A 54,958-nucleotide genomic window follows, 5' to 3' on the forward strand; every position below is an offset into this window, starting at 1 on the left:
CGTGACACGGGGCGGCCGCGAGGACTGGTCCGGCGGGCCGTGGACGCTGGGGCAGGGGTATGGCGAGAGCACCGGTGAAGGCAGGCCTCATGTGGTCGCCATCGATTACGGCGCCAAGAACAACATTCTGCGGAACCTCACGGCGGCGGGCGCTAGCGTCACGGTCGTTCCCGCGAGCGCGACCTTCGAAGAGGTTATGGCGCTGCGCCCAGACGGGGTTTTCCTCTCGAACGGCCCGGGCGACCCTGCCGCAACCGGCGAATATGCCGTGCCGGTCATCAAGAAGCTGCTGAGCGCCGACATTCCGATTTTCGGCATCTGCCTCGGCCACCAGCTGCTCGGCCTAGCCGTCGGTGCGAAAACCGCGAAGATGCATCAGGGCCACCGCGGCGCGAACCACCCGGTGAAGCGGCTTTCCGACGGGCTGGTCGAGATCACCAGCATGAACCACGGCTTCGCGGTGGACGCCGACACGCTCCCCGCGAACGCGCGCGCGACGCACGTTTCGCTGTTCGACGGTTCCAACTGCGGTCTGGAACTGACGGACAAGAAAGCCTTTTCTGTCCAGTATCACCCCGAGGCGAGCCCCGGCCCGCAGGACAGTTTTTATCTGTTTGAGACGTTCGTCGATCAGCTTCGGGCAGCGCCATGAGCGCAGCGGGCCTTAAAAGTCTTGTAGCGGTGGGATTAGCCCTCGGTGCGTGCGGTAATTCGGATCGGAACCTTGGCCCTGACGAAAAGCTTGCGCTGACGGTCGAGCGTATTCATGCGAGTGACGGTGCGATGCTTTTTGTTGAAGGCGATCCCCAGACGCTTGAGAAAGTTGAACGTCATGCGGTTAAGCACGGCTGGAAGTTTGAACGCCAAGATGGACAGGCTTCGATCAGCTTTGGCTCCGACAGAACGAATCCAGAGATATCAGTGTTTTTGAAACAGCTTTTTCAGAACGAGTTTGGCCCTGTGCAACGATCGTCAGTTGCTGTCCTGGAATTGCCCATGAATAGCGCCTTGCAGAAGAACAAATAAGACCATGCCCAAACGCACGGACATTTCCTCCATCCTCATCATCGGCGCGGGCCCCATCGTCATCGGGCAGGCGTGCGAGTTTGATTATTCGGGCACGCAGGCGTGCAAGGCGCTGCGCGAGGAGGGTTACCGGATCATTCTGGTGAACTCCAACCCCGCGACGATCATGACCGACCCGGACATGGCGGACGCGACCTATGTGGAGCCGATCACGCCCGAGATCGTCGCCAAGATCATCGAGAAAGAGCGCCCCGACGCAGTGCTGCCGACAATGGGCGGGCAGACGGCGCTGAACACGGCGCTGGCGCTCGCGAACGACGGGACGCTTGAGAAGTACGGCGTCGAGCTGATCGGCGCCGATGCCGAGGCGATCGACAAGGCCGAGGACCGGCTGAAATTCCGTCAGGCGATGGACAAGATCGGGCTGGAAAGCGCGCGGTCGGGCATCGCCCATTCGCTCGAAGAGGCGTTCGAGGTGCTGGAGCGCACGGGGCTTCCCTCGATCATCCGCCCCAGCTTCACCATGGGCGGCACGGGCGGCGGCGTGGCGTACAACCGGCAGGAATTCGAGGAAATCGTGCGCGGCGGGCTCGACGCCAGCCCAACCACCGAGGTGCTGATCGAAGAATCGCTGCTCGGCTGGAAAGAATATGAGATGGAAGTCGTCCGCGACCGGAACGACAACGCCATCATCATCTGCTCGATCGAGAACATCGACCCGATGGGCGTCCACACCGGCGACAGCATCACGGTCGCACCGGCGCTGACGCTGACCGACAAGGAATACCAGATCATGCGGAACGCGAGCATCGCGGTTCTGCGTGAAATCGGCGTGGAAACAGGTGGTTCGAACGTCCAGTTCGCGGTCAATCCGAAGGACGGCCGCCTCGTCGTTATCGAGATGAACCCGCGCGTGTCGCGCTCCTCCGCGCTCGCCTCCAAGGCGACCGGCTTCCCGATCGCCAAGGTCGCGGCGAAGCTCGCCGTGGGGTACACGCTCGACGAGATCGAAAACGACATCACCGGCGCGACGCCCGCGAGCTTCGAGCCGACGATCGATTACGTCGTCACCAAGATCCCGCGCTTCGCGTTCGAGAAGTTCAAGGGGGCTTCGAACGCGCTCACGACCGCGATGAAGTCGGTGGGCGAGGTGATGGCGATCGGCCGCTCGATCCACGAGAGCATGCAGAAGGCGCTGCGCGGCCTTGAAACCGGGCTGACCGGCTTCGACGAGGTCGAGGCGCTGATGGGCGCGGGCAATGACGAGGTGGAAGCCGCGCTCGCGCTGGCGACACCCGACCGGCTGCTCGTCGTCGCCGACGCGATCCGGCGCGGCATTTCGGACGCGGATATCCACCGGCTGTCGGCCTACGACCCGTGGTTCATCGCGCGCATCCGCGAGATCGTGGAGGCCGAGGAAAAGGTTCGCGAGAACGGCCTGCCCAGGGACGCCGAGGGCTTCCGCAACCTGAAGGCGATGGGCTTTTCGGATGCGCGGCTCGCAACGCTCGTCGGCTGGCACGAGGCGGCGGTTTCCGAGCAGCGCCGCGGGCTGGGCGTTCGCCCGGTGTTCAAGCGCATCGACACCTGCGCGGCCGAGTTCGAAGCCAAGACGCCCTACATGTATTCGACCTACGAGGCGCCGAGCTTCGGCGTGCCGGAGGACGAGAGCCAGCCCACGGACGCGAAAAAGGTCGTGATCCTCGGCGGCGGGCCGAACCGGATCGGGCAGGGCATCGAGTTCGATTATTGCTGCTGCCACGCCTGCTTCGCGCTCGATGAGGCGGGCTACGAGACCATCATGGTCAACTGCAACCCGGAAACGGTTTCCACCGACTACGATACGTCGGACCGGCTGTATTTCGAACCGCTGACCATCGAGGACGTGCTGGAAATCCTGCATGTCGAAATGTCGAAGGGCACGCTTGTCGGCGTGATCGTGCAGTTCGGCGGGCAAACGCCGCTGAAGCTGGCGCAGGGGCTGGAGGATGTGGGCATCCCGATCCTGGGCACGTCGCCCGATGCCATCGATCTTGCGGAAGACCGCGAGCGCTTTGCCAAGCTCGTCGGTGATCTCGGCCTCAAGCAGCCTTCGAACGGCCTGGCGCGCAGCCTTGAAGAGGCGATCCGCGAGGCCGACCGCATCGGCTACCCCGTGCTGCTGCGCCCTTCATACGTGCTCGGCGGCCGCGCGATGGAGGTGGTGGAGAACCAGACGCAGCTTGAAACCTACATCGCGACGGCGGTGAAGGTTTCGGGTTCATCGCCCGTGCTCGTCGACCAGTATCTTCGCGATGCTGTCGAGGTCGATGTCGATGCGTTGTCGGACGGCAAGGATGTCGTTGTCGCGGGCGTGCTCCAGCATATCGAGGAAGCCGGCGTCCATTCCGGCGACAGCGCCTGCTCGCTGCCGCCCTACAGCCTTGCCGAAGAGGTTGTGGAAGAGATCGAGCGGCAGACCGTGGCGCTGGCGATGGCGCTGAAGGTCAAGGGCCTGATGAACGTCCAATATGCCGTGAAGGACGGCGAGGTGTACCTTATCGAGGTGAACCCACGCGCCAGCCGCACGGTGCCCTTCGTCGCCAAGGCGATCGGGCGGCCGATCGCGAAGATCGCGGCGCGGGTGATGGCCGGCGAGGCGCTCGCATCGTTCGGGCCGATCAACCGCAACATTCCCTACATCGCCGTGAAAGAGGCGGTGTTTCCGTTCGCGCGCTTCCCCGGCGTCGATCCGGTGCTCGGGCCGGAGATGAAGTCCACCGGCGAGGTGATGGGGATCGATGTCGATTTCGCCACGGCATTCGCCAAGAGCCAGCTCGGCGCGGGAACGACGCTTCCCGACAGCGGCACGGTGTTCGTGTCGGTGAAGGACACCGACAAGCCGGTGATCCTTCCCGCCGCCAGGGATTTGATCGACCTGGGCTTTCGTATCGTCGCCACATCGGGGACGGCGAGCTACCTTGCGGAGCAGGGTATCGCGGTCGAGCAGGTCAACAAGGTGCTCGAAGGCAGGCCGCATATCGTCGACCGCATCAAGGACGGCGACATCGATCTTATCTTCAACACCACCGAAGGGGCGCAGAGCCTGAAGGATTCGCAATCGATCCGCGCTTCAGCGCTTTACGGCAAGGTTCCGTATTATACGACAGCGGCGGAATCGCTGGCGACGGTGCAGGCGATCGGCGCGATGCGACAACAACCCCTTGCAGTCCGGTCGTTGCAATCTTATTATTCTGATCTCGATACCTGATCCCCGACAGTTCTGGCGATGAGACGGCGGATTTTCCGACGGTGGGCCGGTTTGCGGGGACATGGGCTGAGGAGTGGGTTACGAACATGGCGACGCTTGAAAAGCTTCCGATCCTTCCGTCCGGTCATGCCAGGATGCAGGTCGAACTGCAGAAGCTGAAATCGGTGGACCGCCCCGAGGTGGTGCAGGCCATCGAGGAGGCGCGTGCGCACGGCGATCTTTCGGAGAACGCCGAATACCACGCTGCGAAGGAACGGCAGGGCCAGATCGAGGCGCAGATCATCGAACTGGAAGACCAGCTCGCGCGCGCGCAGGTGATCGACCCCACGATGCTTTCGGGCGACAAGGTGGTTTTCGGCGCGACCGTCGAGCTCATCGACGAGGACGACAGGAATGTCGTCTACCAGATCGTCGGACCCTACGAAGCCGACGCCAAGCAGGGCCGCATCTCGTACACATCGCCGCTCGGCCGTGCGCTCATCGGACGCCGTGTGGGCGAAGAGGTGGAAGTCTCGACGCCTTCGGGCGACAAGTACTACGAAATCGCCAAACTCAGCTTCATCTGAAAAGGCTGATCGCGGTGGAAGCTGATCGCGTGGATTTCGCGACCCGCTCCATCATCATCGCCTGCGTGCTGATTCACCTTGCCGTGACGCTGGGCGGTCCTGCGTTCGAGATGGCGATCACGCTGGGCGGCGGCCTGATTCCGGCCCGGATCAGCGGCACGCTGGTTTATGACCACGCGATTCTTTATGACCACGCGATTCCGGCACCCGCGACGCTCGTATCCTCGATCTTCCTCCACGGAAGCTGGGCTCACCTCGGCTTCAACATGCTGTTTCTTGCGTGGATCGGCCGGTTCGTGGAGGCGGTGCTCGGCCGGTGGCGTTATCTGCTGCTGTTTTTCGTATCCGGCATCGCGGGCGGGCTCGCGCAAGTTGCGCTTGATCCGGCATCGCCGGTTCCCGTGGTGGGCGCGAGCGGCGCGATCTCCGGGGTCTTTGCCGCGCATGCCATGATCTTCGGCCGGTCGGGCGGGAAGGGCGAATTCGTGCGCGCACTCCAGCTTGCGGCGCTCTGGATCGGTCTCCAGATCGCCACGGGGTTCGTCTTCAACATGGACGGCGGTGGCATCGCTGTCGGCGCGCATGTCGGCGGCTTCGTGGCCGGCCTTCTCACGGCGTTGCCGCTGGCCCGCGCCGCGATCGAAAAGCGGTTCCGTTAGGAGGTATGCGGCTCTGCCTCGGGCTCCAGCAGCCGGTGAAGGTGGACGACGACGTATTTCATCGCCGCATCATCGACCGTGCGCTGCGCATTGGCGCGCCAGGCGTTTTCCGCGCTTTTGAAATCCGGGAAGATGCCGACGAGGTCGAGGGCGGAGAGGTCTTCGAACTCGAGCCCGCGCGGGTCCGTAACCCGTCCGCCGAATACGAGGTGGAGTTTCTGTTTCTCGATCTGGTCCATGAGAGTGCGCTATAGCGCCTCGAACTGACGCTGCAAGTCTTCCAGCGTCGCACCCAGCCATCTCTCGAAATCAGGGCCGTCCCAGGCCCGGTGATCGCCCTTCGCATACGCGAGGGCATTGCGATGATAGACGAGCGCATTCACGCGGTTCGCGATCCAGCTATTCTGCGTGCGGATCACCTTTGCGGGCGAACCGACGACGATGCTGTTGGGCGGCACATCGGTTCCGTCGCGCACGAACGCATGCTGCCCGACGATGCTGTTGTCCCCGATCACCGCGCCGTTGAAGATCGTGGCGTTGACGCCGACGAGGACGTTGTTGCCGAGCTTGCAGCCGTGGATCGTCGCATGATGTGTGATCGAGCAATAGTCGCCGATCTCGACCTCGCAGTTCGGCTCAGCATGGATCATCACGAAATCCTGAATGTTCGTGAAGCGCCCGATGCGGATGTGCGCCGCTTCCGACCGCATCACCGCGTTGCACCAGATCGAGGAGCCTTCCTCTAGCCGGATGCGGCCGTAAAGCTGCGCGGACGGGTGAATGTACGCGGCAGCTTCACAGTCGAGCGTGGAGGTCATGCCGCTTTTTTGTCCGTCATGAACTTGATCAGCCCATCGAAGCCGTTGCGCTGGATGTAGGCGGTGAAGTCGGCTTCCTGGGTGAGCGACAGATTGACGCCCGCGACGGTGAGGTTGTCGACGACATATTTGCCGCTCGCGTTCTTCTTCACGGTCCAGATCGAATCGATCGGCTGAGCCCCGTTGCTGCGGGTGACGCGCGCGTAGACATCGATCGTCCCCCGCGTGCCCCGCGGCACGGTCCGCACGACCTTCATCTCGCTGTCGGCGAACTCGAAGAGGTTGTCGGTATAGGTATCGACGACATAGTTCGGGAATGCGGCCTGATAGGCCTGATACTGCTGCTTGGTGATCGTCCGCACATGGCGGCGGATCAGGCGGTTGCCGATGTCGTTGACCGCGAAGTTTTCCTTGAGAAGCGTGCGAAACTTGGCGCGGACTTCGTTCTTGTCGTTCGACTTGTCGCGAAGCACGCCGTAGGCGCGCTGCGCGAGATCGGAAATGAAGGCACCGGCGGCCTTGCCGTTGTCCGCAGGGGCCGTTGTCTGGGCCGCAGCGCTGGTGACAGGAACCGCGACGGTCGCCGAAGCGAGAAGAAGCGCGATGGCGCGAATGAACATGATAAAACTCCGTATGCTCGGCAGTCGCTCAGCGCGCCGCCTTCAAAAGATAATTGACGACCGCTTTGCGTTCATCAGGCTTCTTCAACCCGACAAAGGCCATCGAAGTTCCCGGAACAAGTTTGCGAGGGGTATCGAGATAGGCGTCGAGCTTGTCTGCGGTCCACACGAAACCGGCCTTTTTCATGGCCGGCGAAAAGCGTGTGAAGCTCTTTTCCGTACCCGCGGTGCGGCCGATGAGCTTCTTGAGGGACGGCCCCTGGCGCGGCTTTTCGCCCGCCTGCGCCGGATCCCAGTGGCAGATGCCGCAGCGGCTTTTGAAAAGCTGCGCGCCGTCTGCTGCAACGGCCGGGCCGGAGCCCAGAACAGCAAATGCAGCAACGACAACAACCAGCGCGCGGGTCTTCATGTGTGTGACTTTCTTGTCCATGCGGTTGGAATGCGCGATCCCCCGTGAATCGGCGATTAATCGGTAATGTTTTTCACGCTATTGTAAAGATATGGACCCGCTTCTGCCTTCCCTTGCCGATGTCGAGCGGCTGCAGGAGAATCCGGATACGGATGCCCGGCGCGCACTCGCACTGAAGCTCGGCCACAGCTATGTGCAGCGCCGCTTCGGCGCGCGCGAACGCGGAATCGCCGACGATATCGTTCGCGCGATCGCCCGCGACGTGGAGGTGGAGGTGCGCAAGGCGCTGGCGCAGACCATCGCATCCAGCACCGACATCCCCCAGGACGTGGCGCTGCGTATGGCGCACGACGTCATCGAGGTTGCCGAGCCGATCCTGAAGGCAAGCGATCTTCTGGATGACGACATGCTCATCGAGATCGTGAAGTCGCGCAGCGAGGACCACCGGGTCGCGATCGCCGCGCGGGCCATTGTGCGCGAGCCGGTTTCAGCGGCGATCGTCGATCATGCCGAAGTGCGGGCGGTGGCGACGCTCGCCGCAAACGCGGGCGCGGACATCGCGGAAAGCGCGATGTCGCGCGCTGTCGATCGCTTCGGAGCGGACGAGACAGTGGCGATGCCGCTCGCGGACCGGCCGTCGCTGCCGCTTGCGATCGCGGAACGGCTTGTGGCGCTGGTTTCCAGCCGCCTGAAAGCGCAGATGGCAGGCGAGGGGGAGCGCTATCGGCAGTTTTCCGAAGGGCTTTCCCAGGTTTCCGAAGGCGCGGCATTCATTCTGGGCGGCGGCGAGGCCGATGTGCTCGACCTCATCGCCATGATGGATCAGTTGCATGCCGCCGGAAAACTTCAGCCTTCGCTGGTGATCCGCGCCGGGCGGCTGGGCGACCGGGAACTGATGCAGGCGGCGATTTCCCGCATTACCGGCATTCGGTACGGGCTGGTCGTCGAAGCCTTCGACCAGCCCGACACAGCGCGGCGAATGCTGCGCGAAGTCGGGCTTGTGCCGTCCGAAATAGACGAAGTGGTGCCCGCGGCGGCTTAAACGGATTCGGCGGGGGGCTGGGCGTTTTCGGTCACGGCCTTGGCTTTTCCGCGAACCGCGGTCGTCGCGGACCTGGCGACTTCAGCCGCGCCGTCCTTGATTTCGCTGAAGCGCAGCTTCGCGGCTTCCTTGAGGCCGAGTTCGGCGAGCTTCGCTTCCCCGGCCGAGCGCGCGATCTTCACCGCTCCGCGCGCCGTTGACGCCAGCTTGTCGCGAACCGGGCCGATCGCGCGGTTCTCGCGGAGGGTTCGCGGAGCGAGCGCGCCGATAATCACACCCAGCGCCGCGCCCGCGAGCACGGCTAGCAGAGGGTTTTGATCGACACTTTCAACGGTGCGCTCGCGCGCCCTTGCGGCCTGTTCCTTCGCGCGCTCGGAATAGTCTGCGGCGCGTTCGCGGGCCGTATCCCACGCTTCGCCGGCATGCTGGCGCGCAGACGCGAGTTTCTCGCCTGCCGCCTCACGCGCGGCCTGCGCCTTGTGCGTCACCGTTTCGCGAACCTGCTGCGCGGTTTGCTTTGCACTTTCCAGCCGGTCTTTCCCCGGCATGTCGTTACCGACTTCATCGTCGTACTGGGTCATGGCGGTTGCCTTTCTGCCTTTTTTTCGATGATGCCGCGCCCCCACCATCATGCCGGCAAGCGCACCGGCAATGGAGATGGCGCCTAGATTGTCGTGCGCCGCCCGGCGCCCGCGCGCCACGAGTTCGGCGCCACGTTCGGTCGCCGCGTCAATCGCTTCGCTTGCGATCGTGCGCGGATCAAGCCGATACCGGATTTCCCCGATGGTGAGCGCCATGCGCCGCCGTGCCTCGGCAGCTTCAGCCTCGTAAAGAAGCGTATCGACGGTGTTATCGTTCACTTTTCGCTCCGGGAACGCAGCAGCAGGGACGGGGCCTCGATCACGACTTCCAGCCGCTTGCGGGCTTCAACAAACAGCAGCCAGGACGCAGCGGCCGTTGCCAGCGTGACGATCACCACCGCGAGGAGAAATCCGACGAGCGGGCCGAGCAACACCACAAACGCCGTCGCGAGGCCCATCAGCGCCACGAACGCCAGCGCAGCAGACGCGCTGAAAAGTCCGAGCGGCAAGCGCGCAAGCTGGAGACGCCGCGCGATCTTGGCTTCGGCGATGCGCACCTCCGCCTGCAGCAAATCGCCGCCTTCATCGACAAGGCGCTCGAAGAGATCGGCGAGCTTTACGTCCTGATCGGCCACCCCTGTTTGCCCCCTCAGGCCTCGTTATCGTTGCTGCGACTGGCCTTGAAAAACCGCGAGATGATGAAACCGGCTGCCGCAGCCGCCGCGATCACGAGCACGGGCGAACGGCGCACCATTTCGCGCGTATCGTCGATGATATCATCAACCGACTTCTCGCGCATGCGCTGGGCGAAGGATTCCACGGAATCGGCAGCGGAGTTGATGATGTTCGCAAGCGGTTCCGCCTGCGTGCCCTTGAGCTTGTCGGCGGCTTCGCGCGTGGCGTGCGAAACACTGCCGAGCGTTTCGGCGGCTCTGGTCTTGCCTTCCTCCGCAGCGCTGCGCGCCTTTGTGGACGCCTCGCTTTTCAGCTTGCCGGCTTCGGCCTTGATAGAGGCGAGACGGTCCTGCTTGAGGGGTGCGGGATCGGCAGCAACAGGCGTGGGAACAATGTCGGACATGCCAATTCCTTTCAGGTTTATGAGAGCATTTATACAACAGTAGAGCCCGATGTTGGTTCCGTCTGCGGCAAAAACAAGGCTTCTTCCGGCAATAACAGAACAAGTATCGTTGCCCCGCACGCAGCGCCTGATTATGAGCGCGCACGCAAGATATCTTCATCGTCATCAGCCGGAGCGACGCCATGACCGCGATCATCGACATCCACGCCAGACAGATTCTCGACAGCCGCGGAAATCCGACCGTGGAAGTCGAGGTAACGCTGGAGGATGGCGCGTTCGGGCGTGCCGCAGTGCCTTCCGGGGCTTCGACCGGCGCTTACGAGGCCGTCGAGCTTCGCGACGGCGACAAGAGCCGCTGGCTGGGCAAGGGCGTGGAGAAGGCGTGCGCCGCCGTTGACGGCGAAATCCAGGACGCGCTGCTCGGCATGGACGCCGAAGACCAGCTTGAACTCGACAGCACGCTGATCGCGCTCGACGGGACGCCCAACAAGGCGCGGCTCGGCGCAAACGCCATTCTGGGCGTCAGCCTTGCAGCGGCGAAGGCGGCAGCGGATTCGCGCGGACTGCCGCTCTATCGCTATGTCGGCGGCGTGTCGGCGAGCGTTCTGCCGGTGCCGATGATGAACATCCTGAACGGCGGCGCCCACGCCGACAATCCGATCGACTTCCAGGAATTCATGATCATGCCGGTCGGCGCCGAGAGTTTCGGCGAAGGGCTGCGCTGGGGCGCCGAGATTTTCCACACGCTGAAAAAGGCGCTGCACGACAAGGGGCTTGCGACCGCAGTCGGCGACGAAGGCGGCTTCGCGCCCAACCTCGCCAGCGCACAGGCCGCGCTCGACTTCATCATGGGCGCGGTGGAAAAGGCCGGCTTCAAGCCGGGCAGCGACGTGATGCTCGCGCTTGACTGCGCCGCCACGGAATTCCACAAGGACGGCAAGTACGCGATGACGGGCGAAGGAAAATCGCTCTCATCCGAAGCGATGTTCGATTTCCTCGCCGGGCTTTGCGACAGCTATCCGATCATTTCGATCGAAGACGGCATGGGCGAAGACGACTGGGAAGGCTGGAAGCTGCTCACGGACCGCCTCGGCAAGCGCATCCAGATCGTCGGCGACGATCTGTTCGTGACCAACCCCGCGCGCCTGCGCGACGGTATCGCGATGGGCGCGGCAAACTCCATTCTGGTCAAAGTTAACCAGATCGGTACGCTGTCCGAAACGCTGGATGCCGTGAACATCGCGCACCGCGCGGGTTACACCGCCGTGATGTCGCACCGGTCGGGGGAGACCGAGGATGCGACGATCGCGGACCTGGCGGTTGCGACGAACTGCGGCCAGATCAAGACCGGCAGCATGGCCCGTTCGGATCGGCTGGCGAAATATAACCAGCTTATCCGCATCGCCGAGGAACTGGGCGATGCGGGCACATATGCCGGCCGATCGATTCTGCGGGCAAAATAAGGCTTGAATCATTAGGACTCGCGTGATTCAAGAGGGACGTGAGTGATCCCGTCCGCCTTGTCTCCTACATCCGCTCAGCGTGGCTTCCCGCGCTGTGCATCGGCCTTGTCGCGTTCTTCGGATGGCACGCCGTTGCAGGAGACACGGGTGTCCTCGCGCTTGGGGGATACAAGGCCGAACAGGCACGACTCGCGAAGGAGGCGGCGGAGGTTGCCGAACGCAAGTCGGATATTGAACGCAAAGTCACGCTCCTCGATCCCGCGAAGGTCGATCCTGACCTCGCTGACGAACTCGTGCGCGAAAACCTGGGCCTCGTTCGCGAGGACGAGTTCGTCATCCGTCTCGACAAATAAGCGGTGCGCGCGTTCGCTCGCGCTTGAACTTTGTACGCGGTCGCACGTATAGCGGCGGTGAAGTAAAAAACTTTACCTGCCAGCCCAGAGGAGGGGATTATCGCCGAGCGAACCAAAGAGGCGAAAAATACGTCCAAGCCGAAACCGGCTGCAGGCAAATCCAAGAACACGACGTCTCACCGCATGTCCAGTGCGCGGGACGGGCTCGATCGTCTCCCCGATTATTCGCCCTATGACGCCAGCGTCGACGAGCTTCTGGAGTTCTATCGCCAGATGATGCTGATCCGCCGCTTCGAGGAGAAGGCGGGCCAACTTTACGGCATGGGGCTGATCGGCGGCTTCTGCCATCTCTATATCGGCCAGGAGGCCGTCGTCGTCGGTCTCCAATCCGCGCTCAAATCAGGCGACAGCGTCATCACCGGTTATCGCGACCACGGACATATGCTGGCCTGCGGCATCGAATCGCGCGAAGTCATGGCGGAACTGACCGGCCGCGCGGCGGGCATTTCCAAGGGCAAGGGCGGCTCGATGCACATGTTCAGCGTCGAGCACGGCTTCTACGGCGGGCACGGCATCGTCGCCGCGCAGGTGCCGCTCGGCACGGGCCTTGCGTTTGCGCACAAATACAAAGGCGACGGCAACGTCTGCCTCACCTATTTCGGCGACGGCGCGGCGAACCAGGGCCAGGTGTACGAAAGTTTCAACATGGCGGAGCTTTGGAAGCTGCCCGTCGTCTACGTGATCGAGAACAACCAGTATGCGATGGGCACCAGTGTCAATCGCGCCAGCGCGGAGGACCAGCTCTACCGCCGCGGCGAGAGCTTCCGCATCGAAGGCATCCAGGTGAACGGCATGGACGTGCTGGAAGTGCGCGGCGCGGCGCAGATGGCGATCGAGTGGGTGCGCTCCGGCAAGGGGCCGCTGCTTCTTGAAATGAAGACATACCGCTATCGCGGCCATTCCATGTCCGACCCCGCCAAATATCGTTCGCGCGAGGAAGTGCAGGCTATGCGCGAAAAATCCGACCCCATCGAGGCCGCGAAGAAGCGCCTTATCGACGCGGGGGTGGACGAAGCGAAACTGAAGGACATCGAGAAAGACGTGCGCGCCATCGTGAACGATTCCGCCGACTTCGCCGAGCAGACGCCCGAACCGGAACTTTCCGAACTTTACACCGACGTTCTGGTGGGGCGCTACTGATGGCGATCGAGATCAAGCTGCCCGCCATGTCCCCCACGATGGAAGAGGGGACGCTCGCCAAGTGGCTGGTGAAAGAGGGCGACGAAGTGAAGCCCGGTGACGTGATCGCCGAGATCGAAACGGACAAGGCGACGATGGAGCTTGAGTCCGACGAGGGCGGCATCGTTTCGAAAATTCTCGTGCCCGCGGGCTCGGACGGGGTTGCCGTCGGTACGCTGATCGCGGTGATCGACGACGGCGAAGCGGACGCCGCCCCCACCAAGGCGCAGCCGCCCGAGGCGAAGCAGGAAGTGGCTGCGAAGCATCCTGAACAGAAGACCGAGGCGCCTTCCGGCGCCAAGGCCATTCCAACCCCGCAGCCGGAGATCGCGAACGATCCGGACATCCCGGCGGGCACCAACCTTCGCCGCATGACCGTGCGCGAGGCGCTGCGCGATGCGATGGCCGAGGAAATGCGCGCCGACGATCGCGTGTTCGTGATGGGCGAAGAGGTTGCCGAGTATCAGGGCGCCTACAAGGTGACGCAGGGGCTGCTCGAAGAGTTCGGCCCGCAGCGCGTCATCGATACGCCGATCACCGAGTACGGCTTCGCCGGTGTGGGCACGGGCGCGGCGATGGGCGGGCTGAGGCCGATCGTGGAGTTCATGACCTTCAACTTCGCGATGCAGGCGATCGACCACATCGTGAACTCGGCGGCAAAGACGAACTACATGTCGGGCGGGCAGATGCGCTGCCCGATGGTGTTCCGCGGGCCCAACGGTGCGGCGGCGCGTGTCGGCGCGCAGCACAGCCAGAACTACGGCCCCTGGTACGCAAGCGTGCCCGGCCTCATCGTCATCGCGCCCTACAGCGCGGCCGATGCGAAAGGGCTGCTGAAGGCGGCGATCCGCTCGCCTGATCCGGTCGTCTTCCTGGAAAACGAGCTGCTTTACGGCCAGAGCTTCGATGTGCCGGAGGTGGAGGACTATGTTCTGCCCATCGGCAAGGCGCGGATCGCGCGCGAGGGGGATGACGTCACCATCGTCTCCTACGCGATCGGGGTCGGCGTGGCGCTCGAAGCGGCGAAGACGCTGGCGGAGGAGGGGATCGAGGCCGAGGTGGTCGACCTGCGCACGCTGCGCCCGCTCGACCGCGCGACGGTGCTCGCCAGCCTCAAGAAGACGAACCGCATGGTCGTCGTCGAGGAAGGCTGGCCGCAGTGCTCGATCGCCTCGGAAATCATGGCGATCGCGATGGAGGACGGCTTCGACGATCTCGATGCGCCCGTCCTGCGCGTCACCAATGTCGATGTGCCGCTGCCTTATGCCGCCAATCTGGAAAAAGCCGCTCTCGTGAAGGCTGCCGACGTTGTCGCCGCCGCCAAGCGCATCACCTACAAGGACTGAACATGCCGATAGACATTACAATGCCCGCGCTGTCGCCGACGATGGAAACCGGCACGCTCGCGAAATGGCTGGTGAAGGAAGGCGACAAGGTTTCGCCCGGTGACGTCATCGCCGAGATCGAGACCGACAAGGCGACGATGGAGGTTGAATCCATCGACGAGGGCGTCGTCGCGAAGATCGTGGTTGCAGCGGGTACGGAAGACGTTCCGGTCGGCCAGCTCATCGCCGTGCTCGCGGAAGAGGGTGAAGAGGTCGCCGCGCCGAAAGCCGCGAAGGCAGCGCCGAAAGAGGCGCCGAAGCCCGAGGTGAAAGAGGCACCGAAGCCTGCCAAGGCCGAGAAGCCCGAGCCCGCGCCTAAGCCCGAGCCCGCCAAGGCCGAGGCACCGGCACCCGCACCCGCTGCGGCGCCCGCAGCAGACACGGACGACCGTGTGAAGGCGAGCCCGCTCGCGCGCCGCATCGCCGAAGCCAAGGGCATCGCCCTCGGCGACGTGCAGGGCAGCGGCCCCGGCGGACGTGTCGTGAAGGCAGACCTCGATGGCGGCAAGACGGCGCCGCCCGCCGCCACCGCGCCCAAGGCCGCTGCACCGGCGATGTTCGAGACCGAGATTCCGCACGAGGCGGTGAAGCTCTCGAACATGCGCAAGGTGATCGCGCGCAGGCTTACCGAAGCGAAGCAGACGATCCCGCACATCTACCTTACCGTGGATATTCAGCTCGATGCGCTTCTGAAGCTACGCGGCGAGCTGAACGCGGCGCTGGAACCGCGCGGGGTGAAGCTCAGCGTCAACGACCTGCTCATCAAGGCGCTCGCCGCCGCGCTGATCGAGGTGCCGGAGTGCAATGTCTCGATCTCGGGCGAACAGCTCTTCAAGTACAGCCGCGCCGATATCTCGGTGGCGGTGTCGATCCCGGGTGGGCTCATCACGCCGATCATCACGGGGGCGGACAGCAAGAGCCTGTCGGCGATCGCCACCGAGATGAAGGAACTCGCAGGCCGCGCGAAAGAGGGCAAGCTGCAGCCGCACGAGTATCAGGGCGGCACGGCCTCCCTCTCCAACATGGGCATGTACGGCATCACGCAGTTCGACGCGGTCATCAACCCGCCGCAGGGCATGATCATGGCGATCGGCGCGGGCGAAAAGCGGCCGTTCATCGTGAACGATGCGCTTGCCATCGCGACAGTGATGTCGGCGACGGGCAGCTTCGACCACCGCGCCATCGACGGCGCGGACGGGGCGCGCCTGATGCAGGCGTTCAAGCGACTTGTTGAAAATCCGCTGGGGATGATCGCGTAATGGCTGACACTTACGACCTCATCGTTCTCGGCTCCGGGCCGGGGGGCTATGTCGCGGCGATCCGGGCGGCGCAGCTTGGGATGAAGACGGCGATCGTCGAGCGCGAGCGGCTTGGCGGTATTTGCCTCAACTGGGGATGTATCCCGACGAAGGCGCTGCTGCGCTCGTCCGAGATCTTCCACTATCTGACGCACGCTTCGGCTTACGGCCTCAGCGCCGAGAAGCCGTCGTTTGACATCAAGGCGGTGGTGGCGCGCAGCCGCAAGGTCGCCGATCAGCTGAACGGCGGCGTCAAGGGGCTGATGAAGAAGCACAAGATCGACGTTCACGAGGGCGTCGGCACGCTGACGGGGAAGGGTAAGCTCTCCGTTTCGAAGGACGGCAAGACCACCGAGCTTTCCGCGAAGAACATCATCGTCGCGACAGGCGCGCGCGCCCGCGAGCTGCCGTTCGCGAAGGCGGACGGCAAGCGCATCTGGACGTATCGCCATGCGCTGGTGCCCGAAGCGGTGCCGGAAAAGCTGCTGGTGATCGGATCGGGTGCGATCGGCATCGAGTTCGCGAGCTTCTATTCGGACCTCGGCGCCAAGGTGACGGTTGTGGAGATGCTGGAGCGCATCCTCCCCGTGGAGGACGCCGAGGTGAGCGCGTTCATGGAAAAGGCCCTCACCAAGCAGGGCATGGCGATCCACACGAAAACCGGCGTGCAGAAGCTGGAAACGACCGCCAAGGGCGTGAAAGCCGAGATCAAGTTCGGCGACGGCAAGGTTGAAACGCAGGAGTTCAGCCATGTCATCGTCGCGGTGGGCATCGTGCCGAATGTCGAGGACATCGGGCTGGAAAAGCTCGGCGTGAAGCAGCTTGCCAACACGCACATCGAGACGGACGGATACGGCCGTACCAATGTGGAGGGCATCTGGGCGCTCGGCGATGTCACCGCCGGGCCGTGGCTTGCGCACAAGGCGATGCACGAAGCGGTGATCTGCATCGAGAAGATGGCGGGCGCGAAGGATGTTCACGCGATGAGCACGGCGAACATTCCCGGCTGCACCTATTCACGCCCGCAGGTGGCCTCCGTGGGCCTTACCGAAGCGAAGGCGAAGGAAGCGGGCTACAAGGTGAAGGTCGGCAAGTTCCCGGCGCTCGGCAACGGCAAGGCGATCGCGCTCGGCGAGACCGAGGGCTTCGTGAAGACCGTGTTCGACGAAGCGACCGGCGAGCTGCTGGGCGCGCACATGGTGGGCGCGGAAGTCACCGAGCTGATCCAGGGCTATGTCGTCGCGCGTGAGCTGGAGACGACCGAGGCCGAGCTGATGGCTACGACCTTCGCGCACCCGACGCTTTCGGAAATGATGCACGAAAGCGTGCTCGCCGCCTACGACCGCCCGCTGCACATCTGACGCGAACGGGGCCTGCCGGTCAAAGCCGGTATGGCACCCGTATGCCGGGGTCGTCTTCGGGGAAATCGCGCGTGTTGCGCGTGATCAGCAGCATGTCGTTCGCTTGCGCCGATGCCAGGATGACCGCATCCGGCAGTTTCATTCGGTGGGCGCGGCGAAGAGCAACCGCCGCTTCTGCCACGGTGTCGTCGAGCGCGATGAGCCGGAAATCCGACAGGAAGGCCCGTGTACCCGCTTCCACCTCCGGCGGGGCGCCGATCAGCACCTCCATCCAGGTCACGATGCTGATGGCCTTGTCGCCGTAACGGTCGAGCTCGGCGCGCGCCGCCGGAACGGCGTTGAGGTGATCGATCAGGATATTCGTGTCGAACAGCGCCTTCACCATTCGCTGCGGGCCCGCTCCTGATAATCAAGGCCGTCTATCTTGCGATCGCCCCAAAGGCCGAACGCCTCGCCCGCGCCGGATTGCCGATGCCGGGCGAGATATTCGGCGATCGCCTTGCGGATCAGTGCCGCACGCGATTGCCGCTCCTGCCGGGACAGGGTGTCGAGTTCCTTCATCTGGGGCTCGGCGATATCGATGATCGTGCGCATGGTCGTGTCCGATGAATGATATCGTCATCATATATCATTCACGCAACCCAGTGTCTATCCGCGCCAGCTCAGGTGGCGGCAGAAAACACGCCGCTTGCTTCATCCAGCACGTGCAAAACGCCGTCGCGTATAGCGAAGTAGGCGCCGATGAGCTTGAGCTTGCCCGCAGCCTCGCGTTCCGGGATGCAGGGGAAGGTGCGGAGGTTCTTGAGCGAGACCTTTACGGCCTCGAGCTCCAGCGCGTGTTCCACATCGCGGTCCATGCGGCCGCCGTGTTCGTGAAGGATGCGGTCGCGCGCTTCGTCGAGAAGATCGATCCAGTGGGCGATGAAGCCTCCCGCGCCCGCCGGCGCGCCCTTGAACTTGCTGGTGAGCGCCGCCTGCACGCCGCCGCAGCCGCCGTGGCCCATCACGACGATGTTCGCCACCTCAAGCTGCGTCACCGCGAACTCCAGCGCGGCGGAGACGCCATGGCGGCCGCCGCCGATCTCGAAGGGGGGCACCAAGTTCGCAATGTTGCGGACGGTGAAAATCTCGCCCGGCCCGACGTCGAAGATCATGGCGGGATCAACGCGGCTGTCGGAGCACGAGATAATCATCGTCTTCGGGCTCTGGCTCGACCGCAGCGCGTCGTAGCGCGCCTTTTGCGCAATATAGGCGCCGCCGCGGAAACGGCGGTAGCCATCGATCAGTTCTTCAAAGCCGGACATGGACATGCGGCTAGCCCGATCATGTCTGTCATGCAAGAACTCGCGGTTGGATTATGCCGCCGCCGCCGCTATCTAGGCGCACATGGCCGACGTCGATCCCGCACCCGTGACCCCGATCCGCATCCGCAAGCCCGACTGGCTGCGCGTGAAGGCGCCCACCAGCGTGGGTTTTGCGCAGACCCGCAAGCTGATGCGCGATCTTGGGCTCAATACGGTTTGCGAGGAAGCGGCCTGCCCGAATATCGGCGAGTGCTGGACGCAGAAGCACGCGACGGTGATGATTCTGGGCGACACGTGCACGCGCGCCTGCGCCTTCTGCAACGTGAAGACCGGAATGCCGAACCCGGTCGATCCGCTGGAGCCCGAGCATGTGGCGACCGCCGCCGCCGAGCTTGGCCTTGAACATATCGTCATCACCAGCGTGGACAGAGACGACCTTGCGGACGGCGGGGCGACGCAGTTCGTGCGGGTGATCGAGGCGCTGCGCCGCCGCACGCCGAAGACGACGATCGAAATCCTGACGCCGGACTTCCGCAACAAGGCGGATGAAGCGGTGAAGCGCATCGTCGATGCGCGGCCCGACGTTTACAACCACAACCTGGAGACCGTGCCGAGGCTTTACCCGACGATCCGGCCAGGTGCGCGCTATTACCATTCGCTGCGGCTGCTGGAGCGCGTGAAGGCGCTCGATCCGACGATCTTCACCAAGTCGGGCCTTATGGTCGGGCTCGGCGAAGAGCGGCTGGAAATCCATCAGGTGATGGACGACATGCGCTCCGCCGACATCGATTTCCTGACGATCGGCCAATATCTGCAGCCGACGCCGCGCCACGCGAAGGTCATCGATTTCGTGACGCCGGACACGTTCAAGTCCTACGCCTCGCTTGGCCGTGCCAAGGGCTTCGCGCTCGTCGCGGCGTCGCCGCTGACGCGCTCGTCGTATCATGCAGGTGACGATTTCGCGAAGCTGAAGGCCGCGCGCCTCGCCAGGCACCAACGCGCCGATGCCTGAACATCGCGAGGTTCGCGTGCTTCCGTTTACGCCGGAGCAACTGTTCGATCTCGTTGCCGATGTCGGGCGTTACGGCGAATTTCTGCCGTGGGTGATCGCAACGCGGGTGAAATCGCGCAGCGATACCGAGATGGTCGCCGACATGGTGGTCGGCTTCAAGGTGTTCCGGGAAACCTTCACCAGCCGCGTGGTGCTGGACAGGCCCCGCCATATCCACATCGACTATATCTCCGGCCCGCTGAAATTCCTCTACAACGACTGGCGCTTGAAGCCCGTGGGGGCAGGGACGGAGGTGGACTTCCATGTCGATTTCGCGTTCCGGCAGTCGATCCTGAACACGCTTGCGGGCGCGTACTTCCATGAAGCGTTCCGCAAGATGGTGACGGCGTTCGAAACGCGCGCCGCGAAGGTCTATGCGGCGGACGCGCCTTCGGGCAGCAGCAGTTCGAGCGCGCAGCGCACGGCCTGAAGCCGGATGCCGGTGCGGCCGAGGTCGCCGAACTGCTTCATGTCGGCGATCACGTCTTCAGGGTCTCCATCGCGGATCGCGCGGGCGAACACGACCGTGCCCACGGGTTTCGACTCCGAGCCGCCCTCGGGTCCGGCGATGCCCGTGATCGCCACGGCGACATCGGCCGCGCTGTGCGCAAGCGCGCCCTGCGCCATCGCCCAGGCGGTTGCCACGGAAACCGCGCCGAAGGTTTCCAGCACGTCGCCGTGAACATCGAGCTGCGCGGTCTTGGCGTCGTTCGAATAGGTGACGAAACCGCGCTCCAGCACCGCCGAGGAGCCCGGAATTTCTGTGATCGCGCCGCAGACGAGGCCGCCGGTGCAGGATTCGGCAAGCACGACCCTGCGTCCGGCGGCAGCGTTCAAATCCACCACGCGCCGCGCAAGCGCGATGATCTCGTCGTCGAACAGTTCACTCATGATGTTGCTGACCCTATAGTCTTATGGTTGCGGTCGCCTGGGCCGCGATGCCTTCACTACGTCCGGTGAAACCGAGCTTCTCGGTTGTTGTGGCCTTGATGCTAACCCGCTCGTCCGGCAGCCGCAACAACGCGGCCACGCGCACGCGCATCGCCATGCGAAACGGCCCGACCCTGGGCGTTTCGCAGATGATCGTGACATCGACATGATCGATGATGCCGCCCCGCGCCAGGATGAGATCGCGGGCGTGGGTGAGAAAAAGGTCCGACGGCGCGCCGCGCCACCTGGGATCGCTCGGAGGGAAATGGTCGCCGATGTCGCCCATCGCTGCGGCGCCGAGCAGGGCGTCGGTGAGGGCGTGGAGGCCGACGTCGGCGTCGCTGTGGCCGATGAGGCCGTGGCTGTGGGGCACCTTGATGCCGCAGAGCCAGACATGGTCGCCGGGGCCGAATCGGTGGACGTCGAAGCCCTGCCCGACGCGGGTGACGAGGCGGGCGGTGAGGAGGGCTTCGGCGCGGGTGAAATCGGCCGGGTAGGTGAGCTTGGCGAGGCTTTCGTCGCCTTCGACAAACGCGACGGTGAGCCCGGCCGCGAGGGCGACGGCGACGTCGTCTGTGGCATCCGGCCGAGACTGTGCGTGCGCGCTGCGTATGGCGGCGTACCGAAACGCCTGCGGGGTCTGGACGCGCTTCAGGCGGCTGCGGTCCACCTCGCCGTCGGCGTGGGTTTCGCCGGTGCGGAGGCTGTCGACGATGGGGAGGGCCGGGACGGCGCCTTCGTTTTCGGCGAGCGCGGACAGCAGCCGGTCGATGACGTCATGCGGGAGCAGGGGGCGGGCGGCATCGTGAATCAGGACGAGGTCGGGCGCAAAAGCGGCAAGCGCTTCGAGACCCCGTTGCACCGAGCCCTGCCGCGTCGCACCGCCGTGGACCGACAGGGCGCCCATTCCCTGCGTCGCGTCCGAGAAGGCGGCATCGTCTTCCCGGTGGATGACCGCCACGACCCGGCCGATGCGCGGATGCCCCGCGAGGGCTGCGATCGCACGGCGGATTACGGACTCGCCGGCCAGAAGCCGGTATTGTTTCGGCGCGCCTTCGCCCGCGCGGGAGCCTCTCCCGGCGGCAACGACGATGGCGGCGACCTTTGGCGCTTCGTTCTTTGGCGCTGCGTTCATGGCGGGCGGCTTTAGCGCAGGCTGTGCTTGCCGAACAGCCCTGCTTGGGCTATGCGCCGTGCCTTATTTTTGGGCAGCCGAACACAGTGCCGAAACTGAAGCCAATTTCGATCGGACCGGTGAGGATCGACCAGCCGGTCATTCTGGCGCCGATGACCGGCGTCACCGACCTGCCGTTCCGCAAGGCGGTGAAGCGCTTCGGCGCGGGCCTTACCGTGACCGAGATGATCGCAAGCCAGGCGATGGTGCGCGAGACGCGCCAGTCGCTGCAGAAGGCGGCGTGGGATCCGTGCGAAGAGCCGATCTCGATGCAGCTTGCGGGCTGCGAGCCCGGCATCATGGCGGAAGCCGCGAAGCTGAACGCCGATCGCGGCGCGGCGATCATCGACATCAACATGGGCTGCCCGGTGAAGAAAATCGTGAACGGTCACGCCGGTTCCTCGCTGATGCGCGACCTGAAACTCGCGGCATCGCTGATCGAGGCGACGGTGAAGGCGGTCGACCTGCCGGTGACGCTGAAAATGCGCATGGGCTGGGACCACGGCAGCCTGAACGCGCCTGAACTCGCGCGGATCGCCGAAGACCTCGGCATCAAGCTGATTACGGTCCACGGCCGGACGCGCAACCAGATGTATTCGGGAAGCGCCGACTGGGCATTCGTGCGCAACGTGAAAAATGCGGTTTCGCTGCCCGTGGTGGTGAACGGCGACATCTGCTCGGTGGAAGACGCCCGCACGGCGCTCGAACAGTCCGGCGCGGACGCGGTGATGGTGGGGCGGGGGGCTTACGGGCGCCCGTGGCTGCTCGGCGAGGTGATGGCCGACCTCTGCGATCACCGCTTCAAGGCGCCCACGATCGAGGAACAGTATCACCTGATCCTTGAACAGTACGAGATGATGCTGGAGCTTTACGGCACCGAAACCGGCGTCAACCTGGCGCGCAAGCACATCGGCTGGTACACCAAGGGGATGCACGGCTCCGCCGAGTTCCGCAACAGCGTCAACCAGGTCGGCGATCCCGCACGGGTGAAGGCGATGCTCCGCGAATTCTACGCGCCCTGGCTCGCCCGGGCGGCCGCCTGACATGGCCACCGTGCCCGCGGTTCCCCTGGTTCCCCCGCCATCCGCCGACGATCTGCTGGCGAGTCTTCCGATCCCGATCGTCCTCATCGACGCAAGCGGCGCGCCCGCGCGGATGAACACCGCCGCCGAGGATATGTTCAACCTCAGCGAACCGGCACTCGTCGATCGCGGCTGGGGCGCGATCTTCCCGGAAGACAGCGCCGTGCGCGCCGTGCTTTTCGAAGCGGTCGTCACCGGGGGCGAGTTCGCGGCGTATGACCTCGAGATCGCATTCATCGGCGGGCGCCGTATCCTCGCCGACCTGCTGGTTTCGCCCGTACCCGATTCGCCGGGCTGGTCGACGCTGGTGTTCCAGCGCCGGGCGGCGGCGACGATGGTGAACCGGCAGCGCGAACAGGTAGGGGCGGCGAAAACCGCAGTCGGGGTTGCCGCCATGCTCGCGCACGAGATCAAGAACCCGCTTTCGGGCATTCGCGGCGCCGCGCAGCTTCTGGCGCAGGACGGCGACCCCGAACTTACCGATCTTATCTGCACGGAGGTCGATCGCATCAGTACGCTGATCGATTCGATGGAGGAGTTCACGGACACGCGGCCGTTGAAGCGGCAGCCGGAAAACATCCACCTGATCCTCGGGCACGTCCGCCGCCTTGCCGAGCACGGCTTCGCGCGCGATGTCGAGTTCGAGGAGGAATACGACCCCTCGTTGCCGGACGTGGACGGGGACCGGGATGCGCTCATCCAGATTTTCGTGAACCTCGTGAAGAATGCGAGTGAAGCCACAGGAAACAAAGGAAAGATACGCCTGCGTAGCGCCTATCGGCACGGCCTCAAGGTTGCGGTGAAGGGCTCCAAGCGGCGCATGTCCGTGCCCATCGAGGTCTGCGTGATCGACGACGGCCCCGGCGCGCCCGCCGACGTCGCCGAACACCTGTTCGATCCGTTCGTCTCGACGAAGCCCGGCGGCACGGGGCTCGGGCTCGCGCTCGTCGCCAAGCTCGTGGGCGATCATGGCGGGCTTATCGAGTACGACCGGCACAACAATCCGCCGCGCACGATCTTCCGCGTGCTCCTGCCGACGGCGACCAGCCTGTGAGCCGCACGGGAACGATCATCGTGGCCGACGACGACGCGGCGATCCGTACGGTCGTGCGTCAGCTGCTCGTGCGTGCGGGCCACGAAGTGCGGACGACCGATACGGTTGCGGGCCTCTGGCAGCTGATCGAGGCCGGGATCGGCGACGCCGTCATCACCGACGTCGTGCTGCCCGATGCCGACGGACTTGACGCCGTGCCGCGCATTCTGGCGCGCCGCCCCGGCCTGCCGGTGATCGTGATGAGCGCGCAGAACACGCTGGCGACGGCGGTGCGCGCCACGGAGAACGGCGCGTTCGAGTATCTGCCCAAACCGTTCGATATCAACAAACTCGCTGCGGCGGTTTCGGCCGCTCTTGAACAGTCGCAGGCGCCCGCGCGCAAAACGCCGGCGAAAGAGGAGGGGGACGGCCTGCCGCTGATCGGCCGATCCTCCGCGATGCAGGAAGTTTACCGCACGATCGCGCGGGTCGTGCCGACGGACCTTACCGTCCTCATCCTCGGCGAATCCGGCACGGGCAAGGAACTTGTCGCCAAGGCGCTGCACGACCTCGGCTCGCGGCGGACGGGGCCGTTCGTTGCGGTCAACATGGCGGCGATCCCGCGTGAACTCATCGAATCCGAACTGTTCGGACACGAGCGCGGGGCGTTCACCGGCGCGCAGGCGCGCGCGATCGGGCGCTTCGAACAGGCACAGGGCGGCACGCTGTTTCTCGACGAGATCGGCGACATGCCCATGGAAGCGCAGACCCGCCTGCTGCGCGTGCTCCAGTCCGGCGAATTCACCACCGTCGGCGGGATGCGGCCGATCAAGGCCGACATCCGCATCGTTTCCGCGACGAACAAGGATCTGCGCCGCCTCGTCGATGCCGGGCTGTTCCGCGAGGATCTGTTCTACCGGCTGAACGTCGTGCCGCTGCATTTGCCGCCGCTTCGCAGCCGCGTCGACGATATCGCCGAGCTTGCAACGCACTTCCTGCGCCGCGCCGAGGCCGAAGGGCTTCCGGCCAAGACGCTCGAACCCGAAGCGATCCTTCGGCTGCAGGCGCACGACTGGCCGGGCAACGTGCGCGAGCTTGAAAACCTGATGCGCCGCTTCGCGGCGCTCGAACGCTCCGACGTCATTTCAGCTTCCAGCGTGGAAGAGGCGCTGCGCAGCGAGCGCGTGCCCGCCGGACGCGCGGAAAGCGACAACAGGGGCCTTGCCGGGTCCGTTGAAGCCCATCTGGCGCGGTATTTCGATACGTTCGGCGATGATCTGCCGCCCGACGGGCTTTATGAGCGGGTGCTTGCGGAGCTTGAGAAACCGCTGCTGCTGCTGAGCCTGGCGGCGACGCGCGGCAACCAGATTCGGGCCGCCAAACTTCTGGGCATCAACCGCAACACGCTGCGCAAGAAGCTGAACGATCGCGGCATCGATGCCGTTGCGCTGCGCCCCGCCGGGCCGCCGATAGGCCGTTCAGGCTGATTTCAGCGCCGGATCGTGACCGGGCGGTTGCAACTGTGTATTTGCGGCAACAGCCAAAGTGGTTAAGCTGCATTTGAACATGTCCGCGACTGCATCCTCCAAGCCCGCATCGCCTCGCCGCAGGATGCGTCGCCGCATCAGCCGATGGGTCTCGCGCGTCGAACTTTATCCCCGGCTTGAAGTCGCGCTGGGGCTGATCGCCGTCGCGGTGGGCTGCGCAAGTTATTTTGCGCTCACCGACACGTTCTTCACGGCCGCCAATACGCCCTCGGGGCGGACGATCCTTCTGGTGGCGAATCTCGTGCCGCTGATGACGCTTCTCGTGCTGATCGGCCGCCGCTTCGTGATCCTGCGCGTCAACCGGCGCCGGGGGCTGGCGGGCGCGCGGATGCACGTTCGCATGGTGGCCCTGTTTTCGGCGATCGCCGCGATCCCAACCCTGCTCGTCGTCGTGTTCGCGTCGCTGCTTTTCCAGTTCGGCACGCAGTTCTGGTTTTCGGACAATGCGCGAACCGTGCTGGAAAACGCCGAACAGGTCGCGCATTCCTACGTCGCCGAAAACCGGCAGCGCATCGTTGCCGACATCGAGGCGATGGGCACGGACGTTTACGAATACGCCAACAGCTACGGCATCGATTCTTCAGGCTTTGCTGACGGCCTTGCGTTTCAGGTCGCGGCCCGCAACCTGACCGAGGCGAGCGTGTTCACGCTGAACGGCGACGATTATCATATCTACGCCGCCGTGGGCATGAACGGCGCGCCGCTTGCACAGCGCATTCTGCCCACCGACATCGCGCGTGCACGCTCCGGCCGCGCGAGCGTGCTCGCCACGGCCTCCGATCGGGTGGAGGCCATCGTCCGGATCGATCCGCTGCTCGAACGCTACGTTTACGTCAGCCGGAGCGTCGATCCTGCCGTGCTGCAGTCCGCACAGCGGGCGGAGGGCGCGATGAACGAATATGAAGCGCTGCTCGCGCGCTCCAAAAGCCTGCAGTGGCAGTTCAATCTTGCGCTGTTCGTCATCGCCCTGCTGATCCTTGCGGCGGCGATCCTTTCGGCCTTGTGGCTTGCGAACCGCCTTGTCGCGCCGATCGGGCGCCTGGTGCGCGCCGCCGAGAGGGTGGGCGGGGGCGACCTTGCAGCGCGTGTTCCCGTGCGAAACAGCCCGGATGAAGTGGGCACGCTCGCGCGGACCTTCAACCGCATGACGCGCCAGCTTCAAGCGCAGACGAGCGCGCTCGTTACGGCAAACGAACAGCTCGATGCGCGGCGACAGTTTACCGAAGCGGTGCTTTCGAGCGTTTCCGCCGGCGTCATCTCCATCGACGAAGACGGCCATATCCGCCTTGTCAGCCATTCGGCCGCCGATCTGCTGGAAATCACCGAAGAAGCGCTCGGCGGCATGACCATCGAGGAGGCGGTTCCCGAATTCACGGCGCTTCTTGAAGAGACGCGTGCGTCGGGGCAGGCATCGGGGCAGGTGCGTATCGCGCGCGGCAACGATGTGCAGTCGCTGCTGGTGCGCATGGGCGGCGTTTCAGGCGGCAGCCGCGGCTATGTGATTACCTTCGACGACATCACCCAGCAGCTCGCCGACCAGCGGCGCGCGGCGTGGGCCGACGTGGCGCGGCGCATCGCCCACGAGATCAAGAACCCGCTGACCCCCATTCAGCTTTCGGCCGAGCGTCTGCAGCGGCGCTACGGCAACAAGATCGAAGAGGACGCGGACACGTTCCGAAGCCTGACCGAAACGATTGTGCGGCAGGTGGGCGACCTGCGCCAGATGGTGGACGAATTCTCGTCGTTCGCGCGCATGCCCAAGCCCGTGTTCCGCCCTGAATCGTTCCTCGAGATCGCCCGGCAGGCGCTGTTTCTGCAGGAGGTCGCGCACAGCGATTTCGACTACCAGATGGATGTGCCGGCAGGCTTGCCGCCGTTCATCTGCGATCGGCGGCAGATCGCCCAGGCGCTTACCAACCTCCTCAAGAACGCCTCTGAATCCGTCAGTGCGCGTTGCAAGGATGGTGAGATCGAAGGCCGCATCGCCCTCTCGGCGACATTCGCCGAGCCCGATACGCTCGTCGTGACGGTGACAGACAACGGCATCGGGCTCCCCGCGAGCCAGCGCGACCGGCTGACCGAGCCCTATGTCACCACCCGCGTGAAGGGCACCGGCCTCGGCCTTGCGATCGTGAAGAAGATCGTGGAGGAGCATGACGGCACGCTCGACCTTCGAGATGCTGAAGGCGGCGGCGCCGCTGCGGTGATGAGTTTCGATCTGGCCGCGTTGCAGGCCCATGTCGTGCAGGAGCCGGGCGTTCCGGAAAAAGTCGCAGTTCAGCAAAGGTAGATGTGTGGCGCTTGATATTTTGATCGTCGACGATGAAGCCGATATCCGGGAACTGATTGCCGGTGTTCTGGAGGACGAAGGCTATGAGACGCGCACGGCAGGGGACAGCGACAGTGCGCTCGCCGCGCTCAGCGAACGTCTGCCCAGCCTGCTCGTGCTCGATATCTGGCTGCAGGGATCGAAACTCGACGGCATCGAGCTTCTGGAGGTCGTGAAGCAGCGCAGTCCGGGGCTGCCCGTCATCATGATTTCCGGCCACGGCAACGTCGAAACGGCGGTCGCGGCGATCAAGCGCGGCGCCTATGATTTCATCGAGAAACCGTTTCAGGCCGACCAGCTGATCCATACCGTGGAACGCGCGACGGAGGCTGAGCGTCTGCGGCGCGAGAACGAGGAGCTTCGCTCGCGCGCTGGCATCGAAGGCGAAATCACGGGTTCGTCCGCGATGATCAACGGCGTGCGCGCGACGCTGAAGCGCGTCGCCGCGACGGGCAGCCGCGTGCTCGTCGACGGGCCGCCGGGATCGGGCAAGGAAGTCGCCGCGCGCCTGCTGCACCAGTGGTCTCCGCGCGCCAACGGCCCCTTCGTCGTCGTCGCGGCCGCGCGGCTTCACCCGGACCGCTTCGAAGACGAGCTGTTCGGTGTCGAAGAGGACGGCCAGCCCGTCCGCATCGGCCTTTTCGAACAGGCCCACGGCGGCACGCTGTTCCTCGATGAAGTCGCCGACATGCCGCTCGCGACGCAGGCGCGCATCCTGCGCGTGCTCACCGAGCAGATGTTCCAGCGCGTGGGCGGCGCGCGCAGCGTGAAGGTCGACGTGCGTGTCGTGAGCAGCACATCGCGCCACCTTGCCGGGGAAATTTCCGCCGGACGCTTCCGTGAAGACCTGTTCTACCGCCTCAGCGTCGTACCCGTACACCTGCCGGCACTGGCCGAGCGGCGTGAGGATATCGGCGAACTGGTCGATTATTTTCTGGCCAAGCTCGCAGCGGAACGCCGAATTCCGACGCCCCGAATCAGCGATGACGCGATGGCCGCGCTCCAGACCTACGATTGGCCGGGAAATGTTCGCCAGCTGCGCAACATCATCGAGCGCACGCTGATTCTCATGCCGCCGGAACGCGCGCAGCGCATCGAGGTGGACATGCTGCCATCGGAAATCATCGCCGAGCCCGCCAAGCTGATGCCCAACGAGGCGGTGCGTTCGATCATGGGCACACCGCTGCGGGAAGCCCGCGAATCCTTCGAACGCGAGTATTTGCGCGTTCAGATTCGCCGTTTCTCGGGGAATATCTCGCGAACGGCGGTTTTTATCGGCATGGAACGCTCCGCGCTTCACCGGAAGCTGAAGGCGCTCGGCCTCTCCGATCCCGGGAAAGCCGATGATGAAGTCAATTCCGACACTTGACGGGAAGCGCCTGACCCCCAAATAGTGTGCCCGCGCCTACGGCAATCAGGTGCAGTGTAAAAGGATTCGAGGGGCACATGGCAGACAAGGCCAATAACTTGCAGGACGTGTTCCTGAACGCGGTCCGTAAGAGCAAGACGCCGGTGACGATGTTTCTCGTAAACGGCGTAAAACTGCAGGGTGTGATCACCTGGTTCGATAATTTTTCGGTTCTGCTTCGTCGCGATGGTCATTCGCAGCTTGTCTACAAGCATGCGATTTCCACGATCATGCCGGCGAGCCCCGTGCAATTGTTTGAGCCCGAGAAAGACGGCGACGACGATTGACCGACCCTGACGCCGGAACGCCGCCGGATTCGGGGGGCAGACGGCGTAAGCAGTTCCAAAGCTACGGCGCACACGATGATGTCCATGACGTCAGCGTCGGCACGAAGGCGCTTGTCATCGTGCCCGATATCGTGCGCCGCGACGTCGCTGCGCGTCGAGACCCCGAAGCCCGCCTTCAAGAAGCCGAAAGTCTGGCCGGTGCGATCGCGCTCGACGTGGTCGCAACGCGCATCATCCGCGTGCGCGACCCGCGGCCCGCCACGCTGTTCGGCGCGGGGCAGGTGGAGGCGATCGCCGCGCTTGCAAAGGAGACCTGCGCTGCACTCACCGTCGTGGACGGCGCGCTTTCCGCGCTTCAGCAGCGCAACCTGGAAACCGGCACCGGAACCAAGGTGATCGACCGCACCGGGCTTATCCTCGAAATCTTCGGGGAGAGGGCGGCGACGCGCGAAGGCCGCCTGCAGGTGGAACTCGCGCACCTCGGCTATCAGGCGAGCCGCCTCGTGCGATCGTGGACCCACCTCGAGCGCCAGCGCGGCGGCTTCGGCTTCCTCGGCGGCCCCGGCGAGACGCAGATCGAGACCGACCGCCGCCTGATCCGCGAGCGTATGGCGCGGCTTCGCAAAGACCTCGGCGAAGTGACCCGCACGCGCGGGCTGCAGCGGCGCCAGCGCAAGAAGGCGCCGTATCCCGTGATCGCGCTCGTGGGCTACACGAACGCCGGGAAATCAACGCTTTTCAACCACCTGACCGGCGCTTCGGTGATGGCGAAAGACCTGCTGTTCGCGACGCTGGACCCTACGATGCGGTCAATCGCGCTGCCGGGTATCGACAAGGCGATCCTTTCCGACACCGTCGGTTTTGTCTCCGAACTGCCGACCATGCTCGTCGCCGCCTTCCGGGCCACGCTGGAGGAGGTGCTGGACGCGGACATCATCGTCCATGTCCGGGATATCGCGCATCCGGAGAGCGATGCCCAGAAACGCGACGTCATCGATGTGCTGACCGAACTCGGCGTCGATCCGGGGGGCGGGCGGCCCATGATCGAAGCGCTGAACAAGGCCGATCTGCTTGATCCCGAGACGCGCAAAATGGCGCTCGAACAGGCGGCCGCACCGAACAGCGTGCTGCTGTCGGCGGTGAGCGGGGAAGGGGTGGACGACCTCCGCAAGCTGATCTCCGACACGCTGCTGCGCGATGCGCGCGTCCACAGTTTCGTCGTGAAGGCGGGAGACGGCAAGCGACTGGCGTGGCTGGAAAATAACGGGCTGGTGCTGAAACGCCGCATGAAGGGCGAGTCCGTGGAACTTCAGGTGCGGATCGGCGACGAGGACAAGTCGCGTTTTCTGGCGATGCCCTAACGCTCCGCCGCTTTCACACGCTGCCACAGCGTTTCCAGCGCCTCTATATTCATATCCGACAACGGCTTGGCGGCAATGTCTTCCACGGCGGTGAAGCGGCGTTCGAACTTCGCATTCGCGGTGCGCAAGGCGTCTTCAGCGTCGATGCCGAGATGCCGGGCATAATTGACGACGGAAAACAGCAGATCGCCGACTTCACCGGCGCGGGATGCATCGTCGGCGGCCGCGACCTCGGCCAGTTCTTCGTCGATCTTTGCGCGCGGGCCTTCGGCGCCGGGCCAATCGAAGCCGACGCGGGCGGCGCGGCGCTGCAGCTTCTGCGCGCGCATCAGCGCGGGTAGGCCAAGCGCGACACCGGCGAGCGCACCCTGATTGCCGCGCTCGCGGGCCTTGTGGTCTTCCCACGCCAACGTCTGGGCATCGGCGTCCGCAACGCTGGCGTCGCCGAACACATGCGGATGGCGGCGGACCATCTTGTCCGCGATTGCCGATGTGACGTCAGCCAGTGTGAAATGCCCGGCTTCGGCGGCCATTTGCGAATGGTACACAACCTGAAGCAGCAGGTCGCCGAGTTCGCCCTTGAGATCGGCCATATCGCCGCGCGCGATGGCATCGGCGACCTCGTAGGCTTCCTCGATCGTGTAGGGCGCGATCGAGGCGAAGTCCTGTGCGATATCCCACGGGCAGCCGCTTGCCGGATCGCGCAGCGCGCGCATCACATCGACAAGGCGGGTATAGGCCTGGGCGGCGGTTTCGGTGCTCATGAGAGTCCGCGTAGCCGCCGCAGTGGATGACGCGCAAGTGGGCGAAGTGGAGGCCAATCACGTTGAGGGTGCCCTGGCCGGACGATCATAATACAACGATAATATATATTATGTTAAATACACGATTGGGATCAACCTCCATTCGGGCCATCCCCCCGGTGATCCGCAGCCATTTTCGCGGCCGCGCCGTGTGAGGTCTGATCGGCACCCGATGATCTGCGTTTCCGCAACGAAACGAGGGAGCCGAACGGCGCGTTTTGCGTTAGCAGTGCAATTCTGAAAAAGACGCTGGGGCAACCGGACTACAGCCGGAGAACAAATGATAAACGAAGAGCAGGGCGGTGACACCCTCACCCCTGTTGTCGAGGCAGGGCGCAACTGCTGGCGTATCGAGCGCTCCGCGCGCGCGGCAGCGGTGATCGATGCGGCCGATTACTACCACTATGTGCGGGAGGCCATGCTCGCGGCGCAGCGGCGCATCCTCATCATCGGCTGGGATTTCGACACGCGCATCACGCTGGAGCCCGACGAGAACGGCAAGGGCGAAAGCCTGGGGCATTTCTTCCTGCGGCTCGCGCGGGAAAACCCCGACCGCCAGATCGACATCCTGAAATGGAGCTTCGGCGCGCTGAAGCAGTTTTTGCGGCCGCGCGCGGCGTGGATGCTGCTGCGCTGGAAAATGACCCGCGCCATCGACTTCCGCTTCGACAGCTTCCATCCCGTGGGATGCAGCCATCATCAGAAGATCGTGGTGATCGACGAGCGCTTCGCCGTGTGCGGCGGCATCGACATCTCGTGCGCGCGCTGGGACACATCGGCCCATACCGACGACGACCCAAGGCGCAAACTGCCGAACGGCGCACCCTACCCGCCTTGGCATGACGTCACCATGATACTCGACGGCGACGGCGCCAAGGCGCTCGCCGACCTCGGGCGCGATCGCTGGAAACATGCGACCCGCGTGGATTTGCCCCCGGCAGAAGACCATCACGATCACTGGCCGGAAGACGCGCAGATTGATTTTCGCGACGTGGACATCGCCATCGCGCGGACGCGATCGGCATGGCGCGACTGCGACGAGATCCGCGAGATCGAGGCGGTCTGGCTCGACATCATCGCCGCCGCCCACAGGTTCATTTATATCGAGAACCAGTATCTGACGTCAGGCAGGATCGCGGCCGCCATCGCGACCCGAATGAAAGAGGAGGATCCGCCCGAAATCGTGGTGGTGATGCCGCGCACCGCAGACGGCTGGCTGGAACAAAGAGCGATGGACGCCGCGCGCGTTCAATTGGCGCGCGCGATCGCCAAGTCCGACAGGCTCGGCCGCTTTCGGATCTACGTGCCGGTCACCGAAGGCGGCACGGACATTTATGTTCACGCCAAGGTCGCCATCATGGACGACCGGCTGCTGAAGATCGGCTCGGCGAACCTCAACAACCGCTCGATGGGCCTCGACAGCGAATGTGACGTCATCATCGACAGCGCCCTTCCCGCCAACGCCGGCACGCGCGGCGCCATTGCAGCACTGCGTGATCGGCTGATTTCCGAGCATCTCGGCGTTTCGCCGGAGGTGTTTGTGGCGCGCTTTGCCGAAACGGGATCGATCGTGCAGGCGATCGAGGCGTTACGCGGGACGGGCAAGACGCTGGACCTGCTCGACCTCGAAAAGCCGGGGCCGCTCGACCAGTTCATCGCTGAACACGAGCTGCTGGACCCCGATGATCCCGACGGCTTCCTGGAGCCGCTGCACAAGCGCGGGATGCGCATGCGCTGGCGCGAGGGAATTCAGCGACTGAAAGACCGAAGACGCCGCCGCCGCAGCCGGTGAGGCATGGTGCCCTCAGGGGCGCAGGATCAGCGTATCGCCCTCGACGCGCCAGCTTTCGAGCGTGCGCAGGAAGCGCATGCCCAGAAGGTTCGTGTTAAGTGCGCCTTCATTGACGCTGGCGGGTACGTCGCGGAGCGTGACGTCGCCGATCGTCAGCTCCCCCAGGCGTACACCGGCGATCCGCACCATGCCGTTTGCCGTCTGCGCGGCACCGTCGAAACGAAGCGTATCGCGGCTGAACCCTGCAAGCGCGGCGGTTTCGAGCGTGAGCACGATATCGGTGGCGCCGGTATCGACCATGAACAGCACGCTTTCCCCGTTGATGGCTCCGCGCACATAAAAATGCCCGTCTTCACGCGCGGTAAACAGCATTTCCTCACCCGACATGCGCGGCGATGCGGGATCGAGCGCGCTGCGGATCGTAGGCCACTGGGCGACAAGAAAGATAAGACCGCCGAATATAAGTATCCACGACAGCGCCATTTTCGCGGTTCTGGAAAAGCCGATCTGGCGGAGACGCGGGATCAGGCTCATCAGGATGATGACCGCGAACCCCACCGAGGTGATGAGCGCCCCCTTCTCGCCCGTGCTCAGCCCTTCCAGCATGGCTTAAAGGTCCACGGTGAGCATATCATATCCCGGCTCAACATTCTGAGGTAACATCTTGGCAAGAGTGCCATAATCCATGGAATTATCCATGTGCGTAAGAATCGCGCGGCGCGGACGCAGGCGGGCGATCCACGACAGCGTGCGATCCAGATGGCTGTGCGTGGGATGCGGCTTTCGGCGCAGCGCATCGACGATCCAGAGGTCCACGCCCTTCACGGCATTGTCGGCAGACAGCGTCAGGTCGCTGATGTCGGTCGAATAGGCCATCGAACGACCCGCGTGATCGACGCGGTATCCTGTCGAGCGGACGGGCCCGTGCACCTGCTCGAACGGCGTCACCGTCATCGGGCCGACGGAGAATTTCGCGGGGACATCATGCGCCACGCAGCTTGGGGGATAGCCCGAACCGCCGGCGAACACATAATCGAAGCGCGCCTTGAGCGGGCGCCACGTCTCGGGCGTCGCATAACAGTCCACGGGCTTGCGCGTGCTGTGATAGATCTGCCGCAAGTCATCGATTCCGTGGACATGATCCGCGTGATCGTGCGTATACAGCACCGCATCGATGCGCGCGACATTTGCAGAGAGCAGCTGTTCGCGAAGATCGGGGCTGGTATCCATGATGATCGTGTAGCCTTCGGCCTCGACCAGAACGGACACGCGGCGGCGGCGGTTTTTCGGCTCTTTCGGGTCGCAGAGGCCCCAATCGTTGCCGATCCGGGGCACACCGCTCGACGTGCCGCTTCCAAGGATGGTGACCTTCACGGGCGGGCCTTTGCGAACAGTCGGTAGAAGTTCGCACCGGTCGTGCGATCAAGCTCTTCATAGCTGACGCCGCGCTTTTCGGCGAGGAACGCGGCGGTGTGCGTGACAAAGGCCGGCTCGCAGGTCTTGCCGCGTTTGGGCACCGGCGCGAGGAACGGCGCATCGGTTTCGACGAGCAATCGGTCTTCGGGGATTTCCTTTGCGAATTCAGCAAGATCGACAGCGTTCTTGAACGTGACGATACCCGAGAGCGAGATGTAGAAGCCGAGATCCAGCATCTTGCGGCCGAAGTCCGCACTGGCCGTGAAGCAGTGGATCACCGCCGGGTAGGCGCCCTTCCCCAGTTCGTCCGCCATGATTTCCAGCGTGTCGGCCTCCGCGTCGCGCGTATGGACGATGACCGGCAGGCCGGTTTCACGCGCGGCGGCGATGTGGCGGCGGAAACTTTCGCGCTGACGATCCCGGTCGCTCTTGTCGTAATAATAATCGAGGCCGGTTTCGCCGATGCCGACGACACGCGGATGGCGCGTGGCCGCGACGAGCTGCGTCTTCTCGATATCCTCGCTGTCCGCCTCGTGCGGATGGACGCCGACGCTGGCCCAGATGTCCGTAGTGTCTTCGGCGATGCGGATGACGTCATCCCATTCGCTGCTGCGCGTCGAGATGGCAAGCATTGCGGACACCCCCGCCTGCCGCGCGCGCGCGATGACGCCCGCCTGATCCTCGACGAGGCCGGGGTAATTCAGGTGGCAGTGGCTATCAACCGGCATCGGGCTCGGCATCCACGTAGCGCGGAAAGACGCCCTGCGGCGCTTCGAGGCGGAAGCCGGATGCGGCAAGGCGCGCGTACCAGTCGCCGTCGAGGCTCGCGAAATCGCGGTCTGCTTCCGGCACGCCCATCTGATCGAGCAGCTTTGCGGCCGACGCCGGGATCACCGGCGAGATCGCGACGGCAAGATCGTGGATCGCGCCGAACAGCGTGCCGAGCACGACCTTCATGCGCTCCGGGTCTGTCTTCTTCAGCTTCCAGGGCTCCTGCGCGTCGATGTACGCATTGCAGGCGAAGACGGCGTGCAGCCAGGTTTCGACGCCGCGCGAGAGGTCGTAGGCTTCGAACGCCGCGCGCAGGCCGTCGCAGCCCTCGCGCACGGCGGCGCGCAGTGCGGCATCCGCATCGTTTTGCTCAAGCGCGTCGGGAAGAGCGCCATCCAGATTCTTGAAAATCTGAGATAAAGTCCTCTGCGCGAGATTGCCGAAGCTGTTTGCGAGATCGGCATTCGTGCGCGTGACGATCGCGTCGTGGCTGTAGCTGCCGTCCTGGCCGAAGGGCACGTCGCGGATCAGGAAGTAGCGGAGCTGATCGACGCCGTATTCCTGCGCCATCGCCAACGGCTCGACGACGTTGCCGAGCGACTTCGACATCTTCTCGCCCTTGTTGAGCACGAAGCCGTGGCCGAACACCATGCGCGGCACCGCGATGCCCGCCGACATGAGGAACGCCGGCCAATAAACGGCGTGGAAGCGCACGACATCCTTGCCGATCACATGGACGTCGGCAGGCCACCATTTCGTATAGGATTCATCGGGATAGCCCGCGCCGGTGAGATAGTTGCTGAGCGCATCGAGCCACACGTACATGACGTGGCCAGGCGCACCGGGCACAGGGATGCCCCAATCGAAGCTGGTGCGCGAGATCGACAGATCGCTGAGCCCGCCGCGGACGAACTGCAGCATCTCGTTGCGGCGCGTCGCGGGCTGGATGAAGCCGGGATTGCTTTCGTAAAGGTCGAGCAGCGGCTGCTGGTATTTGGACAGGCGGAAGAAATAGCTCTCCTCGACCGTCCATTCGACGGGCGTGCCCGTCGGCGACAGCTTCTCCCCGCCCTCTCCCGGCACGAGCTCGCTCTCGTCGTAATAGGCCTCGTCGCGGACCGAGTACCAGCCTTCGTAGCGGCCGAGGTAGATGTCGCCGCTTGCTTCCATGCGCTTCCAGAGATCCTGCACGCACGCATAATGCGCGGGTTCGGTGGTGCGGATGAAGCGATCATGACTTATATTAAGACTGGAGCACATTTCCTTGAAATGATGAACCATTCCATCAACGAAGGTGCGCGGGTCGGTATCGTTGTTGCGGGCCGCCTGCGCGATCTTGAGACCGTGCTCGTCGGTGCCGGTCATGAAGAACACGTCGTCACCGGCGAGCCGGTGATAGCGCGCGATCACGTCCGTCGCGATATCCTCGTAGGCATGGCCCATGTGCGGGCGGCCGTTGGGATAGGAAATTGCGGTCGTGATGTAATATTTACGCTTGGCACTCATGCGCGGGCGCTTGCTCTGCTACCGGGGGTTATCGAGTTCGCCCACATATCCCGCCAGTTCGAACGCGACAACCTGCGGATCGTAGGCCAGCGGAACAGCCTCGGCGGCGAGGGCGTGCGCCTTCTCCCACAGCTGGAGCGTGCGTGCAAGCGATGCGCCCGTGCGCGTCCGCGCCGCGCCCGCGATGAACGCGGGGACGAGCTCGACGAAGGCCTCATAGCGCGCCTGCGCGGTCTTCCCCGCCAGCGACCGGGCGAGCGCCATCGCATCGCCCCCGCCCCGCGACAGTTCGGAAAGCGCGAGCGTGAGCTTTTGAACGTCGAGACCGGCAAAACGCAGCGCACGGCCCGGCGAGCCCTCCGCAAGCGCGACCAGCGCCTCGATCTCCGCCGCGCTGCTCTCTTCGAGCGCGCGGGTGAGCACCGCGCGGACATCGGGCTCGCCGAGCGGCTGGAAGCGGAGCGTGCGGCAACGCGAGCGGATCGTGGGCAGCAGGCGCACGGGATTGTGGCTGACCAGAAGGAACAGCGTTTTTTCAGGCGGCTCCTCAAGATTCTTGAGGAAGGCATTGGAAGAGCTGCGATTCATCTCGTCGGCAGCATCGACCAGGACGACGCGCCAACCGCCGAAGCCGGGCTTCGACTGGAACAGAGACTGCAACTCGCGAACCTGCTCCACGACGATCTCGGCGCGCAGCGCGCCGCGATCGTTCAGCCCGCGCTGGAGGACACGAAAATCGGGATGGCTGCCCGCCTCCATCAGCGCCAGCGCCGGATGCGGCGGCCCCTTGCCGTCGGTCAGCACGAAACGCGCGAGCGCCCCGGCGACACTCGCCTTGCCGATGCCCGGCGGCCCGGTGAGCAGCCACGCATGATGCACCTTGCCCTGATCCCACGCGGCGCGAAACGCATCCTGCTGCGCCTGATGGCCGATGATGCTCACAGGCCGAAACGCGCGGCGACCACGGACCAGACCGCATCGCTGACGTCATCCACGGGCGCGTCGCCCGAAACCACGGTGACATCGGGGAAGGACAGGAAACGATCGCGCACCGCCTTGTGGAAGGCGGGCGGCTCGCCCTCGAAACGCGCTTCGCCCCCCGCCCGCCCGGCGGCGCGCGCAAGGCCGAGCGCGGGATCGACATCGAGCACGATGGTGAGATCGGGCCAGAGGTCGCCGGTCGCGAAGGCGTGGAGCTGCCGCAGCGCGGCGTCGTCGAGCCCGCGCGCGGCGCCCTGATAGGCGAGCGTGGAATGCACGTAGCGATCGCACAGCACCCACTTGCCATCGGCGAGCGCGGGGCGGATGCGCCGCGCGACGTGATCCGCGCGCGCGGCGTTGACGAGCAGCGCCTCGACGCGGCCATCCCAGCGCCCCGGTTCCCCCTCCACGAGAAGGCTGCGGATATCTTCGGCCCCCGGCGTTCCGCCGGGCTCGCGCGTCGTGACGACGTCGATGCCGTGCGCGGAGAGCCGCGCGGCGAGGCGGCGGAGCTGGGTGCTCTTGCCGCCCCCTTCCCCGCCCTCGAAGCTGATGAACTGCCCGCCCACGCGGCCTCAGCCGCCGAACACGTGCCTGAACGCCGCCATCATGCGGCCAAACGGCCCGGCCTTCTCGACGGCCTCGGCAGCGACGAGCGGCACGCGCTGCTCGGCAAGGCCGGGCACGGTGAGCACCAGCTCGGCGATCTTCTGTCCCTTGGCGATCGGCGCGGAGACCGGCCCGTCGTAGACGATCTTTGCGTCCACACCGGTGACGATCGCCTTGGGCACCGAAACGCGGGTGCCGGGCGCGGCCGTGACGCCGACATCCTTCGCGGCGCCCAGGAACACGGGGGCGCGCAGCGCCACCTTGCCGTTTGCCAGAACCGGCTTCGCGTCCCACGCGCCGAAGCCCCATTCCATCATGCGGGTCGATTCGCGAACGCGCTCGTCCCAGGAGGTCATGCCCGACACGACCATGACGAGACGCCGCCCGTCCTGCTCGGCGGACCCCGTGAACCCGAAGCCCGCCGCTTCGGTGTGGCCGGTCTTCAGCCCGTCCGCGCCGCGCACCTTGCCCAGAATGGGGTTGCGGTTCGGCTGCGTGATCGGCTTGCCGCCCATGGTTTGCCCCCACGTGAAGCTCTCGACCGCGTAGAACTTCTTGTAGAGGTCCGGGTAGTCCGTGATCGTCCGCTCCGCGATGATCGCGAGGTCGTGCGGCGTCACCACTTGCAAGTCATCGGGCCAGCCGTTCGAATTGGTGAAGTGCGAGCCTGTGAGGCCGAGCTTTTTGCCTTCGGCGTTCATCAGGTCGGCGAAGGCCTCCTCGGTGCCGGAAATGCCCTCGGCAAGCACCACGCAGGCGTCGTTGCCCGAAAGCGTGACGATGCCGTGCAGCAGATCCTCGACGGAAACCTCCTGGTTCGGCGACAGGAACATCGTCGAGCCCGCCTTGGGCCCGTGCCACTTTTCCCACGTTTCGGGGCGCACGCGCATCTTCTGATCGAGCTTCAGCTTGCCCTGCTTCACAAGATCGAACGCAACGTGCGTCGTCATCATCTTCGCCATCGATGCCGGCGGCATCTGCTGGTCGGCAGCCTGCGAAAAGAGCACGGCGCCCGTGCTCATGTCTTTCAGATACGCGAAGGGCGCGACGCTCTGATAGTCGGCGGCGGCGGTGGGGACGGCGAAAGCCAGCATGAGGGCCGAAATCGGCGCGGCAAGACGCATCGCTTGGTTACACTCCTTATGATCTTCTGCGCGCGCCGTGCAGCTTCGAACGCGCTTTGCACGAGTCTGTATCAGCTATAGCCCGCGCCCGAATGCTTCGCCAGCGCGGAGGCGAAGGCTACGACAGCTTGAAGAAGGTGAGAAACGCCAGCGCCTTGTTGAGTTCGACCATGTCTTCCACCCGGAAACCGACGGTGTTCGAACCCAGACGGCGGAACATCGGCAGGAAGGCCAGCACTTCCGCGGACAGGCGCTCCACGATCGTGAGTTCCACATCGATAGGCCCATCCTGCACGAACAGTCGGGCCTTCGCCCTTGCCGCGACAGCGCGGGCGGCGGCGGCAACCGTTTTCGGCGATGGCGACATGGCGGAAAACGTACCCAGGGCGCGCTTGGTGGTGACATGTTCGAGCGGGCCGAGCGCGGCGGCGTTCTTTTCGACGAACACGTCGTCGCCCGAGATCATCAGCAGCGGCACACCGAACCGGCCTGCCGTCGCGGCGCTGATGAAGGCTTCGTCGGCTTCGCGTCCGTTGAGCTTCAGGCTGCGGATCGCGCGGCTCGACATGGTGTGCGCCATCGCGCCCGCGCTGTCCGCCGCGCCCGCGTGATAGCCGATGAGCATGGCGCCGATGTAGTCGCCCACATCGATCCCCTGCATCATCAGGAGCGGTCGCGGCCATGACCGCACCAGCCATGTTCCTTCGGGCATCCTGTCCGCGAGAATCGAAAGTCCGTTGCCATGGGAATCGCAGACGACACATTCGGTGACGCCCGCCGCCTGCGCGCCGCGCACGACCGCGAGCACCTCGTTCGTCATCAATTCGCGGGCAGCGGCATATTCGAAGCCTTCGGGCCCGGCCTGATCTTTCGAAACGATCCCGGCCACGCCTTCGATATCGGCGGAAATGAAAAGCCGCATAGGTTCACATCATCCTTGCTGTGCTGAATTCAGGCTCGCGGGCCGAGCCCGACGAGGCGCGCCTCCGAATAGCCCGCCGCCTGAAGCTGCGCCAGCACCGATGCCGCGCTCGCCTCGTCGGCAAAAGGCCCGACGCGGACGCGGTAGAAGCCGGTGCCCGTGGACGTGATGTTGCTGACGCCGAACCGGCTGATTTCCGCAGCGAGACCGGCGGCCCGCCCGCGATCGGAAAGCGCGGCGACCTGCACGAAGATGTCCCCGACGGGCACCTGCGGAGCCGCGACCGGCGCGGGCACAGGTGCAGCGGCGGCTACGGCAGGCGGCTGGCCTTTAGGATAGATGCGCTTCACATGCACGCGCGCGGTGCCTTGCTGTTCGACGCCCAGCAACTGCGCGGAGCGGCGTGACAGATCGATGATGCGGTCCTTCGCGAAGGGCCCGCGATCGTTGACGCGCACGGTGAGCTTGCGGCCGTTTTCGAGGTTCGTCACCTCCACCCAGCTCGGCATCGGCAGCGTGCGGTGCGCGGCGGTGACGTCGTTTTCATCGAAGCGCTCGCCGTTGGCGGTGGGCTTGCCGTGGAACGTGGGGCCGTACCACGAGGCCATGCCGCTTTCCTGATAATGCGGATCGTCGGACGGGTAATACCACTTGCCCGCGATCTGGTAGGGATTGCCGACCTTGTAAGCGCCCGCGCTTTTCGGTGCCTGCACGCTCCCCGCGCACGCGGCGAGCAGCGGCAGCAGCATGACCGGCACAAGGCCGGACCGGAACATATTAATGGCCATGAGGCCCCTCCCCGCCGAACGAATGACGCGGGAACTGGAATCACCGAACGACCGCGCAGTCAAGCCGCGCCGTCAGCTTCCGGTGCGCAGGCGGTCGGCAAGCAGCCCCACCGAGAGCGCGTAGAAGTTCGAGCAATTGTAGGCGAGGAGCGCGCGGTAGTTGCCGTAGGCGAGATACGCGCCCTTGCCGGGACCGTCGGGCTCGACAAGCGTGGCGAGCGTGTCGTCGGCGGGCCAGGTGCGGCCGTCCTGCGGCTGCAGACCGAGCGCGCGCCATTCCTTCACCGGAATCCAGCGGCTGTGCCTGGCGAGCACGCGCGTGCAGCTTTTCGGCTCGACCGTGTTGACCACGCGGATGCGATCGAGCGCCGCTGGCACGGACACGCGCATCGCCCAGTCGCCGCCCGTCACCCAGCCGTTGTTCTTCAGATAATTGGCGATGGACGCGGCCGTGTCGGCGCGGCTCCGCCAGATATCGGCCGTGCCGTCTCCGTCGAAATCGACCGCGTGGGTGAGGTACGACGACGGCAGGAACTGCGGGTTGCCGGTGGCGCCCGCCCACGAGCCGACGAGACGGCTGCGCGGCACGCCGCTGTCGATCATGCGCAGCGCCGCGATCAGCTCACGCGTGAACAGCGCCTCGCGGCGGCCGTCGAACGCGAGGCTGGCGAGCGAACGGACCAGATCGAAATCGCCCGTGTAGCTTCCGTAGTTCGTTTCCATGCCCCAGATGCCGAGCATGATTTCGGGCGGTACGCCGTAGCGGGCCTGAACGGCGCGCAGCGTCTGGTCCAGCTCCACCGCGAGGCGTTTTCCGGGGTTGATGCGCGCAGGCACAAGGCGCGCCGACAGATAGTTGCTGAACAGCGGCACGCTTTGCGGGCGGCTGTCGTCGGGCTGGGCGCGGTCCAGCTCCACGACGCGCGCATTGTAGGTGAGACGATCGAGCGCGCTCGACAAGGTCGCGGCGCCGATCCCCTCCCCCGCCGCCGTGGCGCGGAAATCCGCGAGCCATTTCTGGAAACGCATCTCCGTAGAGGCCTGGGGCGGCGCATCCGCAGATGACCCGGATACGGGCGCCTGAGCCGGCGTCTGAGCCGATGATGCCGAAGGGGCAAGCAGAGACAGGGCAATTGCCGCAAAGCGCAGGACCAAGATTTCTCTCCTTCAGCCGGGCAGCCCAACCTACATGCTTGAAACCGTAATCCCAATAGGCGATGAGACGCGCGCAGCGGACAGGTGGCCGAGTGGTTTAAGGCAGCGGTCTTGAAAACCGCCGTGCGGGTAACCGTACCGTGGGTTCGAATCCCACCCTGTCCGCCAAGGCGCCAAGCTCAAAATCACCCATCCGGCAGTATGCCCAGTGGAAGCAACAGTTCGTCGCAGAAAAAAGCGTCCCGATTCGGAACATGTCGCGGCATATGCTAGTATCCGACAGTCGATCCAAACACCCCCGAGCCGGAGTCGTCTGACAGCCAGAGAAGCTGCCGCTTGCATTTTACAGGAGCATCGAGATGGCGAATTCGCCTGAATATGCCCGCATGCGCGAATCTCACTGCCGTACCATGGCGGAAAGCGCGACGGACCCAGCGGTCAAACGCATCCACGAAGAGCTGGCGATCCGCTATGCCAGACAGGCCGCAGAGGCCCTGAATGCCGCATCGGCACATGCCCCCGGCCTTGATGCAGAACATCAAGGCGGAGGCATGGCCGCGCGAAGGGAACGCAACGCGCGATAGCTGTAACGGTTGTGGCCCTCTTTGCGCTCCGCGACTGGTCGCAAATGCGTTTGCGGCGGGGCGCGGAACGACGCGTTTGCGCCGGACGTTAAGAGAGCATCCCGGCGGCGCTCGAATTGCGGGCCTCGCCCGACAGGAGAAAAGCCATGACGGATCTCAGCAAAATCAGCGAACATATGGAAGTGATCGGCGCCGACGGCGTCCACATCGGCACCGTGGACAAGGTTGAAGGCGACCGCATCAAGCTCACAAAGGCCGACAGCGGCTCCCACGGCGACCATCACCATTATTTCTCGGCGGGCCTCGTCGCGGGTGTGGAAGAGGGCAAGGTCCGGCTTTCGGCGAACGGCGACAATGCCGTGCTTCTGGAAGAAGAGCGCGACGGCGGCGCCATCTCCGATCGGAACCGCTGATGGCGAGCAATCCCGAAATTCCCAAGCCGGACATCATCGAGCCGCAATCGCCGCCCGAAGCACCGCCGCCCGTCATTCCCGACGGAGAACCCATGAAGACACCGGCGGAAATCGTGCCGATCGAGCCCGACCGGGACAAACCCCACGACATACCGCACGACTTTCCGCCCGATCGGCAGGAATAGAAAAACAGAACGCCCGGACTTCAAATCCGGGCGTTTTTTGTTTTGCAGCGTTCAGTGCGGCGGCAGGATCGTCACATGATCTTCTTGGCCGCAGTGACGCCCAGCACGAGAAAGATGACCGCCACGATCAAGGCTGCCACGAACAGCACCTTGGCAATGCCCATCGAAGCCCCGGCGAGACCGCCGAAACCCAATACGCCCAATACCACCGCGGCGATGGCGAAAATGATTGCCCATTTAATCAACGCGCGCTCCTCTTTTTATGTCGGAGACCGTTCTCCTTCCCGAACAATGGCTGGGCCCGGGAAGCGTTCCACACGCGGGAAAATCAATAGGCGATCCAGTGTGGCGGGCGCTCTTTAATGCCGCTGCTGCGTCATCCGGTCCACGTAAGCGATGCCGATCGCCGAGAGGATGAAGATGGTGTGGATGATCGTCTGCCACAGCACGCCGGTTTCGGTGATGCGCGCGTCCGGCATGCCGATGCTGCTTGCCTCGATGAAGGTTCGCAGCAGGTGGATCGACGAGATGCCGATAATCGCCATCGCCAGTTTCACCTTCAGCACGCCTGCGTTGACGTGGCTCAGCCATTCGGGCTGGTCCGGGTGGCCCTTCAGCCCGAGGCGCGAAACGAAGGTTTCGTAACCGCCGACGATGACCATGACGAGCAGGTTGGAGATCATCACCACGTCGATGAGGCCCAGGACCACAAGCATGATCTGCTGCTCGCTGAACTCCCAGCTGTACATGACGAGATGAAGGAGTTCCTTCAGGAACAGGAACACATAGACCATCTGCGCGACGATCAGCCCCAGATACAGCGGAAGCTGCAGCCAGCGTGAGCTGAAGATGAGCAGAGGAAGCGGGCGGAGGCGCGGCGGGAGGCCGGAAGAATCGGGTGTGGACATGATTTCGGCATATCGCAGAGGAAACGGCATTCTCCAAGGCCGCTGTTGCATAAGCGGAAACATTGGATTGCGTCCCTCTCCCCTGCTCATGCACCGGGGCGCTGCCCATATCGAGGTGCGAAGGCGAACACCAAGCGTTCGCCATGCGGAGACAGACCATGAAGACGATCATTGCACGCCACACCAACGAACAGCGCCACTGGGTGGGCGACGGCTTTCCGGTGCGCTCGCTCGTCTCCTATCACACGATGAGCGACGTCAGCCCGTTCCTGCTGCTCGACTATGCGGGGCCGCATGTGTTCGAGCCCGCCGAAACCCCGCGCGGGGTCGGCACGCACCCGCACCGCGGCTTCGAAACCGTCACGATCGTTTATGACGGCGAGGTGGAGCATCGGGATTCCGCCGGAAACGGCGGCGTCATCGGCCCCGGCGACGTGCAGTGGATGACCGCGGCGGGCGGCATTCTTCACGAGGAGTTCCATTCGGCGGGCTTCACCCGCACGGGCGGGCCGTTCCGCATGGTTCAGCTGTGGGTGAACCTGCCCGCGAAGGACAAGATGGCGGCGCCCGGCTACCAGTCGATCGTGGATGCCGAGATCCCGGTCGTCGATCTTGGCGGCGGGCGCGCGCGGATCATCGCGGGCGAACTCGGGGGCACCGCCGGTCCGGCGCGCACCTTCACGCCCGTCAACGTCTGGGACGTGCGGCTGGACCGCGATGCCGATGTGACACTGGCGCTTCCCGAAGGGCACACGACGCTCGTTGTCGTTCTGTCGGGTCACGTCACGGTAAACGGCACCGACGCGGGCACCGCCGAAGTGCTGGAACTGAGCCGGGTGGGCGACGGCGTGCGGATCGCGGCGTCCGGCGACAGCGCCCTGCTCGTGCTCACCGGCGCGCCGATCGATGAGCCGGTCGTGGGCTACGGCCCGTTCGTGATGAACAGCGAGGCGGAAATCCGCGCTGCCGTCAACGACTTCAACAGCGGCCGCTTCGGCGCGATGGCTGCGGCATAATGCAAACGGGGGGCAGACGAACGCCGTCTGCCCCCCGTTTCAATCGTCAATGGAGCCTGAAAGCGGCTTACTTCTTGCCGAGTGCGAGGCCGCCGAAACGCTTGTTGAAGCGTGCGACGCGGCCGCCGGTGTCCAGCATCTTCGAGTTGCCGCCGGTCCAGGCCGGGTGCGTCGTCGGATCGATTTCCAGGAGCAGCGTGTCGCCCTCCTTGCCCCACGTCGAGCGCGACGGGTAGGTCGTGCCGTCCGTCATCTGCACGGTGATGTTGTGGTAATCGGGGTGAATGTTCTGCTTCACGTCTTGAACTCCGTTGCATGCCGCTGGTTTCCGACCAGCCGCCGGGAAAGCGGGGCCAATAGCCGACACGCACGCCACTTGCAAGCCGGGCCGTGAGCGACTATCCCCGCCGCCGTCATGGTGCCTCAGCAATGGGGATAATAGGGAAGCCGGTCTGAAACCGGCGCTGTGCCCGCAACTGTAGGCGGATAGCCTGCATGCCATAATGCCACTGGAACGGCCCCACAGGCCGGACCGGGAAGGCGGCATGCAAGGCGGCAACCCGCGAGTCAGGAAACCTGCCATGACAGTCGTCCACGCCCGGCCGGGTCCAGCCGATCGCGTGCGAGCAGTCATGCCCGCTGAGACGATGTGTAAACATTGCTCATGGAGGCATTATGATTGCTGTATTTCTTCTTTCCGCCGCCGCCGTTCTCGATGACGGCACGCTGGTCGTATCGGCCGCACGCGAACCCGTCGCCTACAACGAAACGGGCGGCGCGCTGACCGTGATCGAGGGGGCGACGATCGAGGCCGTGGCCTTGCCGCAGCTCGTGGATATCCTCCGCCTGTCACCGGGCGTTTCTGTTGCGCGGTCCGGTCCGACCGGCGCGCAGACGCAGGTTCGCATCCGCGGCTCGGAAGCCAACCACACGCTCGTTTTCATCGACGGCATCGCGCTGAACGACCCGGCGACCTCCGGCGAGTTCCGCTGGGAGACGCTCGGTTCCGACGGCATCGCGCGCGCCGAGGTGCTGCGTGGGCCACAGTCTGCACTTTGGGGCTCCGAAGCCATCGGCGGGGTCGTCTCCGTCACCACGGCGGAGCCGACCGACGGTACGCGCATCTTCGGCAGCGCCGAATACGGCTCGTTCGGCACCCTCCACGCGGCGGGCGGCGCCGGTATCGGCAGTGAACGCGGCGGCATCGTCGTGCAGTCGAGCTGGTACGACACCAAGGGCACCGACAGTTTCGGCGGCGGGATCAAGGAACGCGACGGGTACGAGTCGCTGATGCTCTCCGCAAAAGCCTCGGTGCGGCCGACCGAGAACGGAGAGCTCGGGCTCGTCGTGCGCCATACCAATTCGATCAGCGAGTTCGATGGCTACAATGATTTCTTCGTGCGCGACGACACGCTGGACGCCACGCGCATCCGGGCGACCGCGATGCGCGGCTTCGGGCGCGTCGATGCGCTGGACGGGCGCTCGCGGCACGAGATTTTCGGCAGCTTCGTGACGACCGACAACATCAACCGCGACGGTGACACCTTCCTGAACCGCACCGACGCCGAAGTGTTCGAAACCGGCTACCAGACCGGCATCGACTTCGGCAGCGAAGCCTTTCGGCACCGCGTGACCGGCGCCGTCGAGTATCGCACGCAGCGCTTCATCGCCAACGATGCCGAGTATTTCGGCGGCACCAACCAGCGTGTCTCGCGTGACCGCACCAGCTTCGTGCTCGATTACGGCCTCAGCGCGGGCGGTCTCGCGCTTGGTGCAAGTCTCCGCCGCGACGAGAACGATGCGTTCAAGGACGCGACGACGTGGCGGGCGAACGGACGCTACACGCTTGAAAACGGCTTCACGGTGCATGCGAGCGCAGGCAAGGGCGTGACCGACCCGACATTCACGGAAATGTTCGGCTTCTTTCCGGGGAGCTTCGTGGGCAACCCCGACCTTACGCCGGAACGCTCGATCGGCTGGGATGCCGGGATCGGCTATCGCAAGGGCGCGGTTTCTGCGGACGTGACATGGTTCCAGGCGGATCTGGAGAACGAGATCGTCGGCACGTACGATTCCTCCACCTTCCTCTCCAGCGTCGCCAACGCGACGGGCAAGAGCAAGCGCAAGGGCATAGAGGCATCGTTCGACGCCAGGCCGCTTGGCTGGCTGACGCTTGGCGGCAGCTATACATGGCTGGACACGAAGGAGACGCAGGTTGCCGGAACCGCGCGCGTTCGCGAGGCGCGCCGTCCGCGTCACAGCGGCAGCCTGCTGGCGACCGCCGATTTCGAAGTCGCATCGGTCACGTTCGCGGCGAATTACGTGGGCAACCGCAAGGACACGGATTTCGACAGCTTTCCGGCACAAATCGTGACACTGAAGGACTATGTGCTCGCCACGCTCTCGGGCCGCGTGAAGCTCGGCGGCGACTTCGAGTTGACGGGACGCATCGAAAACCTGTTCGATGCGACGTATGAAGACGCCTTCGGATACCGGACGCAGGGCATCTCCGCATTCGGCGGTGTCCGGGTGAAATGGGGCGGCTGATCGCCCTTTTCGGCCTGATCGCCTTCGCCGCTGCGGCGGCGGAGGCGGCAGCGCCTGTCCCTGCCCCAGCGGCGCGGGTCGCATCGCTGGGGCTGTGCACGGATGAGCTTGCGCTGCTGCTCGCAGAGCCCGGTCAGCTGGTTTCCATCTCGTTTCTCGGCCACGAGCGTCGGGAAACGCCGCTTGCGCGCAAAGCGCGCGGCCTCCACAGCAACGACGGCAAGTTCAGTTCGGTCGCGCATCTCAAGCCCGACCTCGTCATCACCGGCGGCGTGGTCAACCGTTTCGCCCGCGAACTCGCCGAACGCACCGGCACGCGCGTGATCGACGTGCCGCCGCCGATGACGCTCGACGATCTGCGCCGGAACATTCGCACCGTCGCCGCCGCGCTCGGGCATCCCGCCCGCGCCGAGGCGCTGATCGGCTGGATGGATGCAAGGCTCGGCGCCGTGCCGGACAGCCCGCGCGCCGCACTGATGATCGTGGCGGGCGGTCTCACCCCCGATGTGCATTCGATTGCCGCCGAGCTGCTGTCCCATGCGGGTATCAGGCAGATGGTGACGCCTTCGCGCCGTGTGACGCTGGAAGGACTGATCGCCGCGCCGCCGCCCCTTCTGATCCTCAGCCACTACCGCGCCAGCCAGTTCTCGCTGCCGCAGGACTGGCTCGGAACGGCGAAGCGTATTTCGGGCCGCACGGCCTCTGTCGACGGCAGGCTCTGGTCCTGCCCCGGCCCGCTCGCGGCGGCCGATGTTGCCCGCCTGCGCGCGGAAACGCGGCCGTGAGCGTTCTGCGGCTCTGCCTGATCCTCGGCGGCGTGCTGATCGCCGTGTCGGCGGCATCGCTGCTTGTCGGCGACGTTCCGATCCTGCGGCTTATGGACAGCGATCCGGGGCTCGCGCGCATGCTGATCGTCGAGCTTCGCCTGCCTCGGCTGGTGCTCGCGGCCACGGCAGGCGCTGCGCTCGGGCTCAGCGGCGCGGCCTTGCAGGGGCTGCTGCGAAACCCCCTCGCCTCGCCCGACATCCTCGGCACGTCGGCGGGCGCGGCGCTCGGCGCGGTGATGACGGCCTATTTCCTGGGGCTTTCAGGCACGCTGGCGATGGCCGGGGGCGGCATCGCGGGCGCGCTTCTGGCGCTCGTACTGCTGCTCGCGCTTGCCGGGCGCGGCGCATCCTCGGCAACGCTGATCCTTGCGGGCGTCGCGATTTCGGCGCTGGGCGGCGCGATGATGAACCTCGCGCTCGCGCTCGCGCCCTCGCCGTTTGCCTTTTACGATATCATGTTCTGGCTGCTCGGCTCGTTCGCCGACCGCAATCTCGACCATGTCCGCGTCGGCCTTCCCGCGATGGTCATCGGCAGCGCGCTTCTGCTCACCGCCGCACGCGGCCTCGATGCGCTCGCACTCGGCGAGGATGTCGCCGCGACGCTGGGCCACGATGTGCGCACCATGCGCTGGCGGATCGTCGGCGGCAGCGCCATCGCTGTCGGCGGCGCGGTCGCCGTGGCGGGGATTATCGGCTTCGTCGGTCTCATCGTGCCGCATCTGGTGCGTCCGCTGGTGAGAAACCGCCCCGGCCCGGCGCTGCTGCCGAGCGCGGTCGCGGGCGCGGCGCTGCTGGTGGCGGCAGACATCATCATGCGCTTTCCGCTGAACGGCAAGACGCTGCCCATCGGCGTCGTCACCGCGATACTGGGCGCGCCGTTCTTCCTGTGGCTGATCCTTTCGCGGCGAGGAACGCAGGCATGAACGGGCTTGTCGCAAAGGGCATCGCACGGCCGCACCTTTCGGGCGCGCTCGACATCACCGTCGCTTCAGGTGAAATCGTCGGGCTCATCGGGCCGAACGGTTCGGGCAAAACCACGCTGCTGCGCGCGCTTGCCGGGCTTACCGCCGGAGACGGCAGCATTCATATAAACGGCACGCCGCTTGCCGCCATGACGTCATCGCAGCGGGCACGGCGCATCGCCTTCATGCCTGCCGGTCGCCGTGTCGACTGGCCGATGCGCGTGGATGATATCGTCGCGCTTTCGGGCGCGGGCGGGGATGCGGTCGCCGGGGCGCTGGGCCGTGTCGGCATGTCTGCCTTCGCCTCGCGGCGCGTCGACACGCTTTCAACCGGTGAGCGCGCGCGCGCGCTGCTGGCGCGCGTTCTGGCCGGAAACGCGGACTGGCTGCTGCTCGATGAACCGACGGCGAACCTCGATCCGGGCCACGAACTCGATGTCCTTGCGGTACTGCGTGCGGAGGCGGCACGGGGAGCGGGCGTGCTGGCATCGTTCCATAACCTTGCGCTGGCCGAGACACACTGCGATCGCTGCGTGCTGATGGCGGACGGGCGGATCGTGGCGGAGGGCGTGCCTGCCGCCGTGCTGACCGATGCCAACCTCGTGGCAGTCTACGGGATCGTGCGCGACGGCGCGGGATGGCGGCGCAGCGCCTCCTGAACGAGTGACGTCATGCGCGAAACGTCGCTGCGCAGCGCCATGGCGACGGGGCTTTGCAGCACGGCGAGCGTTCGCGTCCGGTCGAAGCCCGACAGGCGCCGCTGGACGACACCGGGCGCGCTGTAAGACGCAGGCATCACGGTAACGCCGAGGCCGGCGGCGACCATCGCCAGCGCCCGCTCCTCCTGCACCGTGCGATACGCGAGCGGCGGGCGCACGCCGTGGCCGGTGAAGTGACGGCTCACCTCGCTCAGCACCTCGCAGCGGCGGCGCACGACCATCGGCGTGCTGTGCAGAGCGTCCGACGGCACCGGATCCGATCCCGCGAGCGGATGGCCTTCGGGCAGCATCAGCAGATAGGGCTCCTCCCCCACCACGACCGGCGAATATTTCTCCGTTCCCGCGCGCATCAGCGTCAGCGCCATATCCACGCGGCCCTGATCGAGGCGGGTGACAAGTTCGGCATCGCTGCCCTCCACGATCTCAAGCCCATTTGCGCCGTCGATGGATTGCCAGTCCCGCACCAGCCGTTCGCCGATGCTTGCCGGAACGGTGTGAAGCAGGCCGAGACGCAGTGCCCGCCGCCGTGCGGGCTCGCCGATCTCACCGAGCGCGGCGTTGTATTCCTGCATGATGTTGCGCGCCCGCTGAAGGAACCGCGCGCCCGCCTCGGTCAGTTCCACGCGCCGTGCTGAACGCACGAACAGCGAAACGCCAAGTTCCCGCTCCAGCTTCGCGACGCCCGCTGAAAGCGTTGGCTGCGTGACGTTCACGCGCGCCGCCGCCGCCGTGAAGCTGCCGTTTTCGACGATGGCGAGGAAGTAGCGCAAAAGGTAGCCGTCAATCATAGATGCCATCTATGCGAAACAGGCGGCGTATTCAATTAAGACCGAATCCCTTCGCCGTGCTATCCCCGCCTTGAACGAAGCTGAGGGGATGATCGACCGATGGCCGTAGTCGGCACGCAGGCGAATACTATCGACCCGGAATTCAAGGCCAATGCGGAGGCAATGCAGGCGCTCGTCGCGGACCTGCGCGAACGCTCGGCACAGATCGCGCTCGGCGGCAACGCGGATTCGCGCGATCGGCATACGTCGCGCGGCAAGCTGCTGCCGCGTGAACGTGTCGAGCGACTGCTCGATCCCGGCACCGCCTTCCTCGAACTCTCCCTCTTCGCGGGGCACGAGGTTTACGAAGACGACATTCCCGCCGCGGGCGTGATCGCCGGCGTCGGCCAGATCGCCGGGCGCATGTGCGTGATCGTGTGCAACGACGCCACGGTGAAGGGCGGCACGTACTACCCGCTGACCGTGAAAAAACATCTGCGCGCGCAGGAAGTCGCACGCCAGAACCGCCTGCCCTGCGTGTACCTCGTCGATTCCGGCGGCGCGAACCTCCCCAACCAGGATGATGTGTTCCCCGACCGCGACCACTTCGGGCGCATCTTCTACAATCAGGCGACGATGTCCGCCGAAGGCATCGCGCAGATCGCGGTGGTGATGGGCAGCTGCACGGCGGGCGGCGCTTACGTGCCCGCGATGTCGGACGAGAGCATCATCGTGCGCAATCAGGGCACGATCTTCCTTGGCGGACCGCCGCTGGTGAAGGCCGCGACCGGCGAGGAAGTGACGGCGGAAGACCTCGGCGGCGGCGATGTGCATGCGCGCATTTCCGGCGTGGTCGATCATCTCGCGAACGACGACGCGCACGCGCTTTCGATCGCGCGCGGCATCGTCGCCACGCTGCCCGCGCCGCGCGTGCCCGAGATCGCCGTGAAGGCGCCGAAACCGCCGCGCCACGATCCTTCGCAGATCTACGGCCTGATTCCCGCCGATACGCGGCATCCGGTGGACGTGCGCGAGATCATCGCGCGCATCGTCGACGACAGCGTGCTCGACGAGTTCAAGGCGCTTTACGGCGAAACGCTCGTCACCGGGTTCGCGCATATCGAGGGCTATCCCGTCGGCATCGTCGCCAACAACGGCATCCTGTTTTCGGAAAGCGCGCAGAAAGGCGCGCACTTCATCGAGCTGTGCTGCCAGCGCAAGGTGCCGCTCCTGTTCCTGCAGAACATCTCCGGCTTCATGGTCGGCAGGCGCTACGAGAACGAGGGCATCGCGCGCCACGGCGCCAAGATGGTAACGGCGGTCGCCTGCGCCGCCGTGCCGAAGTTCACCGTGGTGATCGGCGGCAGCTTCGGCGCGGGCAACTACGGCATGTGCGGCCGCGCCTATTCGCCCCGCTTCCTGTGGATGTGGCCAAATGCGCGCATCTCCGTGATGGGCGGCGAGCAGGCGGCGTCGGTGCTCGCCACCGTGAAGCGCGGCGGCTTCAAGACCAAGGCCGAGGAAGAGGCGTTCAAGGCGCCGATCCGCGAGCAATACGAGAAACAGGGCCACCCCTATTACGCCAGCGCGCGACTGTGGGACGACGGCATCATCGACCCCGCCGACACGCGCACCGTCGTGGCGCTCGGCCTCGCCGCGTCGCTGAACGCGCCGGTGCCCGAGACGCGCTTCGGCACGTTCCGGATGTGAGGCGGCGATGAAGAGATATTTTCAAATATTGGCCGCTCTGACTCTGTTTGGATTGATGGCTGCCACTTCGGCCCATGCCGAGAGCAGTGACAAAACCATCCAACCCGACGCGCTGGAGATCGCCCGAATACTGTCGCCTGACGGCTACCTCATTCTGCGTAGCACCGATCTCGGAACAACCCGATCCGAACTGCAGAAACGGCTTCTAAACACAATCAGCGGGCAATATGGGGCGCCCTGCGATCAGCGCAACAGCGAGTGCACTGCAGCGGCGAGCGCAATAGCCGTGAAGTATGCCGATAAAGTTCAAGCGGCCCAGAAGCAGGCGATCCAAAAAATCTTTGCTCGAAACCTTAGCGGGATAGAGCACAAAGACCTAGCCTCCATAAAGGCGTTCCTCGATACTTCTGCAGGAACTAGGTTCGCGGCGAATCTCAAGGTTCTGTTCGATCCATTTGGGACCGAGGCCGTCTCTGCGGGAATTGTGAATGAGTTAAACTCTGCCCGTATTCCCATAGCCGGGATGCACGAAGAGTTTTTCGAGGCAACGAAACATCTGCCGAAGGCAGAGCTTCCGCGCGTGCCAAGACCTGAACCTCCAGCGCGGAAGCGCGATCAATGAACGCAGACAATGAGAACGTCGTGTTGAAAGTTCCGACTTCGGACACGCTCCACTTCACGCTCGACGAAAACAACGTCGCGCGCGTCACGCTCAACCGCCCCGAACGGCACAACGCCTTCAACGCCGAGCTTATCGCGGCGCTGAAAGGCACGTTCGATGCCATAGCGCAGATGGAAGGCGTTCGCGCCGTGGTGCTTGCGGGCGAGGGCAAGAGCTTTTCGGCGGGCGCAGACCTTGAGTACATGCGCGCCGCCGGGGGCTGGAGCGAGGCGGAGAACATCGCGGACGGCCAGCGGCTTTCCGACATGCTCGCCAGCATCGCCGCCTGCCCCGTGCCGGTGATCGCCATCGCCAAGGGCAATATCTTCGGCGGCGGTGTCGGGCTCGTCGCCTGCGCGGACATGGTCGTGGGCATCGACGGCGTGAAGTTCCGGCTTTCCGAAGTGCGCCTCGGGCTGACACCTGCGACGATCTCGCCGTTCGTGATCGCCGCCATCGGCGCGCGGCAGGCGAAGCGCTGGTTCACCACCGCCGAGCTGTTCGGCCTTCCCGAAGCGCGCGAGATGGGGCTGGTGCATGTCGGCGTCGCCGATCTTCGCGCTGCCGACGCGCAGGTGGATGCGTGGGTAGACGCCATTCTCGAAGCCGCGCCGGGCGCGGTGATCGACGCCAAGGCGCTTGTCTCCGACTTTGCCGGGCGCGAGATCACCGCCGACCTTCGCGCCGACAGCGCCCGCCGTATCGCTGCGCGGCGCGCCACGGAAGAAGCCGCCGAGGGCCTGACCGCCTTTCTTGAGAAACGCCGGCCATATTGGATGAAGACCGATGCGTAAGCTGCTGATCGCAAACCGGGGCGAAATCGCCCGCCGCATCATCCGCACCGCGCACCGGATGGGCATCGAAACCGTTGCCGTCTATTCGGAAGCCGACGCGGACGCGCCGCATGTGCACGAGGCGGGACAGGCCGTGCTGATCGGCCCGGCGCCGGCTTCGGAATCCTACCTGCTCGTCGACCGGCTGCTCGATGCGGCCGCGCGGACGAATGCAGATGCCGTGCATCCGGGCTATGGTTTCCTCTCGGAGAACGCGAAGTTCGCGCTCGCCGTGCGCGACGCGGGCCTCACCTTCGTCGGCCCGCCGGTGAAGGCCATCGATGCGATGGGCCTGAAGGACACCG

General features: G+C 64.9%; 60 protein-coding genes, 1 tRNA gene, 1 pseudogene and 1 riboswitch (2 of these 63 cut by a window edge). Of the genes and pseudogenes, 35 read left to right on the top strand and 27 right to left on the bottom strand.

The genetic code is table 11. From position 1 onward, the window contains the following. The 5 genes from carA to GGQ98_RS18200 all read left to right on the top strand — a co-directional run. On the top strand, positions 1-652 hold the 3' portion of the coding sequence (gene carA, locus GGQ98_RS00555) for a glutamine-hydrolyzing carbamoyl-phosphate synthase small subunit (RefSeq protein ID WP_184063510.1). The gene continues 518 nt to the left of window position 1, outside the view; only the last 652 of its 1,170 coding nucleotides appear in the window; its start codon lies beyond the left edge, outside the window; its stop codon occupies positions 650-652. Beyond that, a complete protein-coding gene (locus GGQ98_RS00560; RefSeq protein ID WP_184063513.1) occupies positions 649-1,026 on the top strand; it encodes a hypothetical protein in 378 nt (125 codons plus the stop codon). The genes carA and GGQ98_RS00560 overlap by 4 nt, the downstream gene beginning before the upstream one ends. Positions 1,027-1,030: 4 nt before the next feature. After that, positions 1,031-4,276: a carbamoyl-phosphate synthase large subunit gene (gene carB / locus GGQ98_RS00565; protein WP_184063516.1), complete on the top strand. Its 3,246-nt coding sequence runs from the start codon at positions 1,031-1,033 to the stop codon at positions 4,274-4,276. Between the two features lie 86 nt (positions 4,277-4,362). Further along, positions 4,363-4,842: a transcription elongation factor GreA gene (greA, locus tag GGQ98_RS00570; RefSeq protein WP_184063519.1), complete on the top strand. Its 480-nt coding sequence runs from the start codon at positions 4,363-4,365 to the stop codon at positions 4,840-4,842. Positions 4,843-4,871: 29 nt separating this feature from the next. Further along, the gene (locus GGQ98_RS18200; protein ID WP_184063522.1) at positions 4,872-5,501 is read left to right on the top strand and encodes a rhomboid family intramembrane serine protease; all 630 of its coding nucleotides are present in this window, start codon (positions 4,872-4,874) and stop codon (positions 5,499-5,501) included. On the opposite strand, the gene GGQ98_RS00580 is transcribed toward GGQ98_RS18200, so the two are convergent. From GGQ98_RS00580 to GGQ98_RS00595, 4 genes are read right to left on the bottom strand one after another with little or no spacing between them, the layout of a single operon-like run. Then, positions 5,498-5,740 carry a DUF4170 domain-containing protein gene (locus GGQ98_RS00580; protein ID WP_184063525.1) on the bottom strand — a complete coding sequence of 81 codons (243 nt, stop codon included), beginning with the start codon at positions 5,738-5,740 and terminating at the stop codon, positions 5,498-5,500. The genes GGQ98_RS18200 and GGQ98_RS00580 overlap by 4 nt on opposite strands. A gap of 9 nt (positions 5,741-5,749) precedes the next feature. Then, on the bottom strand, positions 5,750-6,319 hold the full coding sequence (locus GGQ98_RS00585; RefSeq protein WP_184063528.1) for a gamma carbonic anhydrase family protein: 570 nt from the start codon (positions 6,317-6,319) through the stop codon (positions 5,750-5,752). Beyond that, positions 6,316-6,939 carry an MlaC/ttg2D family ABC transporter substrate-binding protein gene (locus GGQ98_RS00590; protein ID WP_184063531.1) on the bottom strand — a complete coding sequence of 208 codons (624 nt, stop codon included), beginning with the start codon at positions 6,937-6,939 and terminating at the stop codon, positions 6,316-6,318. The genes GGQ98_RS00585 and GGQ98_RS00590 overlap by 4 nt, the downstream gene beginning before the upstream one ends. A gap of 28 nt (positions 6,940-6,967) precedes the next feature. Then, entirely contained in the window at positions 6,968-7,369 is a 402-nt protein-coding gene (locus GGQ98_RS00595; RefSeq protein ID WP_184063534.1) for a c-type cytochrome, read from the bottom strand. A gap of 70 nt (positions 7,370-7,439) precedes the next feature. Here GGQ98_RS00595 and GGQ98_RS00600 point away from each other — a divergent pair, with 70 nt between their 5' ends. Continuing rightward, entirely contained in the window at positions 7,440-8,390 is a 951-nt protein-coding gene (locus GGQ98_RS00600; protein WP_184063537.1) for a DUF2336 domain-containing protein, read from the top strand. Here GGQ98_RS00600 and GGQ98_RS00605 read toward each other — a convergent pair. The 3 genes from GGQ98_RS00605 to GGQ98_RS00615 are packed head-to-tail and all read right to left on the bottom strand — an operon-like array spanning position 8,387 to position 10,049. Beyond that, the gene (locus GGQ98_RS00605) at positions 8,387-9,250 is read right to left on the bottom strand and encodes a DUF3618 domain-containing protein (protein ID WP_184063540.1); all 864 of its coding nucleotides are present in this window, start codon (positions 9,248-9,250) and stop codon (positions 8,387-8,389) included. The two genes, GGQ98_RS00600 and GGQ98_RS00605, sit on opposite strands and share 4 nt — an antisense overlap. Next, positions 9,247-9,606 carry a phage holin family protein gene (locus GGQ98_RS00610; protein WP_184063543.1) on the bottom strand — a complete coding sequence of 120 codons (360 nt, stop codon included), beginning with the start codon at positions 9,604-9,606 and terminating at the stop codon, positions 9,247-9,249. The genes GGQ98_RS00605 and GGQ98_RS00610 overlap by 4 nt, the downstream gene beginning before the upstream one ends. Positions 9,607-9,620: 14 nt before the next feature. After that, complete coding sequence (locus GGQ98_RS00615; protein WP_184063546.1) at positions 9,621-10,049, bottom strand: hypothetical protein; 429 nt, start codon at positions 10,047-10,049, stop codon at positions 9,621-9,623. A 182-nt stretch (positions 10,050-10,231) separates the two neighbouring features. On the opposite strand from GGQ98_RS00615, the gene eno reads away from it, so the two are divergent. The 6 genes from eno (at position 10,232) to lpdA (ending at position 17,148) form a co-directional block, all read left to right on the top strand. Further along, a complete protein-coding gene (gene eno / locus GGQ98_RS00620) occupies positions 10,232-11,512 on the top strand; it encodes a phosphopyruvate hydratase (RefSeq protein WP_184063549.1) in 1,281 nt (426 codons plus the stop codon). A 38-nt stretch (positions 11,513-11,550) separates the two neighbouring features. Further along, positions 11,551-11,865: an FtsB family cell division protein gene (locus GGQ98_RS00625; RefSeq protein WP_184063552.1), complete on the top strand. Its 315-nt coding sequence runs from the start codon at positions 11,551-11,553 to the stop codon at positions 11,863-11,865. Between the two features lie 183 nt (positions 11,866-12,048). After that, the gene (pdhA, locus tag GGQ98_RS00630; protein WP_184063554.1) at positions 12,049-13,065 is read left to right on the top strand and encodes a pyruvate dehydrogenase (acetyl-transferring) E1 component subunit alpha; all 1,017 of its coding nucleotides are present in this window, start codon (positions 12,049-12,051) and stop codon (positions 13,063-13,065) included. Beyond that, positions 13,065-14,450, top strand: a complete 1,386-nt coding sequence (locus GGQ98_RS00635) for a pyruvate dehydrogenase complex E1 component subunit beta (protein WP_184063556.1) — start codon at positions 13,065-13,067, stop codon at positions 14,448-14,450. Before pdhA ends, GGQ98_RS00635 begins: the two co-directional genes overlap by 1 nt. Before the next feature lie 2 nt (positions 14,451-14,452). Next, on the top strand, positions 14,453-15,748 hold the full coding sequence (locus GGQ98_RS00640) for a pyruvate dehydrogenase complex dihydrolipoamide acetyltransferase (RefSeq protein WP_184063559.1): 1,296 nt from the start codon (positions 14,453-14,455) through the stop codon (positions 15,746-15,748). Further along, positions 15,748-17,148: a dihydrolipoyl dehydrogenase gene (gene lpdA, locus GGQ98_RS00645; RefSeq protein ID WP_184063562.1), complete on the top strand. Its 1,401-nt coding sequence runs from the start codon at positions 15,748-15,750 to the stop codon at positions 17,146-17,148. Before GGQ98_RS00640 ends, lpdA begins: the two co-directional genes overlap by 1 nt. Before the next feature lie 19 nt (positions 17,149-17,167). Here the strand turns inward: lpdA and GGQ98_RS00650 are convergent, their stop codons facing one another. The 3 genes from GGQ98_RS00650 to GGQ98_RS00660 form a co-directional block, all read right to left on the bottom strand. Then, entirely contained in the window at positions 17,168-17,533 is a 366-nt protein-coding gene (locus GGQ98_RS00650) for a type II toxin-antitoxin system VapC family toxin (RefSeq protein ID WP_184063565.1), read from the bottom strand. Continuing rightward, positions 17,527-17,742, bottom strand: a complete 216-nt coding sequence (locus GGQ98_RS00655; protein WP_184063568.1) for a ribbon-helix-helix protein, CopG family — start codon at positions 17,740-17,742, stop codon at positions 17,527-17,529. The genes GGQ98_RS00650 and GGQ98_RS00655 overlap by 7 nt, the downstream gene beginning before the upstream one ends. A gap of 68 nt (positions 17,743-17,810) precedes the next feature. After that, complete coding sequence (locus GGQ98_RS00660) at positions 17,811-18,452, bottom strand: carbonic anhydrase (protein WP_184063571.1); 642 nt, start codon at positions 18,450-18,452, stop codon at positions 17,811-17,813. 82 nt (positions 18,453-18,534) lie between these two features. On the opposite strand from GGQ98_RS00660, the gene lipA reads away from it, so the two are divergent. Together lipA and GGQ98_RS00670 are read left to right on the top strand one after the other, a co-directional pair. Next, entirely contained in the window at positions 18,535-19,464 is a 930-nt protein-coding gene (gene lipA / locus GGQ98_RS00665; protein WP_184063574.1) for a lipoyl synthase, read from the top strand. Beyond that, a complete protein-coding gene (locus GGQ98_RS00670; protein ID WP_184063576.1) occupies positions 19,457-19,933 on the top strand; it encodes a type II toxin-antitoxin system RatA family toxin in 477 nt (158 codons plus the stop codon). Before lipA ends, GGQ98_RS00670 begins: the two co-directional genes overlap by 8 nt. On the opposite strand, the gene GGQ98_RS00675 is transcribed toward GGQ98_RS00670, so the two are convergent. Together GGQ98_RS00675 and GGQ98_RS00680 are read right to left on the bottom strand one after the other, a co-directional pair. Further along, a complete protein-coding gene (locus GGQ98_RS00675; RefSeq protein WP_184063579.1) occupies positions 19,876-20,394 on the bottom strand; it encodes a CinA family protein in 519 nt (172 codons plus the stop codon). The two genes, GGQ98_RS00670 and GGQ98_RS00675, sit on opposite strands and share 58 nt — an antisense overlap. A gap of 13 nt (positions 20,395-20,407) precedes the next feature. Beyond that, a complete protein-coding gene (locus tag GGQ98_RS00680) occupies positions 20,408-21,568 on the bottom strand; it encodes a bifunctional 2-C-methyl-D-erythritol 4-phosphate cytidylyltransferase/2-C-methyl-D-erythritol 2,4-cyclodiphosphate synthase (RefSeq protein ID WP_184063582.1) in 1,161 nt (386 codons plus the stop codon). An 86-nt stretch (positions 21,569-21,654) separates the two neighbouring features. On the opposite strand from GGQ98_RS00680, the gene dusB reads away from it, so the two are divergent. The 7 genes and pseudogenes from dusB to hflX all read left to right on the top strand — a co-directional run bounded on the left by dusB (position 21,655) and on the right by hflX (position 30,654). After that, a complete protein-coding gene (gene dusB / locus GGQ98_RS00685; RefSeq protein WP_184063585.1) occupies positions 21,655-22,650 on the top strand; it encodes a tRNA dihydrouridine synthase DusB in 996 nt (331 codons plus the stop codon). A gap of 1 nt (position 22,651) precedes the next feature. Further along, the gene (locus GGQ98_RS00690; protein ID WP_184063587.1) at positions 22,652-23,743 is read left to right on the top strand and encodes a two-component system sensor histidine kinase NtrB; all 1,092 of its coding nucleotides are present in this window, start codon (positions 22,652-22,654) and stop codon (positions 23,741-23,743) included. Beyond that, positions 23,740-25,209 carry a nitrogen regulation protein NR(I) gene (ntrC, locus tag GGQ98_RS00695; RefSeq protein WP_184063591.1) on the top strand — a complete coding sequence of 490 codons (1,470 nt, stop codon included), beginning with the start codon at positions 23,740-23,742 and terminating at the stop codon, positions 25,207-25,209. Before GGQ98_RS00690 ends, ntrC begins: the two co-directional genes overlap by 4 nt. Positions 25,210-25,288: 79 nt before the next feature. After that, positions 25,289-27,559, top strand: coding sequence for a sensor histidine kinase NtrY-like (locus GGQ98_RS00700; protein ID WP_184063593.1), 2,271 nt, complete (start codon positions 25,289-25,291; stop codon positions 27,557-27,559). Positions 27,560-27,563: 4 nt separating this feature from the next. Then, complete coding sequence (gene ntrX / locus GGQ98_RS00705) at positions 27,564-28,967, top strand: nitrogen assimilation response regulator NtrX (protein ID WP_184063595.1); 1,404 nt, start codon at positions 27,564-27,566, stop codon at positions 28,965-28,967. Positions 28,968-29,044: 77 nt separating this feature from the next. Continuing rightward, a pseudogene (hfq, locus tag GGQ98_RS00710) lies at positions 29,045-29,284 on the top strand (RNA chaperone Hfq); the annotation flags it as partial. Between the two features lie 125 nt (positions 29,285-29,409). Then, positions 29,410-30,654 (top strand): GTPase HflX, encoded by a 1,245-nt coding sequence (gene hflX, locus GGQ98_RS00715; protein ID WP_184063976.1) that lies wholly within the window; start codon positions 29,410-29,412, stop codon positions 30,652-30,654. On the opposite strand, the gene mazG is transcribed toward hflX, so the two are convergent. Continuing rightward, entirely contained in the window at positions 30,651-31,418 is a 768-nt protein-coding gene (gene mazG, locus GGQ98_RS00720; protein WP_184063598.1) for a nucleoside triphosphate pyrophosphohydrolase, read from the bottom strand. The genes hflX and mazG overlap by 4 nt on opposite strands. A gap of 319 nt (positions 31,419-31,737) precedes the next feature. Here mazG and GGQ98_RS00725 point away from each other — a divergent pair, with 319 nt between their 5' ends. Continuing rightward, complete coding sequence (locus GGQ98_RS00725; RefSeq protein WP_184063600.1) at positions 31,738-33,249, top strand: phospholipase D-like domain-containing protein; 1,512 nt, start codon at positions 31,738-31,740, stop codon at positions 33,247-33,249. 12 nt (positions 33,250-33,261) lie between these two features. Here GGQ98_RS00725 and GGQ98_RS00730 read toward each other — a convergent pair whose 3' ends face one another. The 10 genes from GGQ98_RS00730 to GGQ98_RS00775 all read right to left on the bottom strand — a co-directional run bounded on the left by GGQ98_RS00730 (position 33,262) and on the right by GGQ98_RS00775 (position 42,395). Beyond that, entirely contained in the window at positions 33,262-33,855 is a 594-nt protein-coding gene (locus GGQ98_RS00730; protein WP_184063602.1) for a retropepsin-like aspartic protease family protein, read from the bottom strand. Between the two features lie 3 nt (positions 33,856-33,858). Then, the gene (locus GGQ98_RS00735) at positions 33,859-34,623 is read right to left on the bottom strand and encodes an MBL fold metallo-hydrolase (protein WP_184063605.1); all 765 of its coding nucleotides are present in this window, start codon (positions 34,621-34,623) and stop codon (positions 33,859-33,861) included. Continuing rightward, entirely contained in the window at positions 34,620-35,393 is a 774-nt protein-coding gene (locus GGQ98_RS00740; protein ID WP_184063608.1) for a TatD family hydrolase, read from the bottom strand. The genes GGQ98_RS00735 and GGQ98_RS00740 overlap by 4 nt, the downstream gene beginning before the upstream one ends. Next, positions 35,383-36,942, bottom strand: a complete 1,560-nt coding sequence (gene metG / locus GGQ98_RS00745) for a methionine--tRNA ligase (RefSeq protein ID WP_184063610.1) — start codon at positions 36,940-36,942, stop codon at positions 35,383-35,385. The genes GGQ98_RS00740 and metG overlap by 11 nt, the downstream gene beginning before the upstream one ends. 18 nt (positions 36,943-36,960) lie before the next feature. Beyond that, the gene (locus tag GGQ98_RS00750; protein WP_184063613.1) at positions 36,961-37,884 is read right to left on the bottom strand and encodes a DNA polymerase III subunit delta'; all 924 of its coding nucleotides are present in this window, start codon (positions 37,882-37,884) and stop codon (positions 36,961-36,963) included. Next, positions 37,881-38,492 (bottom strand): dTMP kinase, encoded by a 612-nt coding sequence (gene tmk, locus GGQ98_RS00755; protein ID WP_184063616.1) that lies wholly within the window; start codon positions 38,490-38,492, stop codon positions 37,881-37,883. The genes GGQ98_RS00750 and tmk overlap by 4 nt, the downstream gene beginning before the upstream one ends. 6 nt (positions 38,493-38,498) lie before the next feature. Beyond that, a complete protein-coding gene (locus tag GGQ98_RS00760; protein WP_184063619.1) occupies positions 38,499-39,656 on the bottom strand; it encodes a D-alanyl-D-alanine carboxypeptidase family protein in 1,158 nt (385 codons plus the stop codon). A gap of 118 nt (positions 39,657-39,774) precedes the next feature. Further along, on the bottom strand, positions 39,775-40,578 hold the full coding sequence (locus tag GGQ98_RS00765; protein ID WP_184063623.1) for a M55 family metallopeptidase: 804 nt from the start codon (positions 40,576-40,578) through the stop codon (positions 39,775-39,777). A 29-nt stretch (positions 40,579-40,607) separates the two neighbouring features. After that, positions 40,608-41,366, bottom strand: coding sequence for a septal ring lytic transglycosylase RlpA family protein (locus GGQ98_RS00770; protein WP_184063626.1), 759 nt, complete (start codon positions 41,364-41,366; stop codon positions 40,608-40,610). Positions 41,367-41,438: 72 nt separating this feature from the next. Next, positions 41,439-42,395, bottom strand: coding sequence for a lytic murein transglycosylase (locus tag GGQ98_RS00775; protein ID WP_184063629.1), 957 nt, complete (start codon positions 42,393-42,395; stop codon positions 41,439-41,441). A gap of 204 nt (positions 42,396-42,599) precedes the next feature. Between GGQ98_RS00775 and GGQ98_RS00780 the strand changes: the two genes are divergently transcribed. From GGQ98_RS00780 to GGQ98_RS00795, 4 genes are all read left to right on the top strand, one after another. Next, a tRNA-Ser gene (locus GGQ98_RS00780) sits at positions 42,600-42,689 on the top strand. Between the two features lie 191 nt (positions 42,690-42,880). Beyond that, the gene (locus GGQ98_RS00785) at positions 42,881-43,105 is read left to right on the top strand and encodes a hypothetical protein (protein WP_184063632.1); all 225 of its coding nucleotides are present in this window, start codon (positions 42,881-42,883) and stop codon (positions 43,103-43,105) included. Between the two features lie 146 nt (positions 43,106-43,251). Continuing rightward, complete coding sequence (locus GGQ98_RS00790) at positions 43,252-43,518, top strand: DUF2171 domain-containing protein (RefSeq protein ID WP_184063635.1); 267 nt, start codon at positions 43,252-43,254, stop codon at positions 43,516-43,518. Beyond that, positions 43,518-43,703, top strand: a complete 186-nt coding sequence (locus tag GGQ98_RS00795; protein WP_184063638.1) for a hypothetical protein — start codon at positions 43,518-43,520, stop codon at positions 43,701-43,703. Before GGQ98_RS00790 ends, GGQ98_RS00795 begins: the two co-directional genes overlap by 1 nt. 71 nt (positions 43,704-43,774) lie before the next feature. On the opposite strand, the gene GGQ98_RS00800 is transcribed toward GGQ98_RS00795, so the two are convergent. Together GGQ98_RS00800 and GGQ98_RS00805 are read right to left on the bottom strand one after the other, a co-directional pair. Next, positions 43,775-43,948, bottom strand: coding sequence for a DUF1328 domain-containing protein (locus GGQ98_RS00800; RefSeq protein WP_184063641.1), 174 nt, complete (start codon positions 43,946-43,948; stop codon positions 43,775-43,777). Between the two features lie 114 nt (positions 43,949-44,062). Further along, positions 44,063-44,611, bottom strand: a complete 549-nt coding sequence (locus GGQ98_RS00805) for a TIGR00645 family protein (RefSeq protein ID WP_184063644.1) — start codon at positions 44,609-44,611, stop codon at positions 44,063-44,065. A 158-nt stretch (positions 44,612-44,769) separates the two neighbouring features. Between GGQ98_RS00805 and GGQ98_RS00810 the strand changes: the two genes are divergently transcribed. Further along, positions 44,770-45,627 (top strand): pirin family protein, encoded by an 858-nt coding sequence (locus tag GGQ98_RS00810; RefSeq protein WP_184063647.1) that lies wholly within the window; start codon positions 44,770-44,772, stop codon positions 45,625-45,627. 67 nt (positions 45,628-45,694) lie between these two features. Here the strand turns inward: GGQ98_RS00810 and rpmE are convergent, their stop codons facing one another. After that, on the bottom strand, positions 45,695-45,925 hold the full coding sequence (gene rpmE / locus GGQ98_RS00815; protein ID WP_184063650.1) for a 50S ribosomal protein L31: 231 nt from the start codon (positions 45,923-45,925) through the stop codon (positions 45,695-45,697). A gap of 101 nt (positions 45,926-46,026) precedes the next feature. Then, positions 46,027-46,225: riboswitch (cobalamin riboswitch) on the top strand. 77 nt (positions 46,226-46,302) lie between these two features. On the opposite strand from rpmE, the gene GGQ98_RS00820 reads away from it, so the two are divergent. The 4 genes from GGQ98_RS00820 to GGQ98_RS00835 are packed head-to-tail and all read left to right on the top strand — an operon-like array spanning position 46,303 to position 50,622. Next, on the top strand, positions 46,303-48,174 hold the full coding sequence (locus GGQ98_RS00820; protein ID WP_184063653.1) for a TonB-dependent receptor plug domain-containing protein: 1,872 nt from the start codon (positions 46,303-46,305) through the stop codon (positions 48,172-48,174). Continuing rightward, positions 48,162-48,959, top strand: a complete 798-nt coding sequence (locus GGQ98_RS00825) for an ABC transporter substrate-binding protein (RefSeq protein ID WP_184063656.1) — start codon at positions 48,162-48,164, stop codon at positions 48,957-48,959. The genes GGQ98_RS00820 and GGQ98_RS00825 overlap by 13 nt, the downstream gene beginning before the upstream one ends. After that, on the top strand, positions 48,956-49,924 hold the full coding sequence (locus tag GGQ98_RS00830) for an iron chelate uptake ABC transporter family permease subunit (RefSeq protein ID WP_184063659.1): 969 nt from the start codon (positions 48,956-48,958) through the stop codon (positions 49,922-49,924). The genes GGQ98_RS00825 and GGQ98_RS00830 overlap by 4 nt, the downstream gene beginning before the upstream one ends. Then, positions 49,921-50,622: an ABC transporter ATP-binding protein gene (locus GGQ98_RS00835; protein WP_184063661.1), complete on the top strand. Its 702-nt coding sequence runs from the start codon at positions 49,921-49,923 to the stop codon at positions 50,620-50,622. The genes GGQ98_RS00830 and GGQ98_RS00835 overlap by 4 nt, the downstream gene beginning before the upstream one ends. Here GGQ98_RS00835 and GGQ98_RS00840 read toward each other — a convergent pair. Then, positions 50,574-51,470: a LysR family transcriptional regulator gene (locus GGQ98_RS00840; protein ID WP_184063663.1), complete on the bottom strand. Its 897-nt coding sequence runs from the start codon at positions 51,468-51,470 to the stop codon at positions 50,574-50,576. The genes GGQ98_RS00835 and GGQ98_RS00840 overlap by 49 nt on opposite strands. Positions 51,471-51,569: 99 nt before the next feature. Between GGQ98_RS00840 and GGQ98_RS00845 the strand changes: the two genes are divergently transcribed. The 4 genes in view from GGQ98_RS00845 to GGQ98_RS00860 are tightly spaced (at most 7 nt apart) and all read left to right on the top strand, a layout consistent with a single transcriptional unit that may run on beyond the window. Then, positions 51,570-53,159, top strand: coding sequence for a carboxyl transferase domain-containing protein (locus GGQ98_RS00845; RefSeq protein WP_184063665.1), 1,590 nt, complete (start codon positions 51,570-51,572; stop codon positions 53,157-53,159). A 7-nt stretch (positions 53,160-53,166) separates the two neighbouring features. Then, positions 53,167-53,781 carry a hypothetical protein gene (locus GGQ98_RS00850; RefSeq protein WP_184063667.1) on the top strand — a complete coding sequence of 205 codons (615 nt, stop codon included), beginning with the start codon at positions 53,167-53,169 and terminating at the stop codon, positions 53,779-53,781. Next, on the top strand, positions 53,778-54,614 hold the full coding sequence (locus tag GGQ98_RS00855) for an enoyl-CoA hydratase-related protein (protein WP_184063670.1): 837 nt from the start codon (positions 53,778-53,780) through the stop codon (positions 54,612-54,614). The genes GGQ98_RS00850 and GGQ98_RS00855 overlap by 4 nt, the downstream gene beginning before the upstream one ends. Continuing rightward, positions 54,607-54,958, top strand: partial view of an acetyl/propionyl/methylcrotonyl-CoA carboxylase subunit alpha gene (locus GGQ98_RS00860; protein WP_184063672.1) — the beginning only. Its footprint extends 1,637 nt past the window's final position; only the first 352 of its 1,989 coding nucleotides appear in the window; it begins with the start codon at positions 54,607-54,609; its stop codon lies off the right edge, out of view. Before GGQ98_RS00855 ends, GGQ98_RS00860 begins: the two co-directional genes overlap by 8 nt.

Origin of the sequence: Sphingosinicella soli, assembly GCF_014199685.1 — a bacterium.
Classification (GTDB): domain Bacteria; phylum Pseudomonadota; class Alphaproteobacteria; order Sphingomonadales; family Sphingomonadaceae; genus Sphingosinicella; species Sphingosinicella soli.

Bases quoted from the DNA above. Each gene is read 5' to 3' on its own strand.
- GGQ98_RS00690 (WP_184063587.1), top strand. From the start codon at position 22,652: ATGGCCACCGTGCCCGCGGTTCCCCTGGTTCCCCCGCCATCCGCCGAC.
- GGQ98_RS00810 (WP_184063647.1), top strand. From the start codon at position 44,770: ATGAAGACGATCATTGCACGCCACACCAACGAACAGCGCCACTGGGTG.
- GGQ98_RS00600 (WP_184063537.1), top strand. From the start codon at position 7,440: ATGGACCCGCTTCTGCCTTCCCTTGCCGATGTCGAGCGGCTGCAGGAG.
- GGQ98_RS00595 (WP_184063534.1), bottom strand. From the start codon at position 7,369: ATGGACAAGAAAGTCACACACATGAAGACCCGCGCGCTGGTTGTTGTC.
- GGQ98_RS00585 (WP_184063528.1), bottom strand. From the start codon at position 6,319: ATGACCTCCACGCTCGACTGTGAAGCTGCCGCGTACATTCACCCGTCC.
- GGQ98_RS00795 (WP_184063638.1), top strand. From the start codon at position 43,518: ATGGCGAGCAATCCCGAAATTCCCAAGCCGGACATCATCGAGCCGCAA.
- GGQ98_RS00670 (WP_184063576.1), top strand. From the start codon at position 19,457: ATGCCTGAACATCGCGAGGTTCGCGTGCTTCCGTTTACGCCGGAGCAA.
- GGQ98_RS00845 (WP_184063665.1), top strand. From the start codon at position 51,570: ATGGCCGTAGTCGGCACGCAGGCGAATACTATCGACCCGGAATTCAAG.
- GGQ98_RS00725 (WP_184063600.1), top strand. From the start codon at position 31,738: ATGATAAACGAAGAGCAGGGCGGTGACACCCTCACCCCTGTTGTCGAG.
- GGQ98_RS00635 (WP_184063556.1), top strand. From the start codon at position 13,065: ATGGCGATCGAGATCAAGCTGCCCGCCATGTCCCCCACGATGGAAGAG.
- GGQ98_RS00790 (WP_184063635.1), top strand. From the start codon at position 43,252: ATGACGGATCTCAGCAAAATCAGCGAACATATGGAAGTGATCGGCGCC.
- metG (WP_184063610.1), bottom strand. From the start codon at position 36,942: ATGAGTGCCAAGCGTAAATATTACATCACGACCGCAATTTCCTATCCC.
- GGQ98_RS00590 (WP_184063531.1), bottom strand. From the start codon at position 6,939: ATGTTCATTCGCGCCATCGCGCTTCTTCTCGCTTCGGCGACCGTCGCG.
- GGQ98_RS00740 (WP_184063608.1), bottom strand. From the start codon at position 35,393: ATGCCGGTTGATAGCCACTGCCACCTGAATTACCCCGGCCTCGTCGAG.
- GGQ98_RS00835 (WP_184063661.1), top strand. From the start codon at position 49,921: ATGAACGGGCTTGTCGCAAAGGGCATCGCACGGCCGCACCTTTCGGGC.
- GGQ98_RS00850 (WP_184063667.1), top strand. From the start codon at position 53,167: ATGAAGAGATATTTTCAAATATTGGCCGCTCTGACTCTGTTTGGATTG.
- GGQ98_RS00820 (WP_184063653.1), top strand. From the start codon at position 46,303: ATGATTGCTGTATTTCTTCTTTCCGCCGCCGCCGTTCTCGATGACGGC.
- GGQ98_RS00675 (WP_184063579.1), bottom strand. From the start codon at position 20,394: ATGAGTGAACTGTTCGACGACGAGATCATCGCGCTTGCGCGGCGCGTG.
- GGQ98_RS00700 (WP_184063593.1), top strand. From the start codon at position 25,289: ATGTCCGCGACTGCATCCTCCAAGCCCGCATCGCCTCGCCGCAGGATG.
- GGQ98_RS00730 (WP_184063602.1), bottom strand. From the start codon at position 33,855: ATGCTGGAAGGGCTGAGCACGGGCGAGAAGGGGGCGCTCATCACCTCG.
- GGQ98_RS00785 (WP_184063632.1), top strand. From the start codon at position 42,881: ATGGCGAATTCGCCTGAATATGCCCGCATGCGCGAATCTCACTGCCGT.
- pdhA (WP_184063554.1), top strand. From the start codon at position 12,049: ATGTCCAGTGCGCGGGACGGGCTCGATCGTCTCCCCGATTATTCGCCC.
- GGQ98_RS00660 (WP_184063571.1), bottom strand. From the start codon at position 18,452: ATGTCCGGCTTTGAAGAACTGATCGATGGCTACCGCCGTTTCCGCGGC.
- greA (WP_184063519.1), top strand. From the start codon at position 4,363: ATGGCGACGCTTGAAAAGCTTCCGATCCTTCCGTCCGGTCATGCCAGG.
- GGQ98_RS00765 (WP_184063623.1), bottom strand. From the start codon at position 40,578: ATGCGGCTTTTCATTTCCGCCGATATCGAAGGCGTGGCCGGGATCGTT.
- GGQ98_RS00840 (WP_184063663.1), bottom strand. From the start codon at position 51,470: ATGATTGACGGCTACCTTTTGCGCTACTTCCTCGCCATCGTCGAAAAC.
- carB (WP_184063516.1), top strand. From the start codon at position 1,031: ATGCCCAAACGCACGGACATTTCCTCCATCCTCATCATCGGCGCGGGC.
- GGQ98_RS00825 (WP_184063656.1), top strand. From the start codon at position 48,162: ATGGGGCGGCTGATCGCCCTTTTCGGCCTGATCGCCTTCGCCGCTGCG.
- GGQ98_RS00640 (WP_184063559.1), top strand. From the start codon at position 14,453: ATGCCGATAGACATTACAATGCCCGCGCTGTCGCCGACGATGGAAACC.
- GGQ98_RS00770 (WP_184063626.1), bottom strand. From the start codon at position 41,366: ATGGCCATTAATATGTTCCGGTCCGGCCTTGTGCCGGTCATGCTGCTG.
- GGQ98_RS00655 (WP_184063568.1), bottom strand. From the start codon at position 17,742: ATGCGCACGATCATCGATATCGCCGAGCCCCAGATGAAGGAACTCGAC.
- GGQ98_RS00760 (WP_184063619.1), bottom strand. From the start codon at position 39,656: ATGCGTCTTGCCGCGCCGATTTCGGCCCTCATGCTGGCTTTCGCCGTC.
- GGQ98_RS00680 (WP_184063582.1), bottom strand. From the start codon at position 21,568: ATGAACGCAGCGCCAAAGAACGAAGCGCCAAAGGTCGCCGCCATCGTC.
- GGQ98_RS00805 (WP_184063644.1), bottom strand. From the start codon at position 44,611: ATGTCCACACCCGATTCTTCCGGCCTCCCGCCGCGCCTCCGCCCGCTT.
- GGQ98_RS00855 (WP_184063670.1), top strand. From the start codon at position 53,778: ATGAACGCAGACAATGAGAACGTCGTGTTGAAAGTTCCGACTTCGGAC.
- lipA (WP_184063574.1), top strand. From the start codon at position 18,535: ATGGCCGACGTCGATCCCGCACCCGTGACCCCGATCCGCATCCGCAAG.
- eno (WP_184063549.1), top strand. From the start codon at position 10,232: ATGACCGCGATCATCGACATCCACGCCAGACAGATTCTCGACAGCCGC.
- mazG (WP_184063598.1), bottom strand. From the start codon at position 31,418: ATGAGCACCGAAACCGCCGCCCAGGCCTATACCCGCCTTGTCGATGTG.
- GGQ98_RS00560 (WP_184063513.1), top strand. From the start codon at position 649: ATGAGCGCAGCGGGCCTTAAAAGTCTTGTAGCGGTGGGATTAGCCCTC.
- GGQ98_RS00580 (WP_184063525.1), bottom strand. From the start codon at position 5,740: ATGGACCAGATCGAGAAACAGAAACTCCACCTCGTATTCGGCGGACGG.
- GGQ98_RS00615 (WP_184063546.1), bottom strand. From the start codon at position 10,049: ATGTCCGACATTGTTCCCACGCCTGTTGCTGCCGATCCCGCACCCCTC.
- GGQ98_RS00775 (WP_184063629.1), bottom strand. From the start codon at position 42,395: ATGCGTTTCCAGAAATGGCTCGCGGATTTCCGCGCCACGGCGGCGGGG.
- lpdA (WP_184063562.1), top strand. From the start codon at position 15,748: ATGGCTGACACTTACGACCTCATCGTTCTCGGCTCCGGGCCGGGGGGC.
- GGQ98_RS00650 (WP_184063565.1), bottom strand. From the start codon at position 17,533: ATGGTGAAGGCGCTGTTCGACACGAATATCCTGATCGATCACCTCAAC.